The following is a 56503-nucleotide window of genomic DNA, read 5'->3' as shown; positions in this document are numbered from 1 at the left end:
GCCTGCCGATCAAATTCTCCGAAACGCCCGGCGGCATCACACGTCCCGCGCCGCTGCTCGGCCAGCATAGCCGCCAAGTGCTTGCGCAGGCGGGCTACGATGACGAGGCCATCGACGCCATGCTCGCTTCCGGCGCGGTCCGCGGGCCCGCGGTGTAGCGGGAATGGCGCGTCTCGACCGCGCCGATCGGCTGATCGGGGCCCGCAATGGCGGCCCCAAATTGTCCACGGGTGAGATGGCGGACGCCGTTGCCAGCGCGTGTGATGCCTATGCGATCCAGCGCCGCGTGGCGCAGGCCGTCGGTCCGGTCGGCGGCTTCAAGACCGGCCGCCGCCCCGGTGAAAACCCAATCATGGCGCCGATCTTTCAAAAGGACGTGTGGAGGAGCCCCGCCATCGTCAGCGGCGCGGATTTCGACCGCATCGGTATCGAACTGGAAGTCGGCTTCCTCGTCAACACGCCCCTGCCCGACCCCGAAAGCGCGGATTTCGAGTGCCGAGCGCGCGCCTGCGTCTCCGCTGTCGCGGCGCTGGAGATCGTCGACACGCGCCTGACCGACATCGAAACAGCACCGCCGCTGCTCAGGCTGGCGGACAATCAGCTGAACGGCGCCGTCGTCATCGCGGCGCCCCGCGCGGACTGGCAGGCGTTGGACCTTGGAACGGTCAGCGCCAGGCTGAACCTCGGCTCGCAAACCGTCCTCGATGGCAGCGCCGACGTGCCGGGCGGCGACGCCTTCGCGACATTCTGCGCCCTCGCCCGGATGATCGGGGCACATTGCGGCGGCCTGAAGTCAGGTCAGATCGTCATCACCGGCTCGTTGAACGGCATGCCCTTCATCGAACGCGGCACGCCGGTGCGCGGCTGGATCGACGGACTCGGCGAGGTCGCGGCGGATTTTCCGACCTGACCAGATGAGCGCGACCGGGCATGAAGACTGCGTTACAGATGCTTCATCTCATAGCGCCGCAGAAGATCCACGATCTGGTCCCGTGCCCGGATCTTGTGGTCCTGGGCCATCTGGCGCGCTTCGCCCGGCTCGCCGGCGCGGATCGCGTCGATGATACGCTGGTGCTCCGCGATGGAGCCCGTCGGCTTCGACCGCAGATGCAAGGTCAGCCGGCGCGCCCGAAACGACTGGTCGATGTTGACCGTCGCGATCCGCTCCAGCCTGCCGTTGCCGGCGCCGTGCACGAGGCAGGCATGGAACCGCGCATCCAGATCGGCCCAGCCGAGAAGGTCATCCCTGGCGAGAGCCTCGGCGAGCTCGGCGTTCAGCCGTTCCATGTCGCGGCTGACACGCTCGCGCGTCGCACGCGGCTGCTCGGCCAAGACCAGCGCGGCCATGCCCTCGACGGCAATGATGACGTCATAGACCTCCTTCATGTCGTCAGGCGACAGCGCGCTGATGACGACGCCGCGCTTGGATCGCAGCTCGACCATGCCCTCGCTCTGCAATTGGATGATCGCCTGATGCACCGGCGTCCGGCTCATCCCCAGCCGTTGTGCCATCTCCTGTTCGGAACCCTGAAAACCCGGAGGGAAGACGCCATCGCGAATCGCCTGCTTGACGGCAGCATAGGCCGCTTCGACCAGCGACGGCTTGCGCTCCGGTTTTTCAATGCCGAGGAGCGTCGGGGCGTTCGACATCATGATTTTCCCTCTTGCCACGAGAGCCTTCCCAGCACCCTACACGGCTCCACGATGAAACCGAACGCTTTCTTGCATACATCGTCGGACGCATGATTGACATTGCCAGCGCCGTGGTCCCAAATTGGCCAAGATCGGTCACCGCCGTTCCGCGCCTGAAGAGCGTCCGCAATGCGAGTGCACCGATCGAGAGAATTTCACCGGGAGGAACAAAAATGAAGATCACGTCACTGTTGACAGGCGCCATCCTGACCGTCGGCCTGACCGCCGGCTCGGTAATGGCGCAGGACTATCCGACGAAACCGGTCAACTACATCATTCCGTTCAACGCCGGCGGCGAATCCGATATCGCGGCGCGGCTGCAGCAGCCGGTCTGGGAGCGAATTACCGGCCAGCCGCTGGTGATTCAGTACATGGCCGGCGCCGGCGGCGCGCAAGCCTGGTCGCAGCTGAACGGCATGGACGGCGACGGCTACACGCTGATGGGCACGAACCTGCCCCACATCGTGTTGCAGCCGATGGCGCAGGAGGTCGGCTACAAGACCGACGACATCGCCAATGTCTACTTCTTCCAGTACACGCCGGACGCCATCGTCGTGCCGGCCGACAGCCAGTTCAAGACGCTGGAGGATCTGGTCAATTACGCCAAGGAAAATCCAGGACTGGTGACGTTCTCGGGCTCCGGGACCAATTCGGCCAACCATGTCGCGCAGACGAAATTCGACGCTCTTACCGGCGTCACCACCACCTATGTGCCTTTCTCCGGCACAAGTCCCGCGATCGCGGCCGTTCTTGGCGATCAGGTGCAGGCCGGCTTCAGCTATTCCACCGCCGCCATCACACAAGGCGATGCGATGCGCGTCCTGGCCATCGCATCCGAAGAACGCGTACCGAGCTTTCCAGACGTTCCGACCTTCAAGGAACTCGGCTATGACATGGTGGGCGGTGCCTATCGCGGCGTGGGCGTTCCGAATTCGACCCCCGAAGACGTCCGCAAGCAGGTTTCGGACACGCTCGACAAGGTCAACAAGGACCCGGAGTTTATCAAGAAGATGGAAGATGGCGGCTTCGTCGTCATCGATGTTCCCTATGAAGAGGTCGAGGCGTTCATGAACGAGCGCCGCGAGCAGTATCAGGCGGTCGCCGAGCAGATGGGCATCGCCCAGAAATAGGCGCCGGCCGAGCCCAGGCGGAAGTGGTCGACGCTTCCGCCTGCCATTTCCCATGCCATTGAAGCGATCGCCATGGACAAGCTCGTCTATCTTGCCGAGGCCTTGACGCCGTTCAACCTCGTCCTGGCGCTCGGCGGCGTGCTGGCCGGCATCGTCATCGGTGCCCTCCCCGGCCTGTCGGCGACCATGGCCGTCGCGGTTCTGGTGCCGTTCACCTTCACGATGGACCCCGCCTCCGGCCTCATCGTGCTCGGCGCCATCTATACCGGGGCGATCTACGGCGGCTCCTATTCCGCCATCCTGGTCAACACACCAGGGACGCCGTCAGCCATCGCCACCACCTTCGACGGCTTTCCGATGGCCAGGCGCGGCGACGGCGCGCTGGCCGTCACTGTCGCCACCCTCGCCTCGGTGTCCGGCGGTATCGTCGGGGCGCTGATGCTGATGTTCCTGGCGCCACCGCTGGCGCGGGTCGCGCTCGCCTTTGGTCCGCCGGAATATTTCTGGCTCGCGGTCTTCGGCCTGACGCTGATCTCCGCGCTGTCGGTCGGCAACCTCATGAAGGGCCTGATCGGGGCGTGTCTTGGTCTGCTCATGTCGATGATCGGGGTCGCCGTGATTGGCGCCGACGTGCGCTTCACCATGGGCAGCCATGCCTTGCTCGGCGGCATCAACATCGTCTCCGGGCTGATCGGGCTGTATTGCATCCCGGTTCTGATCGACCTCGTCGCGACCAGGGACCCGCACCTCAAGGTCGCGAGCGACACCAGCGGCTATCGGCTGAAGGAAGCCTTCGCGATCGTCATGCGGGAGAAGTTCAACCTCGTCCGCAGCTCGGTGATCGGAACCCTCGTCGGCATATTGCCGGGCGCCGGCGGGTCGGTCGCCAGCCTCGTCTCCTATTCCGAGGCGCGCCGCTCCGCCAGGCATCCCGAGCGCTACGGCACGGGCGAGCCGGGCGGCATCATTGCCACCGAGGCCGCCAACAACGGCACCGTCGGCGGCGGCTTCATTCCGACGCTGGTGCTGGGAATTCCCGGCACGCCGCCCGACGCCGTCATCCTCGGCGCGTTGCTCGTCCAGGGCATCCGCATCGGTCCGACGCTGTTCACCACGCAAGGGTCGATCGTCTACACCTTCATCTTCGGCCTGCTCATCGGCACCATCCTGATGCTGCCGGTTGGCCTCCTCGTCGGGCGCTACGCCTACAAGGGCATCATCGCGATCCCGAAGGCGGCGCTGGTTCCGACCATCGCCTTCATGACGGTCATCGGCAGCTTCGCGATCCACAACAATCTCAACGACGTCGTCGTAATGCTCGGACTTGGCGTCATCGGCTGGATCCTCAACCGGGTCGGCTTCACTCCCTCGCCCATCGTTCTCGGCCTGGTGCTCGGGCAGATCGCCGAGCAGGGTTTTGTGCAGAGCTATCTGATCGGCAACGCGCAGGGCAACGTCGCCGGCATGTTCTTCGCCCGACCGATTTCGCTCGCCATCGTCGCCTTCTCGGTGCTGACGCTGTTCTATCCCCTGATCGTCGGAGCGATCGGCGCGCGGCGGGCACGCAAGTCCGAAGTCGACATCATCGCGGAGGGTCGAGATGGCCGTCATTAGAAAACCGCACGACGTTCCGGGAACCGTCGCCGCGGCCCTGTTCGTCGGTCTCGGCGTGGTACTGATCCTTCAGACCGACCGGATGACGCCGATGGGTTCGGTTTTTCCGATCACCATCTCGGCCGCGATGATCGTGTTCTCGGCGATCCTGATCGTCCGCAATTTCGTCATCGCGGCTCGGTGCCCGTCCGTCGAGGCGGCCGATGGAACGGCCAGCGAGACGGAGCCGACGCAAGGGTCGATGCCGCGCCGCATCGGCTTTCTGGTCGCCATGGCCGCGTGGGTCGTGCTGATTCCGATCCTCGGATTCTTCGTCGCCAGCCTCATCGCCTTCTTCGCCATCATGGCCGTCGCCAGCCATGAGCGCGTCACGCCGCGCGAAGGCGCGATGCTGGTCGCGATGGGGATCATCGTCCTGACAGGCTTCTATCTGATCATGGCCAACGTCCTGCTGATCCCGATGCCACGCGGCCTGTTCTTCTAAGGCCGGGTCGTCCGCGATCGCGGCTGTCGCGGTCAGTGTCCACCGTCTTTCCATCCTGAAAGCTTCATCATGCGTATCACCGAGATCCGGGAAAAGACCGTCTCGATCGCCAGTCCGATCGCCAACGCCTTCATCGATTTTTCCAAGATGACCTGCTCCGTCGTCGCGGTGGTCACCGACCGGATTCGCGACGGCAAGCCGGTCGTCGGCTTCGGCTTCAATTCGAACGGGCGCTACGGCCAGGGCGCTCTGATGCGCGAACGCTTCATCCCGCGGCTGATGGAAGCCGATCCGGAGACGCTGATCGACCGCGAGAACGACAATCTCGATCCGTTCGCGATCTGGCAGACGATGATGACCAACGAGAAGCCGGGCGGTCACGGCGAGCGCTCGGTGGCGGTCGGGACGATCGACATGGCGGTGTGGGACGCGGTTGCCAAGATCGAAGGCAAGCCGCTCTACCGGCTTCTGGCGGACCGCTACCGGGGTGGCGAGGCCGACGACAGCGTCTGGGTCTACGCGGCTGGCGGCTATTATCATCCCGGCAAGGAGATCGAGGGTCTGAAGGACGAGATGCGGTCCTATCGCGACCGCGGCTACCGGGTCTGCAAGATGAAGATCGGCCTCGCGCCGCTGAATGAGGATCTGAAGCGCGTCGAGGCCGCGCTCGCCGTCGTCGGCGAGGGACAAAATCTCTGCGTCGACGCCAATGGCCGGTTCGACCTTTCGACGGCCATCGCCTACGCCAAGGCGCTCGAGCCCTACGATCTCTACTGGTACGAGGAAGCCGGCGACCCGCTCGATTATGCCCTGCAGGCGGAACTGGCCGACCATTACAGCGGCCGGATGGCCACCGGCGAGAACCTCTTCTCCATGCAGGACGCGCGCAATCTGATCCGCCATGGCGGCATGCGGCCGGACCGCGACGTCCTGCAATTCGACTGCGCCCTCTCCTACGGGCTCGTCGAATATATGCGGACGCTCGACATGCTGAAGGAGAACGGCTGGTCGAGCCGCCGGGTGGTGCCGCATGGCGGCCATCAGATGTCGCTCAACATCGCCGCCGGCCTGCATCTCGGCGGCAATGAATCCTATCCGGACGTGTTCCAGCCCTTCGGTGGCTTCGCCGACGCGACCGAGGTGCGGGACAGCCGCGTCGGACTGCCGGACGTTCCGGGCGTCGGCTTCGAGGCGAAGGCGGCGCTTTATGAGCTGTTCAAGCGGGAGCTGCTGGACTGAGCAATTTCGCACATCGACTGACGGCTCGATCGATCGAACGTTGCTCGTCAATGACATGATTGAATGCTAGCGGATATTGAGAAATAATATATCCTTCGCTCGAATCTCCACCGACGCAGAGGACAGTATGGAATACGAGCTTATGCGGGAAGAAGATTATGATGACCTTCCCGAAGATGATGAGCTGAAATTCGCTGCTATAGAGAGCCTTTGCCGCCGACGCATGGCAGAAATCACGTCCCAGTCTCATAACAATATCTATGATAGCCAGATCAGACTTGAGTATGTCGCCACGATCGTTGGCGCGGCCAAGTCAATTGGATTGGACGACGAGATACAATTTCACGAGAGCTTCTCAGATTTTAGCGAAAATTTTGATAAATTTATCATGAAGGTCGTAGCTAAAACTGCAGAAATAAGAGCGAGTAAATCACGCATTCACCAAAAAGACACCGCAAAACTCGCCAATAGAACAAAATCTCTAATTGAAATCGAAATATCTAAATTACGTGACGCAATATCAAACAGCGACCTCCCAAAATTCAAGATAAAAGATCTATTAGATAAATTAGAACTTTTGCGTTCTGAACTGCACAGGGGTCGCTTTGATATCAAAAAGGCAATGGTGATATTATCACACATTGGAATGTTCGGCGTTCATTCTGCAGTCGTGGCGTCCGTATATCCACAAGCAATAACTAATATTTTAAAGCTAGTTGGCGTAGATAAGGAAGCCGAAAATAAAGAGTTTGCCCGCCTGAATGGTGGCCTACAAATCAAATCGCTCCCATCTCCGCAACAAAGTGGCGGTTTCCACTCAGCTATAGAAAAAATGGACGACGACGAAATTCCATTCTGACCGACCACTTGCGCCGCAATCGATTTCGATTCGATCACACCGCCTCGATCGTCGCCCTCACATCGCGCGGATCGCGGCCAGCAGATCGTCCTCGACGGCGATACCGGTTTCAAGGGCTTCGCGCCGTGCCGCGCGGCCCTTGCGGCCCGGAATCCGGGTTCCCGACTCGGCGCTGATTTCCCCGACCAACGCGGCCAGACGCTCAACGGCGCGATCGCCGCCCATCGCCACCGGATCGATAACGAGGATCCACTGGCCCAGTCCCGGCGGCGGCCCCTTGTCGTCGAACAGGGAACTTGCCTCATAGGCGTAGTTCGCGCCGGTCAGTCCGGCCGACAGCATTTCCACGACCAGGGCGAGCGCGGCACCCTTGGCATCTCCCATCGGCAACATGGTCCCGGATAGCGCCGCGTCGGGATCGGTCGTCGGCTGTCCGGCACTGTCCAGCGCCCAGCCTTCGGGAATGGCAACACCCTTCTGCTTGGCGGCCATGACCTTGCCGCGCGCGATCTTCGACAGGGACAGATCGATGACGATCGGCTCACGGTCGCCCAAGGGCGCGGCGAAGGCGATCGGGTTGGTGCCGAACAGGGCGCGTGTGCCACCCCACGGCGCCATCGCACCCGGCGAATTCGCCATCATCAGGGCGACGAGGCCGACCTCGGCGAAGCGCTCAACCGTCAGGCCGAGAACACCGGCATGATGCGAGCGATGAATGGCGGCGCTCGCCACCCCCGTCTCCCTGACAATGGCCGGAAGCTGGTCCACGGCGAGATCGAGCGCGGGAAAGGCGAAGCCGTTGCCGGCGTCGATGCGCAGCAGTGCCGACCGGGTCCGCTCGGCTTGCGGAACCACCGCGCCGGCGACCTTTCCGGCCCTGGCTTGCGCGCAATAGGCGACGAGGCGCCGCAGCCCGTGTCCGCTCTGCCCCGCGGCTTCCGCGGCGACGAGCCCGCGCGCAACCGAGGCGGCCTGCGACGGGCCGGTCGAGGCGCGTTGGAGCGCCTCGGAGGCCAGCGTTTCGGCTTCGGCGATCGACAGCATCCCGGTCACGAACGCGTCTCCAGATGGCGCAGGATGTTGTCAGCCGTCACCCGGCTGACCCTGACATTCGATTCGTCGGTGACGCCGGCGATGTGCGGCGTCAGGATGAGATTGGCCAGGCCGGCGAAAACGCGGCCCGCTTCGGCCGTCAGCGGCTCGGTCTCGAACACGTCGAGTGCCGCGCCGCCGAGCCTGCCCTCCCGCAGCGCCTCGGCCAACGCCGTTTCGTCGACGACGCCGCCACGCGCCGAATTGATCAGGATCGCATCGGCCCTCATGAGCGACAGCGCCTGCGCGCCGATCATGTGGCGGGTCGCGTCGGTCAGCGGTACATGCAGGCTGACCACATCCGAGTTGCGCAGCAGATCGTCGAGGCCGTGCCGTTCGGCATCGGCCCAGGCGGCGTCGCCCTCCGGCAAAAACGGATCGAAGGCGGCGATCGAAAAGCCGAAAACCCGCGCCCGCGCGGCCGTCTGCCGGGCGATCGAGCCGTAGCCGACCAGCCCGAGACGCTTGCCCTGCCCTTCCCGGCCGATCGATTGCTGGCGCGGCCAGTTTCCGGCAATCACGTCCTCGGTCGCGTCATAGGCGCGCCGCAACAGCACCAGCGCCGTGGTCACGACATATTCGGCGACGGCGACGTCGTTGGCGCCGGAGGCCGGATAGACCGTCACGCCGCGCGCCTTGCAGGCATCGAGCTCGATGTTGTCGAGGCCGACGCCAAGACGCCCGACACAGCGAAGGCCGGGGGCGGCGGCCAGCAGCGCGGCGGTGACCCTGGTCCTGTTCCGCACGACGAGGGCGCTGGCCCCGGCAACCGCGGCGACCAGGTCGTCCGGGCGATCGACGAGTTGCGGATCGTAGAGGGTTTCATGCCGGGCCCGGATCTGATCGACCGCGGCCTCGTCCATGAACTCGGCAATGACAATCTCGGGCAATGGGCTCCCCTCCACAAAAGCGGTGGCGGCCGCCTCTGACGAGACGGCCGCCGAACAGGTATCACGCCGGGCGCTCCGTGGAGGCACCCGGCGACGACAGCTCAGGCGCTGCGATAGAGCTTGGTCATAACGAATTCGCGATGCCCCAGCGCTTCGGCCGCCGTCACCCGGCCGTTCGCCGTGCGCATGATGCATTCGATCAGATCGTCACCGGCCTGGTCGATGGTCTTGTCGCGGCGCAGGATGCCGGAAACGTCCACGTCGACATGCTCGGACATGGTGCGGACGGTGCGCGGATTGGCGGTGAGCTTGATCACCGGGACGATCGGATTGCCGACAACGTTGCCCTGGCCGGTCGGGAAGGTGTGGATGACGTAGCCCGCCGCCGCCATCAGCGTCACGCATTCGGCCGCCGCCGACGAGGTATCCATGAAATAGAGGCCGTTGCCCTTCTGTGGTGCTTCGGCCGGTTCGAGAATGTCGATGAACTTACACTCGCGGCCGATCTTCTCCAGATTGCCGAGCGCCTTTTCCTCGATCGTCGACAGGCCGCCCTCGATATTGCCCTTGGTCGGCTGGCTGTCCGACAAATCGTCGGTGGCGTGGGCGAAGATGACGTCGTCCTGATAGGCCTTCCACATCTTGTACCAGCGCTCGCCGGTCTCGGCGTCGACCGCGCGTTCCTTGCAGATGTGCTCGGCCCCGGTGATTTCCGAGGTTTCGCCGAAGACGCCGTAGATGCCCTCGGGAATCAGCTTGTCGTACATGTTGCCGACGGTCGGGCAGGAGCCGAGACCCGTCGTGGTGTCGCTCTCGCCGCATTTGGTCGAGACCCAGAGTTCGGACACGTCGCATTCGACGCGCTGCTGCTCGGTCGCCCACTGGACGAATTCCTTGGCCTTGCGAGAGACGTCCATGATCGTCTTCAGATCGCCGTTCTGCTCGATCGAGAAGGCGGCGACGGGCTTGCCGGTTTCGGCGATGCCGTCGGCGATCTTCTGCGTCCAGCCCGGCTCGATCCCGACCACGATGCAGGCGGCGACGTTCGGATTCGCGCCGGTGCCGATCATGGTGCGGAAATGCAGGTCGAGATCCGCTCCGAACTGCAGCCGGCCATACGAGTGCGGCAGGGCGAGCGTGCCCTTGATGTTGTTGGCGACCGCCTCGCAGCAGGCGTTGGAGATGTCGTCGACGGGCAGGATCACGATGTGATTGCGCACACCCACGCGACCGTTTTCGCGGCGATAGCCCATGAACTTGCGATTGGTGTTGATCGGCATGAGAACGTCTTCCTTGAACTGAAGGGAAAAGGGGGGCGGCCGCGGCAGCCTTGGCCGCTGCCGGTCAAACCATCACCAGCGATTGGTCTTCAGATTGTGGACGTGGACGTGCCCGCCCTTCTTCACGTCCGCCTTCATGCGGCCGATATCCTCGCCGTATTTGATCGCCGTATCGCCCGCCGAAAGATCCTTGAGCGCGACCTTGTGGCCGATCGGCACGTCGTCGTTGCAGGTCAGCTTGAACGAGGAATTGTCGGCGGTCACGACACACAGCATCTCGGTGCCTGCCTTGAGGTCCTCCACGACGACGACACCGACATTGTCCTTGTGATCGTGGACGAGCAGTTGCGGGATGCCCATGATTGATTCCTCCGAGGTTTACAGTTGATGCCTAGGTGAGAAGCAGCCGATCGAGCCGCCCCCAAGCGGAAAGGCCAATGGCGATATCGGTAAGTCTTATATAAGACATAAATTATCTTTACAGGTTCATGTCAAGCCGATTAGCTGGTCCGGCGAAAAAATTGGGCGGTAACTAATGACCGACGGAGAGAAGGCCCCAGCGTTCAGACCGCTCTATCAGCAGGTGCGCGAGACCCTGGTCCGCCGGCTGATCGACGGCGTGTGGACGCCGGGCCTGATGCTGCCGAGCGAATTCCAGATCGCGGCCGATCTCGGCGTCAGTCAGGGGACCGTTCGCAAGGCACTCGACGCGATGGCGGCCGAGCATCTGCTGATTCGGCGGCAAGGACGCGGGACCTTCGTCGCTCTCCCGGAGGAAGGTCGCATCCTGTTCCAGTTCTTCCGGCTCGCCGCCGACGACGACACCCGCCTGTTCCCCGACAGCCAGGTGCTGACGCGGGCACGCGGGCGCGCCGACGGCGCTGCCGCGAAGGCGTTGCAGCTCGATCGAAACGATGCGGTCTGGCGCATCGACCGTGTCCGGCACCTTGGCGGTCGGGCGGTCATAGCCGAGCAGATCACCCTGCCCGTCACGAAATTTTCTTCGCTGGGAGAAATCCGCGACCTGCCGAACAATGTCTACGCGCTCTATTCGGAGGTCTTCTCGATCACCATCGGGCGGGCTCTGGAACGGCTCAAGGCGACCGCCGCCGACGCGACCACCGCCACGCGGCTGAACTGCCAGCCCGGTCATCCGGTTCTGTCCATCGAGCGGGTCGCCTTCGCGCTCGATGGTTCGCCGATCGAGTGGCGTCTGTCCCGATGCCTGACCGACGGCTTTCATTACCAGTCCGATCTTCGCTGACGCGCGCCGATATGCGGCTGGGATGGAAGACCCCGCGAGACAGTGGAAAGAGGCGGTATGCTGATCGAAAGTCGAATCAAGGCGATAGAGCCGCATCGCAAGTCGCGGGATGAAGCTAGCCGCTGGGGCATCCGCCCTCGCCGCGTCTCTCGGCGGACGATGACAGGGAGAACGAGATGGTCTTATCGACAGACCCGATGACGGCGCCGCGGCCGATCCGGCTCGGCATGGTGGGCGGCGGTCAGGGCGCCTTCATCGGCGCGGTCCACAGGATCGCCGCGCGCCTCGATGGCGAATTCGCGCTCGTGGCCGGCGCCTTCTCCTCCGATGCCGAGCGCTCGGCGGCCTCCGGTGCCGAGATCGGCATCGACCCGGCGCGCGCCTACGCCGATTTCGGGGCGATGGCCGAAGCCGAGGCCGAACGTGACGACGGCATCGAAGCCGTCGCGATCGTCACGCCCAACCATCTGCACTTTTCTCCCGCCAAGACGTTTCTTGAATCCGGTATCCACGTCATCTGCGAAAAGCCGCTGACGGCGAAGCTGGAGGACGCGTTGGAGCTGCAACGGGTCGCCGCCGCCACCGGGCGCGTCTTCGTGCTGACGCACAATTACACCGGTTATCCGGTGATCCGTCAGGCACGGGCGATGGTCGCCGCCGGGGAGCTTGGGCCGCTCCGCGTCGTACAGGTCGAATATGCTCAGGACTGGCTGACCGAAGCCGTCGAAACGGCGGGCTCCAAGCAGGCCGAATGGCGGGTCGACCCCGACAAGGCCGGCGCGGGCGGCGCGCTGGGCGATATCGGCAGCCACGCCTTCAACCTGCTGACTTTCGTGACCGGCCTTACGCTCGACAGCGTCGCGGCGGACCTATCCGCCTTCGTTCCGGGCCGCAGGCTCGACGACAATGACCACCTGTTGCTGCGCTTTACGGGCGGAGCGAAGGGCATGCTGTGGGCGAGCCAGATCGCGCCCGGCCATGAAAATGGCCTGCGCCTTCGCGTCTATGGCGAAAAAGGCGGGCTCGAATGGGCGCAGGAAAACCCGAACCAGCTTTGGTTTACCCCGTTCGGCGAGCCGAAGCGGCTGATCACACGGGGCGGAGCGACTACCGTTCCGGCCGCCCAGCGCGTCACCCGTGTTCCGGCCGGCCATCCGGAAGGCTATCTGGAAGGCTTCGCCACGATCTACCGTGAAGCAGCAAGCGCCATCCGGGCCGTCGCCGAGGGTCGCCCGATCCCGCCCGACGTGATGTTTCCGACGGTCGAGGACGGCGTCGAGGCCATGCGCTTCATCGACGCCGCGGTGCGCTCATCGTCCGACGACAGTCGCTGGACGAAACTGGGGTAGGCGCGCCACGCCTGCGATCAAAGCGCCGCATCATCGCGGGCGGGCTTACTGCCCTCCGGCAAATCCGTCATGGTTTTCAACAAGGTATTGCGAGCCGCCAGGATATGCGCCCGCATGACGGATGCAGCCCATTCGGCGTCGCGCGAAGCGATGGCGCTGACGAGATCGCGGTGATCGGCGAAACTTCGTCCGAGGTCGCGCGGCTGAAATTTCGTGTAGCTGTGAATGAGGAAGCCGATATCCATCAGCCGGTCGGCGGTATCGCGCAGCGTCTGGTTTCCCGAGATCTCCAGAATGCGATGATGCAGCTGCTTGTTGAGCGTCGACAGGATTTCAACGCCCCTGTCCTCGGCCGACCGCGCTTCCATCTCGTCGCAAATCGCGCCGAGCACCGCGACATCCGCGTCGGTGCGAAGGGTAGCCGCGAGGCCGGCGCCAGCGCTCTCCAATAGCGCGCGAACCGCATAGACCTCGCTGACCTCGCGGATCGTCCGGCGCCGGACCACGGCGCCGGCATGCGGGATCATGTCGATGAACCCGTCCCCCGCGAGCTTGGCCAAAGCCGCGCGAATCGGCGTCCGGCTGACGCGGAAGCGTTCCGCCAGAACCTCTTCGGTCAGTCGCCCGCCGTTCTCGTAGTCGCCCTTGAGAATGGCGTCCCGCAAGGCCGCGTAGACCCTGTCCGCGCTGCGCTCGCTCGGCCCATGCTTTCTCGGCGACATGGTTTCCGCCCCTCGCAACGATGCCCTGGATGCAACTAATATTGGATACAAAATTGCGAGACAAGCGTCAAATATCATCAGGTTATTGACATATTGGATACAATCCGGCATTTCCTGAAACGCTGACGCTGGGGAGGCGCGGCCATGGGAGCACATCCGCCGGAATCGAAACGGACCTCGCGCTCGGGGAAGCGAGAATGATCCTTTCGGAGAAGCCCCGGCGGCACGCAGGGAGGAACCGGCCGCATGGGTCCGTTGGAGGGTATTCGCGTCCTGGAGATGGGTCAGCTGATCGCCGGCCCGTTCTGCGGACAGTTGCTGGCCGATTTCGGCGCGGAGGTCGTCAAGATCGAGCCGCCGAAGACCGGCGATGCCATGCGGCAATGGGGCCGCACCGATGCCGACGGCAACACGCTCTGGTGGCCGGTGATCGCCCGCAACAAGAAATCCCTCACCCTGAACCTGCGCGACAAGCGAGCCCAGGACATCGTCAAGGCGCTGGTCGCCAAGACCGATATCCTGGTGGAGAATTTTCGTGCCGGCCGCATGGAGGACTGGGGGCTGGGTTACGATGTCCTGGCGAAGATCAATCCCGGCCTGATCATGGTGCGCATCACCGGCTTCGGCCAGAGCGGGCCATATAGCGGCCGGGCCGGCTTCGCCTCGGTCTGCGAGGCGATGGGCGGGTTGCGCGAGATCAGCGGCTACCCGGACCGGCCGCCCGTGCGTATGGGGATTTCGCTCGGCGACACGCTGGCCGGCCAGAACGGCTTTCAGGGCGCGCTGCTGGCATTGCAGCATCGTCATCGCACCGGCGAAGGCCAGATGGTGGATGCGTCCATCTACGAATCCGTCCTGTCGGTCATGGAAAGCCTGATCTCCGAATATGATGGCGGCGGCCATGTCCGCGAGCGCTCGGGCAGCATCCTGCCGGGGATCGCCCCGTCCAACGCCTATCCGACCAAGGACGGCGGCACGATCATCATCGGCGCCAACCAGGACAGTCTGTTCCGCCGCCTGACCGCCCTCATGGGACAGCCGGAACTCGCCGACGACGAGAGATTCCGCGACCATCGGGCCCGTGGCCGCCATCAGGCGGAGATCGACGCGATCATCGGCGAATGGAGCCGGACCAAGCCCGCGAAGGAACTGGTGGAGGAACTCGCGGAAGTGGCAGTCCCGGCCGGCCCGGCCTACCGGGCGAAGGAGATGCTGGAGGATCGGCATTTTCAGGCGCGTGAATCGGTGACGCGGGTCGAGGATGCGACGCTCGGCCGTCCGATCGCCATGCAGAACGTGTTTCCGCGGCTGTCGGCCTCGCCCGGCGCGATCCGCCATACCGGACCTGCCCTCGGCCAGCACACGAAACAAGTGCTGGCGGAATGGCTCGGCTACGACGACGACGACATCGCTCGGCTGAAAACCGATGGTGTCATCTGAGCCTTAAACGCAAACGCGGAACGCCGAGGCGAAACCATCCCAGGGAGGACGCAAGTGGCAGGAACGACAGGCAGGCGCCGCCGTAACGGGACGAAGACCACGACCACGGGCGGCGTGGGGCACGCAAAGCATGACGGGGATGCCCGGCGATGATCGAGCCCATCATCGTCGTCGTCATCCTGCTGGCGCTCATCGCCATCGGTGCGCCGATCTTCCTGGCGCTGGGCGCGGCCGGCCTGACCGGACTCTACATGACGCGTGGCTCGATGGCGTTCTTCTTCGGCCCGACATCGCTGTTCGGCCAGTTGAACAGCTTCGAACTGCTGGCATTGCCGCTGTTCGTGCTGATGGGCAACTTCCTGGCGGCGACGCCGGTCGGCAAGAACCTTTTCCACGCGGCGGTGGTGTGGCTGCAATGGCTGCGCGGCGGGCTTGCCATCGCAACCGTGGGCGCTTCGGCCGTGTTCGGCGCTGTCAGCGGCGTCTCGATCGCCGGCGTCGCCGCGGTCGGCTCGATCGCGATTCCGCAGATGCTGGAGCGGGGCTACAGTCGCTCGATCGCCGCCGGCAGCGTCGTCAGTTCCGGCGCGCTCGCCATGCTGATACCGCCGAGCGTGCCGCTGATCATCTACGGCGCGGTCTCGAGCGTTTCGGTCGCGGACCTGTTCATCGGCGGCATCGTGCCGGGAGTCGCCCTCGCCTTGGCGATCTCGGTCTATCTGTATTTCCGCGTGCTGCTCAATCCGGCGGAAGCCCCGCAAGGAGAATACGTCCATTACAGCTGGGGCGACCGGCTCCGGGCGATTGGCGGGATCTGGCATGCGGTGCTGCTGATCGCGATCGTGCTCGGCACGATCTATTCCGGCATCGCCACGCCGAGCGAGGCGGCCGCCTTCGGCGCCATCGGGGCCTTCGTCATCGCCGCCTTCATCTTCCGCTCGGTCGGCGTCAAGGGCACGATGCGGGTGCTCGGCTCGAGCGCGCGGATTTCCGGCGCCATCCTCCTGATCATGGGCTGTGCGCGGATCTTCGGCGACTACCTCAACCTGGTCCGCGTCCCCGACGCGATCACCGGCCTGCTGGTCGGCACCGAGCTGCCGCCCGAGGTCATTCTCATCCTGATCATGCTGGTGCTCGTCGGTCTCGGCATGCTGGTCGACGCGGTGTCGCTCATCGTCGTCACCACGCCGATCCTGCTGCCGCTGATTACGACGCTCGGCTACGACCCGCTGTGGTTCGGGATCATCCTGGTGATGAATCTCGAAATCGCGGTGATCACACCGCCGGTCGGCCTCAACCTCTACACGCTGAAGGCGGTCGCCCCGATGCTGCGCATCGAGGAGATCGTCCGCAGTGTCATGCCCTTCGTCGCGGTACAGTTCGTGATGCTCGTCATCTTCGTACTGTTCCCTTCGATCAGCCTCTGGCTGCCGAACCTGATGAGATGAACAAGGAGGAAAACCAAATGACCATCAACAGACGTGGCTTCATGACCGCTACCGGCGCGCTGGCGCTCGGCTCGACCCTCGGCCTTTACCCGCGCACTGCCTACGCCGAAGCGCAGAAACTCACCGGCGTCACCTACCTGCCGCCCTCTTACGAGGACCTGGCCTATGGCAGCCAGGGCTTCGTCGACCTCGTCAACGAAAAGCACGGCGACGTCGCCACCATCGAGTTCTACGATTCCGGCCGCTTGCTCTCGGCGGACGAACAGCTCCCGGCGCTGCGCTCGGGAACCATCGACTTCATGTTCCACACCACCTCCTACATCACCCGGTCGCTGCCGATCCTCGGCATCACCGGGCTGCCGGGCGTGGTTGGCGAACTCTACGAGAATCCCGACCGCCTCAAGCGCGGCTCGCCGCTGTTCCAACTCGTCGAAGACGAGCTGAAGAAGAACGACCTGACGGTGCTCAGCCTCGGCGGCGGCGTCATGGAGCCGGAATATATCTGGAGCACCAAGGAGTCGCCGATCCGCAGCCTGGAGGACATCGACGGCAAGAAGCTGCGCGTCGTCTCCTTCGAGGCGACCAAGGCGATCGAGGATTTCGGCGGCGCCGCCGTCCGGATCCCCTCCTCCGAGCTCTATCTGGCCATGCAGCGCGGCACGGTCGACGCGGCGGTCGCCAACATCTCGACCATCAACGGCCGCAAGATCCAGGAGCAGACAGCCCAGGTCTACAAGCTGCCGGTCACCGCCTTCGGCATCGGCATTTTCGTCCAGACCGATCGCTGGGAAGCGTTGAGCGAGGAGGTCCGCAACGCGATGATGGCCGGGGTCGAATGGTTCGATGAGAACAGCGCGCGGGTTGCCAACCAGGACTATTTCGACGCCAAATACTGGCCGGCCTTCCGTGAGGCGGGTCTGGAGGTCATCGAGCCCACCGAGGCGGAGCTGGAGCGTTTCGGCGAGGTCAGCCAGAACGTTCGCGAGGCCTGGATCGGGGAAGTCGGCGAGGAAGTCGGCAAGAAAGCGATCGACCTCGCGATGGGCAAAGACGCTTAGAGGAGCGAAACCATGCTCGCCGTTCCGTTGAAACTGTTCGAGGCTTTTGCCCGGCTCCTCGAGATCGTCGGCCAAGGGGTCCTCGCCTTCATGGCCCTGACGATCACCTACGACGCCACGATGCGCTATCTGTTCGCGGCACCGACCTCGTGGAGCCTGGAAATCAACTCGTTCCTCGTCGTCTATCTCGCGGTGATGACGGCGGCGGAAGTTCAGCGGCGCGGCGAGCATATCGGGATCACGCTTCTCGCCGACAGTCTCAGACCCGGCGGGAAGCGGGTGGTTACCATCGTCGTCGGCATCGTCGGCGCGGTGTTCTGCGCCATCATCACCTGGCGCGGTGGCCTCATGGCGCATGACGCCTGGGCCTATGGGGAGCGCGTGTCGAGCGCGTTCGGCACGCCGATGTGGCTTGCCTACGCCATGCTGCCGATCGGCTTCGGAACGCTTGGATTGCTATTCCTGATCAATATCGTACGCGGCCCCGCGGCGACATCCTCGGAGACGATGCCGCATGTCTGACAGTCTCGCTCGCAAGCTCATCGCCAACCGTCCCGTCGTCGGGCAGTTAACGCTGGCGGGTGCCCCATCCGCCGCCGCGACCGCCGTTTCCTCTTCGGGCGGCATGATCAACCGGGTGAAGGCGCGGTCTTCCCGCACGGACGAAAGGAGATCGGCATGACCGGCAATTCGGAATCAGTCGAGATCGTCGAGGGCGCCCCACGCGACGGATTCCAGTCGATCGACAAGCCGCTGCCGACCGAAGAGAAGATCGCGATCATCGAGGCTCTGCTCTCCGCCGGTGTGAAACGTATGGAACTCGGCTCCTTCGTCAGCCCGAAGGCGATCCCACAAATGGCGGACATGGCCGATATCGCCGCGCATTTCCAAGGCCGGGACGGCGTTCGCCTGTCGGTTCTGGTGCCCAACGCCAGGGGCGCGGAACTGGCGCTGAAGAACCGCTACAGCGAGCTGGTCTTCGTATTCTCGGTCTCCGAGGCCCACAACCAGAACAATGTCCGCCGAAGCGTCGAGCAGTCGCTCCAGCAATTGCGCGCCGTCGTCGATACCATGGCGGGCGATGCGAACTTCCGTTTGCGTGTCGATCTGGCGACGTCCTTCGACTGCCCGTTCACGGGCACCGTGCCGCTCGAGGAGGTGCGTCGTGCCTTCGCCAAGGCGATCGCGATCGCGCCGGATGCCGAATTCGCCCTGTGCGACACGACGGGGCGGGCCGACCCGGTGACTGTGAAGACGCGGTTCGAGACGGTCATGGCCGATGCGCCGGACGGCACCGGCTGGGCATTCCACGGACACGACACCTTCGGCATGGGAGTCGCCAACGCGCTGTTTGCCTATCAGGCCGGCGTCCGCGTCATGGAAGGCGCGGCGGCTGGTCTCGGGGGCTGTCCGTTCGCGCCGGGCGCCACCGGCAACACCGCCACCGAGGATCTGTATTTTGCCTTCCAGCAAGGCGGCATCGACACCGGCCTCGACCTGGAAAAGCTGCTTGCCGCGGCCGACCGGATCGCCGCCCTGCCCGGGGGCAAGACCGGCGGGCATCTGCGCCTGGTGCCACGCACGCGCGCCTACGCCTGAAGTCGGGAAGGCGCCCGTCCTTCAGGCGCGATGATAGGGATGCCCGGCGAGGATCGTCGCCGCGCGATACAGCTGTTCGGCAACCAGAATCCGTGCGATTTGATGAGGATATGTCATTCGCCCAAGAGAAAGGACGAGGTTTGCGCCGGACCGCAGGGTCTCGTCGTGCCCGTCCGGGCCGCCGATGAGCAATGCGAGATCGCGGCGGCCGTCGTCGCGGAACGCAGCAATCGCGGCGGCGAGTTCCTCCGACGAGAGCGTCTTGCCCCGCTCGTCCAGAATCAGGTGAACCGAGCCCTCCGCGAGCGAGGACCGCAGCCGTTCGGCTTCCTCGCGCTTGCGCTCGGGCGCGGTGCCGAGCCGCGATTCGGGATATTCGGAGAGCCCCTGGTAATCCAGCCCGAGCGGCGCGCCGGTTTTCTTCAGCCGGTCCAGATAGCGGTCAGCAAGAACCCGTTCCGGGCCGGCTTTCATCCGCCCGATCGCCGCAATCGTCACTCGCATCGGCCGAGCCCCTTCCCCGGCCGAAGCCTCACTCCAGCAATGACGCGCCGATCAATGGACCGTCGCGTCTCCGGCGTCTCCGACGGACCACATCTTCTCGATATTGTAGAAGCTGCGGACCTCCGGGCGGAAGATATGAACGATGATGTCGCCCGTATCGATCAGCACCCAGTCGCCGTTCTGAAGGCCTTCCACCTTTGCCATCCCGAAGCCGTGAGACTTGAGATCGCGAAGCAGATGGTCGGCAACCGCCGTCACATGGCGATGCGATCGTCCAGAGACGATCACCATGTGATCGGCCAGTGCCGATTTGCCCTTCATGTCGATGGAAACGATGTCCTCGCCCTTCGAGTCTTCCAGGCTCGAAATCACGAGATCGATTGCAGTCCGGCCGACCGAAAGATCGGTGGCGGGCGCGTCAGAAGGAGAGGTCTCGAAGACGTCCTTCGCTTCAGCCGCAGGTCTCAGTGTCGTTTTCCCTTTCCACGGGCGTAGCTTCGAAGCTGAAATAACTCCGATAAAAAGGATGTAGGCAGTCTTTGGTGGCAGTTTCAAGACGTAGGGACGTTCCCGACCGCGAGCTTTTCCGAAAGCGGTAAAGTTGTTGCAAGCAATTTTACAATCCGTCCCCGCCCAAAGACGCGTTCCAGGACAAGCCGAAGCCGTCGCCCGAACCCCCGAACGATATCTGACGACGTCCATCCACATCGCCTGGACGATGATCGCAATGAGACCAGGCAGCGGACGTTTTCGTCGCAAATTTGCTAATTGAGCCGACCGGAGAGGCAACGCCGATAGGCGGCGGCGCCGTCTTCTCGCGCCCGCTGCCTTTGGAGAAGACTAACGCCGATGCTATCCTCGCCCCGATCGATCCGGTTTTCGTAGCTGTTGGCCGCCGTCTGACGCCCATATTGCTGGCAGAAGGCCTCCGTTCCCCTTGCATTCGGATTCGCCGAGACGCGCGCGCCGGCAATCGGGGATGGATTGGGATAGGGCGTACCGGCGTTGCAGCCGGCCAAGCCGGCAAGAAGACCCAGGCAGACGATCGCGGCTCGCATCGCGGGCTCCATCAAATTTTGATCCTGTCCGTTATCTGGGGCGAACGCTCTCCGCACCAAGGCCTTATCAATCAGACGTGCTGGAGCGGGCCTTCGGCATCGGGTCCGCACGGTGACGTCGCAGGATATTCGGGAGAATCGCGTCCCTTCGCCAGGGGGGCGCCGATGCGGTTTGACGCGCGCGCGCGGTTCTGGGCAATTGCCCGCCATGGTCTACGAAGAGATCGATCCCCTGGCGCCGGATGTGGCGGCGGCCCGCCTGAGGCCGCTGGGCGGCCTCGCCTTTCTCGACAGCGCCATGCGTCACGTGACGCTGGGGCGCTACGCCTATGTCGCCGCCTCGCCTTTCGCTCGCTTCACCGTCGATGCGGGCGGCGCGATGCTGGACGGACGCCGCCTCGACGGCCTGCCTCTCGCCGCGCTGGACACGGTCCTGCGGCGGTATCGCACCCACACGATCGCCGGGCTGCCGCCGTTCCAGGGCGGCGCCATTGGCTATGTCGGTTATGATTTCGCCCATCATCTGGAACGGCTCGCCCTCCCGCCGGATCTCGATCCGGACATGCCGAGCGTCCGGTTCAATCTCTACGATACGGTGCTTGCCGTCGATCTCGTCGACGAGCGCGCCTTCCTGATTGCATCCGGCCATCCCGCCGACGAAGCGAAGCGCGAGCGTTACGCACATACGCGCATCGCGGCGTTCAAGACGGCTCTGGAGGCGCCGGGCCCCGCAGCTTCCGTTTCGCCGGCACCCGCTCTCGACTGGCGCTCGAATTTCTTCGCGGCCGACTATCGCGCGGCGATCGAGCGGGTGCGCGACTACATTCTGGCCGGCGACATCTACCAGGCCAATATCGCCCAGACCTTCGAGGCCCGCCTCCCGGACGGCTTCGATCCCTTCCAGCTCTATCTCAAGCTGCGACGAACCAATGCCGCCCCCTTCGGTGCGTTCCTCGACTATCCTGGTTTCGCCATCGCCTCGTCGTCGCCGGAACGCTTCCTCAAGATCGAGGGACGCGAAGTGGAAACCCGCCCGATCAAGGGGACCGCGAAACGCTCGGCCGATCGGGCCGCGGATCGGGCACTGGCCGCGGCGCTTCTCGCCTCTGAAAAGGACCGGGCAGAGAACGTGATGATCGTCGACCTCCTGCGCAACGATCTATCGCGGGTCTGCGAGGCGGATAGCGTCGAAGTGCCGGTTCTGTGCGGCCTGGAAAGCTATGCCTCGGTGCATCACCTCGTCTCGGTCGTCACCGGTCGCCTGCGCGACGGCGTGACGGCAGGCGATCTCCTCGCCGCGACCTTTCCGGGCGGTTCGATCACCGGGGCACCGAAAATCCGTGCGATGGACATCATCACCGAAATCGAAAAGACCGCGCGAGGCCCCTATTGCGGCGCCATCGGCTATCTCGGCTTCGATGGCGCCATGGATCTCAACATCGCCATCCGCACCGTCAGCTTCGCCCACGGCAAGGCGCGCCTCGCCGCCGGCGGCGGCATCACCGTCCTGTCCGACCCGGCCGCCGAATACGAGGAGACTTTCACCAAGGCGACCCGCGTCCTTGCGGCGTTCGAGGACGATGCCGGATGATCCTCGTCATCGACAATTACGACAGCTTTGTCTTCAACGTCGCCCGCTATCTCGACCGACTGGGCGCACAGACGCGAGTCGTGCGCAACGACTCGCTGACATTGGCCGACATCGATGCTTTGGCGCCGAGATCAATCATCATTTCCCCCGGCCCCTGCACGCCGGCCGAAGCGGGAATCTCGCGCGAGCTGGTCCGCGAGTTCAGCGGCCGCCTGCCGATCCTCGGCGTCTGTCTCGGTCATCAGGTGCTGGGCGAGGTCTTCGGCGGCACCGTGACACGCGCGCTGAGGCCGATGCATGGCCGCGCCTCGGAAGTCCACCACGACGGGTCGGGCTTGTTCGAGACAATGCCGAGCCCGACCACGGTGGGGCGCTACCATTCGCTGATCGTCGAGGAGACACCGGCGATGCTGCAGAGCCTGCGCGTCGACGCGCGCTCGGCGGAAGGCGAGATCATGGCATTGTCCCACCGTGCGCACCCGACCTACGGTATCCAGTTTCACCCGGAATCTGTCCTGAGCGAACAAGGCGAGCTGACCTTCAAGAATTTCCTGACCCTCGCTGAGGCTTGGCATGACCGACATCTGGCTTAACGGCGCCTTTGCCCCGTGCGACGGCGCGATCGCCGCGAACGACCGGGGGCTGCTTCTCGCCGACGGCATCTTCGACACCGCGCTGGTTCTCGGCGGCCGGGTGTTCCGTATGGAGGAGCATCTGGAACGCCTCGCCGCCGCCGCCGGACATCTGGAAATCCCGGTCGCCCGACAGGATCTGCAAGCCGCCATTTCCGCGCTGGCGGAACGACAGGTCAACGGCTCGATCCGGCTCACCGTCACCCGTGGGCCTGGCCCCCGCGGCATCGCCCTCCCCCCGGACCCGCGTCCGACTGTCCTTGGCTCGTCCGCGCCGCTGACGCCGAGCGCGATGTTCTCGGCGATCCGCCTGGATGTGTCCCCGATCCGGCGCAACGAGACCTCGCCCACTGCGCGTGTGAAATCTCTGGCCTATCTCGACGCGGTCCTCGCCAATCACGCGGCGCGGCTGGCCGGCGCCGACGAGGCCCTGTTCCTCAATACCCAGGATCGTGTCGCGTGCTCGGCGCTCGCCAACCTCTTCGTGCTCAAGGACGGCGAATTGTCGACCCCACCGCTCGCCGACGGCGTCCTCGATGGAATCACCCGTCGCTGGGTGCTGGCCCATGCCGGAGCATTCGGCCTTGCCGTCCGCGAACGCTCGCTCGGCCTTGCCGATCTTCGGGGCGCCACGCTGTTCCTGACCAACAGCCTGCGGCTGCTCTCGCCCGCGACGCTCGATCCGTCGTCCATCGGACAGCCGGACGGTCAGCTCACCAGTTTGATGACCGGGCTATGCGAGGCGATCGCCGCCGAATGCGGCGCCGATCCGCGCACGCTGGGCGCCGAGGTCGGACCGCAATAACCGAGACGGCGTCCGCCTTGGCCGCTTGGCTCACCCGCGCCGGCTGCCCGCCGCGACGAGCCAGGCGGGGTTGAACCAGGTGTCGGCCTCGCCGTCATAGGGCAACGTGTTGATGTCCCAGTGCCGGACATAGGGTGCGTAGACATCCCACACGGCCGGCCCTCCCCCCACATAAACGACACGGTTGGGGAAGCCGGCGAGCACTTCTTCCGGATCGTCGGACGAGCGGATCTCGACGATGACCCGGTCGTTCCTGGCAAAGCTGGGAAATGATGCGACCGTCTTCGGTCCGGCGATCAGCACATGGCCGCGGGTAATCTCGAAAAAGCGCTCGACGTCCTCGGTGAAGACCCGCTCCGGTCGCCCTTCCCACGGCAACTGGCCGCCAAGGCCAAGTTGTCCGCTCCGACCGATCGCGCAGATGACCCGCACATCCGCCATATGGCCATTCCTTCTCTTCCATTTCCGCATTTCGGCGAAGCCGCTGCCGCGCCCGCCAAGGCGCGGACTTGGCGACGTGTATTGCGGGAGGCCGACAAGGAACCCTTACGATTCCAGTTTCGTTCATAAACTAGTTAAAAGATGGATGGCCGGCTATCGGCCAATAAGCCGGTATGGATACGAATATAACAGTCCGTCTTGATTGGGAACCGAGAACGGGTGTCGACCAGTCACTGGCCATCCTGCCCGCGCTTCTCTCGATCGCGAAATCGACACGCGCCTTCCAGGCGCTGCTGCTGGCCGAGATCGGTCTTCATCCCGGCCAGGATCAACTGCTGGACAGCCTCGACCCTAGCAATCCATCGAGCGTGTCGATGCTCGCCGACCAATTGTCGGTCCGCCCCTCGACGGTATCGAAGATGCTCGACAGGCTGCTCGCGAGAGGTCTGGTGGCGCGCACACCGAATAGCCGAGACGCCCGACAGACCATGGTTCAGCTGACATCGGCGGGCGAAGAGGCGCAAGTCGCCATTCGCGAGATCTGGCAACGGCTCGAAGCCGATCTGACGAGTTCCATCCCGTCCGGCGATCTCGTCGCGCTCGACCGGTCGCTGACGCATGTCGGCGAAATTCTCGCCCAGAAACTTCGTCGACTTCGCTAACTCACAGGCCGCGATGGCGCGATCGTCAGGCGCCTTGAGAAAAACGGGCGCCTGGAGCGCCCGTTTACAGGCCTGGTCTGGATATCGCGATCAGCCCATGGCCTTGAAGTTGAATTCGGCGCCGTCCTTGATGCCCGACGGCCAGCGCTGGGTCACCGTCTTGGTCCGCGTGTAGAAGCGGAAGGCGTCGGGGCCATGCTGGTTGAGGTCGCCGAAGCCCGATGCCTTCCAGCCGCCGAAGGTGTAATAGGCGAGCGGTACCGGGATCGGCACGTTGACACCGACCATGCCGATATTGATGCGGCTGGCGAAATCGCGCGCCGCGTCGCCGTCGCGGGTGTAGATCGCGACGCCGTTGCCGTATTCGTGCTCCATCGGCAGCGATAGTGCTTCCTCATAGTTCTTGGCGCGCACCACCGACAGAACCGGCCCGAAAATCTCGGTCTTGTAGATGTCCATGTCGCGGGTCACGTCGTCGAACAGGCAGGCCCCGACGAAGAAGCCGTCCTCATAGCCCTGCATCTTGAAGCCGCGACCGTCGACGACGAGCTTGGCGCCTTCCTCGACGCCCCTGTCGATGAGACCCAACACGCGCTTTTTCGCCTCGCCGGTGACCAGCGGACCCATGTCGACGTCATCGCCGGCCGTATAGGGCGCGATCTTCAGCGCCTCGACCCTCGGGATCAGCTTCTCGACCAGCCGGTCCGCGGTCTCCTTGCCGACGGGTACGGCCACCGAGACCGCCATGCAGCGCTCTCCCGCCGCACCGTAACCGGCGCCGATCAGCGCGTCCGCCGCCTTGTCGATGTCGGCGTCCGGCATGATGATCATGTGGTTCTTGGCACCGCCGAAGCACTGGACGCGCTTGCCGTTGGCGCAGCCGCGCGAATAAATATACTGGGCGATCGGGGTCGAGCCGACAAAGCCGATGGCCTGGATGTCGGGGTCGTCGAGGATCGCGTCGACAGCGCCCTTGTCGCCGTTGACGACGTTGAGAATACCCTCCGGCAGCCCGGCCTCTACCATCAATTCGGCCAGCATGATCGGCACCGACGGATCGCGCTCGGACGGCTTGAGGATGAAGGCGTTGCCGCAGGCGATCGCCGGGGCGAACTTCCACATCGGGATCATCGCCGGAAAATTGAACGGCGTGATTCCGGCGACGACGCCGAGCGGCTGGCGTATCGAATAGATGTCGATGCCGGGGCCGGCACCCTCGGTGAATTCGCCTTTCAAGAGATGCGGCGCGCCGATGCAGAACTCCACGACCTCGAGCCCGCGCTGCACGTCGCCCTTGGCGTCCGGAAAGGTCTTGCCGTGTTCGCGCGACAGCGCCTCGGCAAGCTTGTCCATATCGCGAATGAGCAGATCGACGAATTTCATCATCACCCGGGCGCGACGCTGCGGATTGGTCGCCGCCCAGGCCGGCTGGGCCGCCTTGGCGTTCTCGACGGCGGCGCGAAGCTCCTCCGCGCTCGCCAGCGCGACCTTGGCCTGGACCTCGCCGGTCGCCGGATTGAAGACGTCGGCGGTGCGTCCGCTGGTGCCGGCGACGCGCTTGCCGCCGATGTAATGACCGATCTGTTCCATCTGGTTCCTCCTCGGGATTTTGCCTTGCCGTCTATCTCGCGCGGCGCGGGCGAAAAGCCAATCCTTCGCATCGCGCATCCGTTGTGCGAAAAGTGACGTCCACCAGGCCGGAGCGGAGCGAATGGGCATGAATTGGGACGACGTCCGTCTGTTCCTCGCGGTGGCGCGGGCCGGGCAGATCCTGGCGGCGGCACGGCGGCTGGAGCTCAATCACGCGACCGTCGGGCGACGGCTGACGACGCTGGAGACGGCCTTCGGCGCCCGGCTGCTCATCCGCCGGCCGAACGGCTGCGAACTCACCGATACCGGCCGGACGTTTCTGGAACAGGCCGAGCGCATGGAAGAGGCGATGCTGACCGCCCGCGCCGCGGTCGGGGGCACCGACATCGCGCTGTCCGGCACCGTGCGCGTCGGCGCGCCGGACGGCTTCGGCACCGCCTTCCTCGCCCCCCGGCTCTGGCGGTTGACCGAGCGTCATCCGAACCTCACCGTGCAGCTGGTCCCGGTGCCGCGCGCCTTTTCGATGTCGCGCCGCGAGGCCGACATCGCGATCACCATCGAACGGCCGGAGGCGGGGCGTCTGGTCGCCGCCAAGCTCACCGACTATGCGCTCGGGCTTTACGCCGCGCCGGCCTATCTCGCCGAACAGGGAGAGCCGCGCACGCTCGCGGACCTTTCCCGCCATCGTCTCGTCGGCGCTGTCGAGGATCTGCTCTACAGTCCCAAATTAGCCTATTACAGCGACATCACCGCCGAGTGGCCGTCGCGTTTCGAGGTGTCGAGCGCGCTGGGTCAGACCGAGGCGGTAGCGGCCGGCGCCGGCATCGGCATCCTGCACGGCTTCATGGCCGCGGGGCGCGCGGAGCTCGCCCGCGTGCTGCCGGACCAGACGATCCAGCGGACCTACTGGCTGGTCTATCACGAGAGCGTCCGCGACGTGCGCCGCATTGCCGCCGTCGCCGATTTCATCCGCGAGATCGTAGCGACGGACCGCGCATCCTTCACCTGACGGGGCCGGCCCGCCTCGGCAGTCGCGAGGATGCCGGCGGATGAGGACAATCGCGGCCGGCGACGGCCCACACCCTCCGCTATCGGCTGAGCCGATCGACGCACGACATCGTTGCATGCGCATCGGATGACCGCTGTCGAGAAACCGGTAGAAAAGACATCATCATGGTGCCGCTCGTCGCTCCGCCTGCTATGTGGGGGTCGAAGAGAATAGACCCACAGGACCCCATGCAGCATCCGGACGACGCGACGCGGCCGATCGCCATCGAGCGGGAGCGGCCGCTCGCTACGCAAATTCTCAAGGCGGGGCGCAATTGCCGCGATGTCACGCTAACCCGACGCGCCGCCCTGCTCGTTGATGGCAGCCAGTATTTTCCTCGCCTCGCGCGCTGTTTGCGGATGGCGCGTCAATCCATCGTCATCGTCGGGTGGGATTTCGACGGCCACATCCACCTGCAACGGGACCCGGCAGGAAACGGGTACGACACGCTTGGGCCCCTACTGCGCGCGCTGGTGGAAGCCAACCCGGCGCTTGAAGTGCGCATCCTCGTATGGAGCGTGGCGCTGGCGCACGCGCCGGGCAGTTCGAAAGACCTGATCTTCGGCGCCGACTGGCAGAGACACTCCCGCATTTCGGTGCGCCTCGACACCGATCACCCCCTTTATGCGGCCCATCACCAGAAGATCGTCACCATCGACGACAGTATCGCGTTCGTGGGCGGCATCGATCTGACCGTGCAACGCTGGGACAGTCCGGGTCATTTGCCGCACGACCCCGCCCGGCAGGACGGCGACGCTCATTACCACCGACCGGTTCACGATATGCAGATGCTCGTCGATTCCAGGGCCGCGGCGGACGTAGCCGGAGTGGCCCGGCTCCGTTGGCGCCGCGCGACCGGGGAGGAACTGCCCGTGTCGAGCGCGCAGACCGACCTGTGGCCATCCGATGTCGTCCCGGACTTCGAAAATACGCCGATGGGCATCGCCCGCACGCTGCCGGGATGGAACGGTCATACGCCGGTATCGGAGGTGGCGGCCCTGATCGCGGACGCGCTGTCGGCCGCCCGGCAGAGCATCTATATCGAGACGCAGTATCTCGCGGCACCGATGGTCGCCGACATCCTGGCAAAGGCGCTGGCGCGAGCCGACGGGCCCGAAATCGTGATCCTGACGACGCGGACCCTGAACGGGCTTTTGGAACAAATCGCCATGGGTCTGAACCGCGACCGGCTTATTCGCCGCCTGCGCAAGGCCGACCGGTTCGGTCGGTTGCGAGCCTTTTTCCCCGTCTCGGACGGCAGCCGAGAAGACGCCGAGATTCTGATCCACGCAAAGCTGATCGTTATCGATGATCGTTTTCTCAGGGTCGGCTCGTCCAATCTCAACAATCGTTCGCTGGGGCTCGACACTGAATGCGATATCGGCATCGAAGCGAACAACGCCGCGTCCCGTCGCGCGATCGAGCGCTTACGAAATCAACTTGTGGGCGAACATCTCGCCGTCGACGCCTCACGCGTCGCCGAAGCGATCGCCGCCGAGGGATCGCTGGTGCGGGCCATCGACAGGTTGAACGGAGCGGGACGACTTCGCCCGTTCGCGGCAATGTCGGATCGCGGGCCGTCGCGGCGGATCCCACTGACTACCTTGCTTGACCCAAAAAGGCCGTTCAACCTGGCGAGCTGGCTGTCCCGCAAACGGTAGTCACCGCTCTGCCGACAAGTCCTTTGACGCCTTGCTCCGCCAGACCAGTTCGGTCACCGCGAACACGGTCCCGCCGATGACGAGCGGGGCGAGAAAATAAACGAAGCGGAAGACCAGAAGCGCGCCGATCACGTTGACCTGCGGCAGGAGATAGACGATCACGGCCTCGATGATACCGAGGCCGCCGGGCACATGGGTGACGAGGACGCCCATATTGGCCAGAACGAACGCCGTGATTGCGGTCAGATAGGGAATCTCGGTCACCGCGCCGAGCGCCTGGTGAAGGCATGCCGCCACCAGCGCGAAATTGAGACTGCCGACGGCGACCTGAGCCAGCGCAAGGCGAGGATCGGGCATCTCCAGCGTCCATTTGCGGATGCGCAGACGGCCTGTAACGAAGGTCGCGGCAATGAGGTAGAGCGCGGTCGCCGCCAACGAACCGATGCCCAGAGCCAGGACGAGCGACTGCGGAATGCCGATCAGCTCGGCCGCCAACGCCGGGCGCAAGAGGATCGAGACGCCGCCGAGAGTCGCCAGGCCGACTCCGACCGTCATTCCGGAAAACAGAATGATCTTCGACACATCCCCGACCGAAAGGCCCCATCGCGAGTAGAAGCGGTAGCGGATCGCGCCGCTGCTGAGACCGGCGAACCCGATGCTGTGGCCCAAGGACAGGGAGACGAAGGAGGCAAGCGCGACGCGCGGGTAAGCCAGGCGCTTGCCGACATAGCGAACGGCGAGGGCGTCGAAGCCGGTGAGACAGACATAGCTCGCCGCGGCGAAAAGCCCGGCGCTTCCCAGGCGAGCGAGCGGAAACGACGTGACCGATTGGACAAGTTCGTCGAAGCTGTAGCGACCCAGCGTGCGGTAGAGCAGCCAGCCCGCCAGCAGCAATCCCGCCACGACCATCCCGCGCATCAGCCATATGCGCCAGCCTGTCCCGCCACTGGTCACCTCATCGCCCGCACGCGTTCCCTGGCGTTCCTCCTCGACGGCTTCGGTCATCGGCGATCGACCTTCCCGCCCGGCATCACTTTCCCGTCAGGCTCTGTCCCCGCCGCCGTCAGATCGAGCTCGATCAGCAAAGGTAAGTGATCGGAGGCGACTCTTGTCAGCGGCGTCCGGATGCTTCTTACGGATCGAACGGAGACGGCGCCGCGCAGGAAGGCGTGATCGATACGCAGGAGCGGCAGCCGGCTCGGAAAGGTCGCGCCCGGATCGCAATTCCCGGCCAGATGGCACGCCTCCGACAGACCCTGCGCCAATTGCCGGTAGACGCGGGACCGCGGGACCGCATTGAAGTCGCCGACCAGCACGACAGGATCGCGGCATTCGGGATGACCAAGCCAATCGTCACCGAGCACGGTTTCCGCCTGACGCAGGCGTTCGCCACCATTCAGACCGAAATGCGTGTTGATCACCTGCAACTGCTTCCCCCCTGCTTCTACAGATACCCATAACGCGCCCCGCGGCTCGAGCTTTGGCCGGGCCGCGAGCCCCGGCAACGGCCCGGCCCGCATCAGGCGGGACGGGAATCGCGTGAGGATCGCGTCTCCATACTGTTCTTCCTGGACTGTCAGCGCGGCATGAAAATGCGGCATCATGCCGAGGTGTCTGGCGATGTCCCGCGCCTGATCCGCGGCGCCCGTCCGCATCCGGCCGACGTCGACCTCCTGAAGCGCGACAATGTCGGCGGCGCAGCCGTCAATGACCTCCGCGATCCGTTCCGACGACAGCCGCCGATCCGTCCCGATACAACGGTGAATATTGTAGGACAGGAGGCGGATCATGAATGGCGCGACCGCCCGGCATCACGGCTCTCGTCCAATGTCAACTCACCTGTCCAACTTACGGGCGCCTGGACGCCCGCCCGAGAATTGCCGCAATCAAGCGACTGGCCGGACGAACGGCCTAGACGCCCCGACATATGGTCCCAACTCCTCCCGAAAAGGGGCGGCTTGTCCGCCAAGGCAAGATTTGCCGCGCCGGCGGGTGCCATCGCGTCCGTTTTTTCACCCGTCGCAGCAGTCATCGGGACAAGGGTCCATCCGGCGATGTTGCCATGGTTGGAGAGGATGCGGGACTCGTACCGTGCCAGCCGGCTCGATCGCGCCTCCCGATGTCCGATCCGGGCACCGCGCCAGCGATCGAAGGCAGAATAGGCGAAGCCATAGGCGACCTAGCGGACGCCCCGAGCTGCGGCCGAGGCTCGTCTGGCCGACTTCAGCTTTATCGAGGGTAGGTAAATCCCGGGTGTCGTCACGAAGCCCCTACAAAGTCCCGATCGACCACGAAATGAGTGCCCGAGCCGCGTCGCAGTCTGTAGGCCTCGAACTTTCCGTTGACGTGAAAGAACTCCACCTCATGAACGGCAACTTCCTGATTGGCGGACGAGTCGGCGAATATCGAACTTCCGGCTGGCGCGGCCTATCTCGCAAATATGGTTGTCCCGATTGCCTCGATGGACGCCGTCATCCTACTCACGATGACGCAGGCGCGGCCGGGCGGTGAGGACTGATCGGCGGGTTTCTCGACCTTCTCGCCACTACTCGGTGACGCAAATCCGTAATCAGCCGCGACTTCTGGCATTGCTTGCGCCCCGCCTCCCTTAGGCAGATATTCCGACTTGCTCAGAGCGTCCTTGAGTCTAGCATCGGAAGGATCAGCATGATCCTCGAATACGGTCTGATATGGCAGATACGGCGCCGATGAAGGAGCCGACAACGTGTAAACCAGCGCTGAAGACCGCCAGACCTGCGACGGACCCACCTCTCAGCCACAACGGCGCCATTCTAACGGCATCCAGGCGATAAACCGCAGCGATCTGCCACGGTATAGACACCATCATGATCCGATTCCAGAAGATAGGCATTTCCGATACGAAAAGATGCGCGACCAGCACCCAGATCGTGACCCATATTCCCATGACGACGAATGGATCATGACGCTCTTTTTGCGTCGGCGCGACGTAGAGCACACCAAGAACCACGATATGAAAGCCGATCAGCCCGGCCGTGCCGATTGAAATCGGCGCCGACTTGGTAGCCGCATAAAATGTCAATTTGAACGCGATCCAGTCAGGCATCATCGGCGAAACCGCCGCGATGACAGTCTGAGCCACACTGACGCCTGATATCGCAGCAAGGACGCCTACGCCAATGACTGCGGCCGGAAGCCACCACACCGGGCGCCACCGCCTCAAGACCAGAAGGGGCGCGAAAAATGCTCCTGTAATGTGAAAGCCGGTGCTGGCGATCATCGAGAGAACCGATGAAACGGGACGCTTTTCTACCGCAAGCAAAAGTGCCAGAAGCGCAAATGAAGATGCCAGCGCCTGTCTTAACACAGCCATTTGCGCGACGAGAAAGATCAGCCCGAAATACACCAGCCAAACGATCGCCATCGACTTTGAAATTCGCGAAACGACAACATGCACCATGGCGATGTTGATCATCGCCACTACAAATATCATCGTCTCTATACCGCCACCAAACGTCTTGATTGCGATGTTGAGCCAGAGAAACAACGGCTCGACCAACACATCCATGCGAGGAATGCCATCGCAGACCGCCCCGGTTAGTTCCGGTACGGCGGCGAAGATCATTTCATAAGCAGGCCAGTCGTACCCCGTCCGATAACGGAACCCCGCAAAGGCGATTAACGTGACCGAAGCCGCGATTCCCGCCCATGTTGCCCATTCCTTCCGCCATACCGTCAGTATCGCGAAGATCGTTAGCGTCGCGGCAATAGTCAGATATATTGTCATGCCCACCCCCGGGTCCGATAACGGATAGGTTGTAGCCATTGGCCGCGTCAAGTCTGAGGGGCGGGAATCATACTCCTCTGGAGGTCGAGAAGAGGGCTGACGCCGACATTTCTTCGCCGGATGATCGGCCTTTCCAGCCGAACCGCTGATGGAACTGGAGGTCGACCTGACAATCGGCGGCAGTTATAGCGAGAAAAACATCCAGCGCCTGGCCGAGCGCCACAGCGACCGACTGGCAGACCCGTGCTGACAGCGTCGGGCATGCCGAAGTTGCGGACCGTTTCCTATCCCCAGTGTGGCCCTAGCCTCGACGAGCCCGCGAGAATGCGCTCGCCGCCGTCAATCGAGAGGCCCAGTGCATCGTCTATCGACGCCCTCCACATGTGCGGCCCTTTCCAAGCCGCCAGTTCGTTTCTGATGAGACGATCCCCATTCCCGGGCCCGGAACCCGCCGCCGCGTTCACACGAACAAATCCACCAGCTCGAACCTTTCGACGTCGACGATGCCCTTGTCGGAGATGCGCAGGCTCGGGATCACAACCAGCGCCAGCAGCGAGTGCTGCATATAGGCGTTGTTGAGCGTGCAACCGGCGTCGCGCATCGCTTCGATCAGCCGCTCGGCCTTGGCCGCGACGATCTCGGCGCGCTCGTCCGACATCAACCCGGCGATCGGCAACTCGATTAGCGCCTTCTCCTTGCCATCGGCAAAGAACGTCACCCCGCCGCCGACCTCGCCCAGCCGGTTGGCGGCGAGCGCCATGTCCTCTTCCGAGGTGCCGACGACGATCATGTGATGGCTGTCATGGGCAACGGTCGAGGCCATGGCGCAGCGCCCGCGATAGCCGAAGCCGGAGACGAAGCCGTTGACCACCGCGCCGCTCGCCCGGTGGCGCTCGACCAGCGCGATACGGCAGACATCATTGTCGACATCGGGCATCGCCACGCCGTCCGTGACCGGGACCGTCGCCGTCAAGGCCTTGGTCGGCGCCTGGTTCTCGACGACGCCGATGACCCGGACCTCGGCCTTGCTCCCCGCCCCCGCCGGCGCGGCCACGCGAAAAGCCTCGGGCGTCAACGGCCGGCCGAGCTTGACCGTATCCTTGGCCGCGGCCGGATAGGCATGGGCCGGCAAGTCGGCCTGGAGCATCCCGGCCGCTGCCAGGCGCACGCCGCGGCCATAGACTTCGTCGATGGTCAGTTCGGCCAGATCGGAGACGATCAGGAAATCGGCGCGCCGACCGGGCGTTACCGAGCCGATCTCACGCTCCAGCTTGAAGTGCTCGGCGGTGTTGATCGTCGCCATCTGGATCGCCGTCATCGGCTTCAAGCCGCGTGAAATCGCATGGCGAACCACACGATCCATATGGCCGTCGCGCACCAGGGTACCGGAATGACAATCGTCGGTGCACAGGATGAAGTGGCGCGAATCGAGCCCCAACTCGGTGATCGCCCGCAGCTGGGCGGCGACGTCGTACCAGGCCGAGCCGAGGCGCAGCATCGCCTTCATGCCCTGGCGTACCCGCGCGGCCGCATCCTCCATGCGGGTGCCCTCGTGGTCGTCCTCCGGCCCGCCGGCGACATAGCCGTGGAAGGCTCGGCCAAGATCCGGCGAGGCGTAGTGCCCGCCGACCGTCTTGCCGGCCTTCCGGGTCGCGGCGATCTCGCCGACCATTGTGGCGTCGTTGGCGGCGACGCCGGGAAAATTCATCACCTCGCCGAGCCCGATGATCGCCGGCCAGCCCATCGCGGCGGCGACATCGGCCGGGCCGAGCACCGCCCCGCCCTCCTCCAGCCCCGGCGCCGAGGGCACGCAGGACGGCATCTGCACCCAGACGTTCACCGGCTGCTCGAGCGCCTCGTCATGCATCAGCCTGACGCCGGGAAGGCCCAACACATTGGCGATCTCGTGCGGATCGATGAACATCGAGGTGGTGCCGTGCGGGATCACGGCGCGGCAGAACTCGGTCACCGTCACCATGCCGCTTTCGACATGCATGTGCGCGTCGCAGAGACCGGGCATCACGTAGCGGCCAGCGGCGTCGGCGACCCGCGTCCCCTCACCGATCGTGTGCGTGGCGTCGGGACCGCAATAGGCGAAGCGTCCGGCCTTTACGGCGATGTCGGTGGCGGGAATGATCTCGCCGGAATGCACATTAACCCAGCGCGAATTGCGCACGACGAGGTCGGCGGCGGCCCGCCCCATGGCGACGTCGACCAATAGCGGCGCGACTCGGTCGAACGGTTCGGGCGAATGACGGCTCTGGCTCATGACTTATCCACACCCTGGCGACACTTCGCGACATTGGATCGAACAAGAAAGCGTGAGGCCCAGGAGAGCCATATCACACCGGTCTCATCCGTCGACTGTTGCGAATGCCCCTGTAACAATGGTCGAGGAAATGCCTGCAACCTCTGCTATTCACTGGTGCGGGCGGCGGGACTCGAACCCGCACGGGACGAAGCCCGAGGGATTTTAAGTCCCTTGCGTCTACCATTCCGCCACGCCCGCTCGGCGCGGAGCACAACGCCATGCCGCCAGCGGTGTCAAGTTTGTGCGCAATTGCCACATGTCACAAAATTTTCCCTGACGCTCTCAGGCAAAATCGCGTACCGTCACAATTGCGATGATGTTTCGTCGCAGCGACCGCGAAAAGGGGGTGGCATGAGAAACGATTTCGACCATTGCGGCACGCCCGCCCACATTCGCGAAACGCCGGTTTTCGACGCATTCGAAGGCCTTTATGCCTCCGGCCTGCTCGCACGTCTGAAGCGACAAAACCTAGCGCTGGATCGCCTTCGTCATGCGCTGGAGGACGAACTGGCATCGCCGGCTCGCGGATGCGCGCCGCGAAAGCGCGTGCACTCCACAGCATAATCATGCGAGCCGCGTGCGGCTCGAGACCGGCGCCCCAGGCGTTCCGGCGCGGCGCGCCGTGAATGGTGTCGAACGCCGGGCCGTGAAGGCCCGCGCGGCGGTTGTCGCCCGGGCGGCACCCGACGAGGCGAAGCGGCACATGCTTCTTATCACCGCACGCCGCGCCGACGAAATCGAGCCGCCTGCGGTACGAGCATCAGGCCGCCGTTGGGCCGCGTCTTCTGGTTTTCCCATCGGACAGACGAATCTTTGACGCCGGTGCCGGACGGCCGAAAAAATATCCCTGCAACTCGGTGCAACCAAGCGCTTGCAGTTTCCGGAACTGGTCTTCGGTCTCGACCCCCTCGGCGGTGGTCGTCACACCGAGATCCCTGCCAAGTGCGATGACGAGTTCGACGATCGGCAGGTGGTGGGAATTTTCGGACATGTCCCGAATGAAGGACTGGTCGATCTTGATCTTGTCGAAGGGGAAGCTGCGCAGGTAGCTCAGCGAGGAATAACCGGTTCCGAAATCATCCAGGGCCACCCTCACGCCCAGTTCGCGCAACTGGTGAAGGATCGTCAAGGTGTGCTCGCTGTCTTCCAGCAACACCGATTCTGTGATTTCGAGCTCCAGGCGGTTCGCGCAAAGGCCCGTTGCGGCCAAGGCGTTGACCACCGCTTGCACGAGCGCCTGGCTGCGAAATTGCGCCGGGGAAAGATTGACCGCGATCCTGATATCGGTCGGCCACCTGGTTGCCTGCTCGCAGGCCTGCCGCAAAACCCAGTCGCCAATATTGACGATCAACCCGATATCCTCGGCGACGGGAATAAACTCGTCCGGCGGTATCATCCCTCTTGTCGGATGGCGCCAGCGAATCAGCGCCTCGAAACCGCAGACCTCCTCGCGCACGGCATGCATGACCGGTTGATAGAAGACATCCAGTTCGTTGTTCGGAAGCGCCTTGCGAAGGTCGGCCTCCAGCCCCTTGCGCGCCTGGAGCTGATCATCCATCTGCGGCTCGAAGAAGCGAAAGGTTCGTTTGCCGCTGGTCTTGGCTTCGTAAAGCGCGAGATCGGCCTGCTTGAGAAGGACGTCCGCGTCATCCGAACTCGCCTTGAACTCGGCGATACCGATGCTCAGCCCGATCAGGACTTCCTGTCCGTCGATTTCGTAGGGCGCGCTGACCGCTTCGATCAGCCGGGAGGCGATTGCGTCAAGGTCGCGAGGCTCGTCCGAGGACAGGAGAAGCAGCGTGAATTCGTCGCCACCAACGCGAGCGACGAGATCCTTGTCGCGAACATTGTGGCGCAACCGGTCGGCCACGCATTTCAACAGTTCGTCGCCGCGCTGATGGCCCAGGGTGTCGTTGACATCCTTGAACCGGTCGAGATCGAGACACATGATGGCGAGGAAACTCTGATCTTGTCGGGCGCGAGACAGAGCTTGATCCAGTTTCTCGCCGAAAAGAACCCGGTTGGCCAGGTCGGTCAATGAGTCAAAATGCGCCATATGGATGATCTGGTGTTCCACCCGGCGCAGATCGGTGATGTCTTCGTATGTCGCGATCCAGCCGCCATCCCCGAGCGCGGCGTGCGTCACGGATATGGCGCGTCCGTCTGTGCACTCCTGGACGAACACCGAACTGCGATGGTCGCGTATCAGCCCTTGCTGCTGGGAATGAACCAGCCTCAAGCTCGCCGAGCTATCCCCCTCGCCGGCTTCGAGTATCAGCTCATCGAGCGATACCCCCGGCTTCAATACGGCGTATGACAAGCCGAACATCTCGCCAAACCGCTCGTTCCACACGACCAGATGCCCTTGCGTGTCGAACATGCAGAGCCCCTGAGACATATTGCCCAAGGCCGCCCTGAATCGATGATTTTGGGTCTGCAGCGCCGCCGACGTCGCTCGGAGGTCGTCGGCGAGGCCGTGGAGCTCGGCGTGCGCCCGGCCCAGCAACCGGTTGTTCCAGAGCAGCAGCAGGATCAACGCGACGCCGCAAACGATCAGGCCGGCGGCCACCCCCGTGAAAACGTAATGAAGGCGCAGCAATGCCTTCTGATCCTCGGCGACGCGCTCCGCACCGTTTTGGGCCGCAGTGGACGCCAGCAGCGCGAGTGCCGGATCGAAGGACGAGAGCATGCGACCGAGATCGACCGCGACGCCGGGCTGACGCAGTTGACTCAGCATCGGTTCTGCCGACCCGAGCATTTCCCGCAGACGGCGCACGATCTGGTGTCCATCGGAAATCTGCTTGATGAATTCGACGGTCTCGCCTCGTTGCAGGATGTCCAGGCGATTGAGCAAGATCTCGAAACGAAGCGCGACTTCGTCCTCGTCGATGCCGCTGCCGGGAACCGCGAAGGCGGCAACGCGCTGCTCCAACCGCGTGAACTCCACCAGTGCCTGATTCACCGCCCAGGTCGTGTTGTAGCTGGACACCTGCCGAAGCGCCTGTTGGCGTTCGACGATCAGATAGGAGATGTAGCCGGTCGCGACGACGAAGCACACGACCGTGCCCGCGAGCAGCAGTTGGACCAGGCGCATGGACATCGCCGGTCTCATGCGGGCGGAGATCCTATTCAACGATCAGCTTCGACAGCTGCCACACAGAGCGGGCATAATAGGTCTGACTCTGCAGTGCTACGTCGCTGTCATAGGGGTAGACGATGAACAGCGGCCCCTTGTCCCGCACCGGCATATATTCACCGTCCCGCTTGATGGCGATGATGGCGTCGTGCCTTGCAAAATCTACCATGGGAATTTCGATGGCGTAATCGTTCAATGCAATGGCCTGCACCCGGTCACCGGTGGCGCCGACGAGCGTCATCAGCTTGTCCAGCCGGACGCCTTCGAATGTGACCGGCTCGTCGTACCACGGCGTCATGGTCTCGAAGGATACCATCCCGAGCGCTTCCAGCATCGCCCGATCGAATTCGGCGCTGTCGCCGGCGTTGGTCACTTCGATATTGCCGGAAATCGTCAGTATCGGCTTGCCGGCGGGGCTCGCCAGATCGCCAGCATGTGCCAGATTCCCTCCGATCAATATGTAAAGTCCGGCCATAACCATGGCGAAGGCCTGCTTTGCGCTTGGCCGAGGCATATCATGTCCTCCCGTCTGAGGCGGACATCATGTCCCCCAGTCTGAAGCGAACGGATCGTGTCAGACAAATGCTAACTGGTGGTGAATCGGCGCGCCTCGCGGAGGTGATCGGCGCCGGCTTGGTCCTGTTCAAATCTTAATAAAACTGTAAATCATGCATATTAAGCGTCTTAGAAGTAATTGGAGAGGTCGGACGCTCATGAACTTCCACCCCGCGAAATCGATACATTCCCAACTCTGTAACGAACAGGTCGAGGACATTGATCATTCCGGGCGGGAGGCGATGAGGGACCTGGTCGCCGCCAAGCTCGGCGAACTCTTCGACATCCTCCAGATCGATCACCAGAGCGACCACAACACCCGCGATACTCCGGCGCGCGTCGCCAAGATGTATGTGGAGGAGATTCTGCGCGGCCGTTATACGGCGCCGCCGGAGATCACCGAATTCGACAATGCCGAAGGCTACGACCAGCTCATCGTGACCGGGCCGATCGATGTGCGCTCGACTTGCGCCCATCACCTCATGCCGATCTATGGTCACGCCTATATTGGCATCCTGCCGGCCGCCGATGGCAAGCTCATCGGCCTGTCAAAATATGACCGGATCGTCGATTATTTTTCCGCGCGGCTGCAAATACAGGAAGAGCTGGTCAACCAGATCGGGCAGTTCATCTGCGAGCGGACCAGGCCGCGCGGCCTGGCCGTCCGGATGAGCGCGGTGCACATGTGCAAGACCCACCGCGGGATCAAAGCATCCCACCGCAGCCGCATGGTGAGCTGTTCCTACTTCGGCGAAATGAAGAGCGATCGCTCCCTGAAAGCCGAGTTTCTGCAGGAATGTCGTGCGTTGGAACGCGGCGCGGGCGACTGAGCCCGCTCGCCACCTCGACGACCCGGTCCCGGAGATCTCGATGAACCAGCCAGTCCGCACGACCCCTTCGATGCTCGAACCTCGGGCGATCTATCGTTCGACCAAGGCTTATGATCACAGCGAAGGGCTGTCGTGCTGCTTTCGCCAATGGCGCGCGACACATTCACACTGCCGGCTGATTCACGGCTACGCGCTCGCCTTTCGCTTTGTCTTCGCCACTTTCGAACTCGATCAGCACAATTGGTGCTTCGACTTCGGCGGACTGAAACCGGTCAAGGCGTGGCTGAAGGAGATGTTCGACCATACGATGATCGTCGCCGAGGACGACCCGGAACTGCGGCGCTTTCAAGCGCTCGCGGAAGCGGATCTCGTCGATCTGCGCGTCCTGCCGGCGGTGGGTTGCGAGGCGACGGCGAAATTCGTCTTCGATCATGTCGCGAAATTCCTGCGGGCGGAGACTGGCGACCGGGTCTGGCTCGAAAGTGTCGAGGTCCGCGAGCACGGTGGCAATTCGGCCATCTACGCGATCGACTAGAGCGTCGGGCAGCGACAACGCCGCCACCCCCCACTCTGTAACCGGACCTTGCCGGGACAAAATTCGACCTGGTGTTCAGGCCGCCACCTTCGCCGCGATCTCGGCGATGTGCCTGCCCTGGAAACGCGCGCCATCGAGCTCAATCTCACTCGGCATGCGCGATCCGTCGCCCTTGGCGATCGTGGTCGCGCCATAGGGCGAGCCGCCGACGATCTCGTCCATGTTCATCTGGCCGGCGAAGGCATAGGGCAGACCAACCACGATCAGGCCTTGGTGCAGCAGCGTCTTGTGGGCCGACAGAAGTGTCGCCTCGTTGCCGCCATGCTGGCTCGCGGAGGAGGAAAACGCCCCACCGACCTTGCCGACCAACGCGCCCTTGGCCCACAGTGGGCCGGTGCGATCCCAGAATGCCTGCATCTGCGAGCACATGTTGCCGAAACGGGTCGGCACGCCGATGATGATCGCGTCGTAGTTCGGCAGTTCCATCGGATCGCATTCGGGATAGGGATGGTCGGTCTTGAAATGCGCCGCCTCGACGACCTCCCGTGGCGCGGTCTCCGGCGCCCGCTTGATGTCGACGCTGGCGCCGGCGCTTTCGGCGCCTTCCGCGACGGCTTTCGCCATCGTTTCGATATGTCCGTAGCTGGAATAATAAAGAACCAGGACTTTCGCCATCGGTCATTTCCTTTTTATTGATTGAGCAACTGCCCGCTCGGGGGCCTCGGGCTGAGATAACGCAAAGGGCATCGGAAAGATCGGCCAGCCGCCGCGACGCACCGTCACCGAAACGGCGACATTCCCGTTTGGCGGTCGGGTTTCCTTGGCGTGACGCGGGATCGCCCTTGCCATCGTCTCGCCGGGTCCCTTCTTATCTGCCTTCGACCGTTCGCCCGGAGCTCCGCCATGACACCCACACCCGCCACCGCCGCGATGCTCGCGATCGGCGACGAACTCCTGTCGGGGCGGACCAAGGACCGCAACATCGCGCATCTCGCCGAAGTCCTGACGGTAGCCGGCATCGACCTGAAGGAGGTGCGCATCGTCGGCGACGAGCCACATATCATCGCCGATACGCTCAATACCCTTCGGCGGAGCTACGACTACGTCTTCACCTCGGGCGGCATCGGTCCGACCCATGACGACATCACCGCCGACGCCGTCGGCGCGGCGTTCGGGCTGGCGGTCGGAGAGCATCCCGAGGCGCTCCGCCGGCTGGCGGAAAACTACGCGGCACGCGGCATGGAGTTTACCGAGGCGCGGCGGCGCATGGCGCGCACACCGGAGGGCGCCGACCTGATCGACAACCCCGTCTCGGTCGCGCCCGGCTTTCGTCTCGACAATGTCTTCGTCATGGCCGGCGTTCCGGCGGTGTTCCAGGCGATGCTCGGCCAGGTGATCGAGACCCTGCCGGCCGGTCAGGCGATCGGATCGACCGCCTTCGCCTGCCCCTACGGCGAAGGCGACATCGGCGATCCGCTGCGCCTCCTGGCAAAGGAGCATCCGGCCGTCGTCATCGGCTCCTACCCCAAATTCGACGGCGCAAGCTACTCGACCGAGATCGTCATCCGCTCGCGTGATCGCGCGGCCCTCGACGCGGCCGCCGAAGCGGTCAAGACCATGCTGGCAGAACTTGGCCGCGACCATCCGGCTCCCGCGCTCTGACGAAAACCTGGCGCGTTTATCGCGTCGACCCCGCCATATCCGCGATCGCCGCGATATGCTCTGGACCGAGTCCGCAGCAACCGCCGATGATCTGTACGCCGGCCTCGCGCCAGGCACGGGCGAACTCGGCGAAGCGAGCGGGCGTGATGGTGTCCTCGAAACGCCAATGGGGCATCTCGAAATAGCCGGCGTCCGGATAGGCCATCAGCGGGCCGGAATGCGCCTCGCGAATAAGCGGGAGCGTGTCGGCAATCAGATCCGCCGACGTATGCATGATGCCCATCACGTCGAAATCGTGCCCGGCCGCCATCGCCACAATATCGGCGAATGGCACACTCCGGTCGTGCCAGGACAGGATGGCCCCGTCGTCGTTCCGCGCGGCCGACTGACCGCACCAGACCGGCAGACGGGTATCGGCGACGGCCTCGAACATCGGCGCCATGCGGTCGGGCGCGGACATCATCTCCAACAGAAGCAGGTCCACGCCCGCGTCCTCGTGGATCGCGGCGAGTTCGTGAAAGGCGGCGAGCATCATGTCGGCCGCCGGTGTGTCACCGTCGCGGAGCCGATAGCCGCCGGTGGGAATCGGGAGCATGTGCGACATCGAACCCGCCACCAGAACGTCAGCGGCGCCGGCCCGCTCACGCGCCGTCAGCGCCGCCTCGATGGCACGACGGTTGATCTCGGCCACCTGATCGCCGAGTCCCGCCGACTGGAGCATCAGCCGAGAGGAGGCGTAGGTGTTCGCTGTGATGATCTGCGCGCCAACATCGATATAGGCGCGATGCACGTCGACGATGCCTTCCCACGCATCGAGCGCCGCGCGTCCGGACCATACGCCGTCGGACATCGACACGCCACGGCGCTCCAGTTCGGTCGAGACGCCGCCGTCGAGGACGAGAACGTCCCCATCGGCCAAACGATCCCAGGCTCTGGTGTAGCGCGTCGCCATGAACGGAGCCTAGATGCCGTCCCGCTCCAGACGCAATAGGGGAAACAAACGGTCTGCTGATTATCGGCTGGGTTGACCGTCGCGGGCCGGTGATGCTTGCCGCTGCCGAACGTGACCCGCCGGGGTCTCAAAAACCGCTCGCGCACGCGCCCGTGAGGAGCGTTCCGGCTTGCGCAGCAGGCACGTGTTCCGTCTTGCCTTGCCTCCCGCATACCTCTATCGCATCCGCTTTGCCGCCCCAGCCGGAGAGCCGCCATCATGTCCACGGTCGACAAATCCTTCCCCGTCTCCTGGGACCAGTTCCATCGCGATGCCAGGGCGCTGGCCTGGCGGCTCGCCGGAATGCGGTCGGACTGGAAAGCGATCGTCTGCATTACCCGCGGCGGCCTCGTGCCGGCGGCGATCATCGCCCGCGAGATCGGTACGCGGCTGATCGAGACGGTCTGCATCGCCTCCTATCACGACTATAGCGAGCAGGGTGAGTTGAAGGTCCTCAAAGAGGTTTCGCCCGCGCTCCTGGAAGACGATGGCGAGGGCATCCTGATCGTCGACGATCTGACCGATACCGGCAAGACCGCCGGACTTGTCCGTGCGATGCTGCCGAAGGCGCATTTCGCGACCGTCTACGCCAAGCCGAAAGGCCGCCCCCTGGTCGACACCTTCATCACCGAGGTCAGCCAGGACACCTGGATCTTCTTTCCCTGGGATCTCGGCCTGACGTTTCAGGCGCCGATCGGCAAGACCACCAAGGGCTGATCGAGCGGTCGGCGCGAATCGAACCGTCGATTCGGGCTGGTCGCTGTGGCTCAAAACCCACGCGGCGCTCGATTCCGCTCTCTCCCCGTTATCCACACTGTCACCGACGTCCGTTTCGTATCCCGCGTGCGGTCCTGTTGACCCTGGCGCGAGACTCGCACAAGCTTCACTTAGCTTGCCAAACCCCCGGAAAAGCCCCGGACTGGGTGCAGAACGAAGGGCTTGGCTAGCTCTTGGCGGCCTCCACGGTCGCTTCCCGGCACCCGAATTTCTTTTCCACAGTGCCGCGTTAAGAGTCGCCTAACCACTCAAAATATACTATATCTAGTGTCGCTGAACGGCCCTCCCACAAGATGGGCGATTCACGGAAAATTGGGGGATGCGCACCGAGCGGAGGGGGAACTTCGCTGGCGGGCGATTCTTTGCGGCAAAATTTTAAACGAGGATGGGACCGTCATGGGCATGAAGATCGAGCGCCGATATACCGAGGCCGGCAAGAGCGCGTATGACGCGATCACGTTTCGCAAGGCGACCAGCGAGATCCGCAACCCGGACGGCTCGGTGGTCTTCCGCCTCGCCGACATCGACGTCCCGGCGCAGTTCAGCCAGGTGGCGTCCGACATCCTGGCGCAGAAGTATTTCCGCAAGGCCGGTGTGCCAGCCCGGCTGAGGAAGGTCGAGGAAAACGACGTCCCCTCCTTCCTGTGGCGTTCGGTCGCGGACGAGGCCGCGCTCGCCAAGCTGCCCGAGGACGAGCGCTATGGCTCGGAAATGGACGCACGGCAGGTCTTCGACCGGCTCTCCGGCACCTGGACCTATTGGGGCTGGAAGGGCGGCTATTTCGCCTCGGAAAAGGACGCGGCCGCCTTCCGCGACGAGCTCGCCTACATGCTGGCGACCCAGAAGGTCGCGCCCAACTCGCCGCAATGGTTCAACACCGGCCTCCACTGGGCCTACGGCATCGACGGCCCCGGCCAGGGGCACTATTACGTCGACTACCGCTCCGGCGAGTTGACCCGCTCGACCTCGTCCTACGAGCACCCGCAGCCGCATGCCTGCTTCATCCAGTCGGTCGCCGACGATCTGGTCAATGACGGCGGCATCATGGATCTGTGGGTGCGCGAGGCGCGGCTGTTCAAATACGGCTCGGGCACCGGCTCCAACTTCTCATATCTGCGCGGCGAAGGCGAAACGCTCGCCGGCGGCGGCAAGTCGTCCGGCCTGATGAGCTTCCTGAAGATCGGCGACCGGGCGGCCGGCGCGATCAAGTCCGGCGGCACGACGCGGCGGGCCGCCAAGATGGTCGTCGTCGACATCGACCATCCCGACATCGAGAAGTACATTTCCTGGAAGGTGCGCGAGGAGGAGAAGGTCGCCGCCCTCGTCACCGGCTCCAAGACCGTCTCCAAGCACCTCAAGGCGATCCTGTCGGCCTGCGTCAATTGCGAGGGACCGGACGGCGACTGCTTCGACCCGATGAAGAACCCGGCGCTGAAGCGCGCCGTCAAGGACGCCAAGCGCGCCCAGGTGCCGGAAAACTACGCCAAGCGCATCATCCAGTTCGCGCGCCAGGGCTACACCGACCTCGAAGTCCCGGTCTACGACACCGACTGGGATTCGGAGGCCTATCTCACCGTCTCCGGCCAGAACTCCAACAATTCCGTCTCGCTCAAGGACGATTTCTTGCGCGCGGTCGAACAGGACGGCGATTGGGATCTCATCCGCCGCACCGACGGCAAGGTATCGAAGACCCTCAAGGCCCGCGAGCTTTGGGAGCAGATCGGCTATGCCGCCTGGGCCTCTGCGGATCCGGGCCTGCACTTCAACACGACGATGAACGACTGGCACACCTGCCCGGCCGCCGGCCCGATCCGCGCGTCGAACCCGTGCTCGGAGTACATGTTCCTCGACGACACGGCCTGCAATCTCGCCTCGCTCAACCTCATCCAGTTTCGCGAGGAAGGGTTGGACGGACCGGACGGCATCAAGCGTTTCGACACCGCCGCCTTCGAACACGCCACACGGCTGTGGACCATCGTCCTGGAAATTTCGGTCATGATGGCGCAGTTCCCGTCGAAGGAGATCGCCCAGCTCTCCTACGACTACCGCACGCTCGGCCTCGGCTTCGCCAATATCGGCGGCCTGCTGATGACCGCCGGCATTCCGTATGATTCCGACGAGGGCCGGTCGATCTGCGGCGCCATTTCGGCACTGATGACCGGCGTCGCCTACCGGACCTCGGCCGAAATGGCGGGCCATCTCGGCGCCTTCCCCGATTTCGAGCGCAACGCCGACGCCATGCTGCGCGTCATGCGCAATCATGCCCGCGCCGCGCACGGCCTGTCCGACGGCTACGAGCAGCTGTCGGTCGACCCGGTGCCGCTCGACCACGCCTCGCTGACTGACAAGCGCCTCTCCGGCCGCGCCAAGGCGGCCTGGACCGAGGCTGTCGAACTCGGCTCGGAGAACGGCTACCGCAACGCCCAGGTCTCGGTGATCGCGCCCACCGGCACGATCGGCCTGGTCATGGACTGCGACACCACCGGCATCGAGCCCGACTTCGCGCTGGTCAAGTTCAAGAAGCTCGCCGGCGGCGGCTACTTCAAGATCATCAACCGCGCCGTGCCGGAAGCCCTCACCTCGCTCGGCTACGCCCAGCACGAGATCGCCGAGATCGAGGCCTATGCCGTCGGCCACGGCAATCTCGACCAGGCGCCGGGCATCAACCCCTCCTCGTTGAAGGCCAAGGGCTTTGCCGACGCGACGATCGAGAAGATCAACGCGTCGCTGAAGAGCGCCTTCGACATCAAGTTCGTGTTCAACCGCTGGACCATCGGCGACGAGCAGATGTCGGCGCTGATGGTGCCGGAGGAAAAGCTCTCCGATCCGGCCTTCGACCTGCTGTTGCACCTGGGCTTCTCGAAGCAGGACATCGACGCCGCCAATGTCCATGTCTGCGGGGCGATGACGCTGGAAGGCGCGCCGTTCCTCAAGGACGAGCATCTGCCGGTGTTCGACTGCGCCAATCCCTGCGGGCGGATCGGCAAACGCTATCTGTCGGTGGAAAGCCACATCAAGATGATGGCGGCGGCGCAGCCGTTCATTTCCGGCGCGATCTCCAAGACCATCAACATGCCAAACGAGGCGACGGTCGAGGATTGCAACGCCGCCTACATGCTGTCCTGGAAGCTGGCGCTGAAGGCCAACGCGCTCTATCGCGACGGCTCCAAGCTCTCGCAGCCGCTCAACGCCTCGCTGATCGCCGATGACGACGAGGACGTGGACGTCGTCGAGGAGGCCACCGCCGCGCTGATCGCCGCGCCCGCCCCTGCCCGCGCGGCCGAGGGCGCCGAACGCATCGTCGAGCGCATCGTGGAGCGTGTGGTCCGCGACCGCGAAAAACTGCCGAACCGGCGCAAGGGCTACACCCAGAAGGCCATCGTCGGCGGCCACAAGGTCTATCTTCGCACCGGCGAGTTCGACGACGGGCGCATCGGCGAGATCTTCATCGACATGCACAAGGAGGGCGCCGCCTTCCGCGCGATGATGAACAATTTTGCCATCGCGATTTCGCTCGGACTGCAGTTCGGCGTGCCGCTGGAAGAGTATGTCGAGGCGTTCACCTTCACGAGATTCGAGCCGGCCGGCATGGTCCAGGGCAACGAGGCGATCAAGAACGCCACGTCGATCCTCGATTATGTCTTCCGCGAATTGGCCGTCTCCTATCTCGGCCGGCACGATCTTGCCCATGTCCAGCCGGAGGATTTCGGCGCCTCGACGCTGGGACGCGGCGTCGATGGCGACAAGCCGCAGCCGGTGTCGCCGGTCAGCCATGGCATGGTGCGCGGCCAGACGGCGAAGTTCCGGCTGGTCTCGAATGACCCGGCCGGCTCGCTGGCGGGAGCGCCGGCCGGCGGCGCCCTCGCCGGCCCCGGCGATCGCGGCGGCAGCGAGCCCGCGAAAGGCGCGGCGGTGGTAAAGGCCTCGACCCGCGCCGCCGCCAACACCAGCGGCTCCGGCGGCAGCGTCACGGCGGCGGCAGGCGCCGGGCGTGGCGGAGGCGCCGTCGCGGCGGCCACGGCATCGATCGCGACCGCCTTCAAGCGCGACTACGAAGAGGCCCCGATCGCCGTCCCCGCCCCGACCGCCGACGTCACGCCGGCCCAGGGGCTGTTCGACCAGCCCTTGGCGTTTCCGGCCAGCGACAAGGACGCAGCCAACGTCACGGACAAGGCCAAGCCGAAGGCCTCGACCGCCGAGCGGCGGGCGATGGCGATGATGAAGGGCTACACCGGCGACAGCTGCGCCGAATGCGGCAACTACTCCATGGTCCGCAACGGCACCTGCCTGAAATGCGACACCTGCGGCTCGACGAGCGGCTGCAGCTGAGGCATTCGATTGAAAAAGACCCCGGAAAGCTCACGCTTCCGGGGTTTTTTTAACCAATCGCTCGAATCACAACGTCAGCAACGCAACGGTGCCTTGCGAGATGCGAAAGCATCGCGGACCATCTCGGCCTGACCATCGAGACAGTGTCGCGGACGTTCGGCAGGCTCAAGGAACAGCGGCTCATCGAACTGGTCGATTCCCGCGATATCCGCATTCTGCGACGCCGGGCTCTTCTGGCGATCGGTGAATGAGGACAAGCGCTCGCGATTACGTCAGCCCGATAGGTGGCTAAGCCGCGGCCTTGCGCGAAGCCGATGCGCCGCTCGACGAGCGAATTGATGGAGGTCAACGTGCTGACGCAGCGCGACCGGTAGGCTGGCCAGCATGTCCAGCGTCACGTCAGTCTTCCAGATGCAGGGGGTCACCAAGGTCTATCGGACCGGCGGCGTGGAAGTATGGGCCTTGCGCGGCGTCGACGCCGAACTCCATGCCGGCGAATTCGTCGTCATGCTGGGTCCGTCCGGCTCGGGAAAGTCGACACTGCTCAACATCATGGGAGGGCTCGATCGCGCCAGCGCCGGCCGGGTGACGTTTCAGGGCGAGGACCTGACCCAAGGTTCCGACCGGGCGCTGACGCTCTACCGGCGCAACCATGTCGGCTTCGTCTTCCAGTTCTATAATCTGATCCCGAGCCTCACGGCGCGCGAGAATGTGGCGCTCGTCACCGAGATCGCGCCAAGGCCGATGAACCCGGCGGATGCGCTTGCTCTCGTCGGCCTTTCGGACCGCCAGGATCATTTCCCCGCGCAGTTGTCGGGCGGCGAGCAACAGCGGGTCGCCATCGCGCGCGCCGTCGCCAAGCAGCCGGAAGTGCTCTTGTGCGACGAGCCAACGGGAGCGCTCGATTCGGCCACCGGCATCAAGGTGCTCGAGGCGCTGACCGGGATCAACGAGACGCTGGGAACCACGACGGCGATCATCACCCACAATGCCGGGATCCGGGCGATCGCGCACCGGGTGTTCCAGTTCGTCGACGGCCGCATCGCTGAGGTTACCCGCAACGAAGAGCGGGTGCCTCCCAGCCAGGTGGTCTGGTGAGACGATGAGCGCACTCGACCGCAAGCTCCTGCGTGATCTGTATCGCCTCTGGGCGCAGGGTTTGGCCGTGGCCCTGGTCATGGCCTGCGGGGTCATGACCATCATTATCGCGGTCGGCGCCTACCGCTCGCTGCTGGTGACGCGCGACGCCTATTACGAGCGCTACAGCTTCGCCCATGTCTTTGCCGAGGCAAATCGTGCGCCGATCGCTCTCGGACAATCGATTGCAGCGATCGGCGGAGTCGCGGCTTTCGAAATGCGGATCAGCCGCACGATCTTGCTCGATCTCGACAACGTCCGCGAACCGGCAACGGGACGGGTCGTTTCGATCCCCGACCGCAGGGCCTCGCGGGTCAATCGCCTGGTCATCCGCAGTGGCACCCTGCCGCAACCCGACCGCCCCGAAGAGGTCGCGGTCAACGAGGACTTCGCCATGGCCCACGGCTTCCGGGTCGGCGACGAATTTTCCGCCATTCTCAACGGACGCAAGGAGCGCCTGAGGATCACCGGCACGGTGCTTTCGCCGGAATTCATCTATTCCTTCGGTCCGGGGGACATCGTACCCGATCCGCGTCGCTTCGCTATTCTCTACATGACGCGGCATGTGCTCGCCCCGCTCTTCGATCGGGACGGGGCGTTCAACGATGTGGCCGTGCGCCTTCTGCCCGGCGCAAACGAGGCCGCCGTCATCGCCACCGTCGATCGCCTGCTGCGCCCCTATGGCGGGACGTCCGCATACGGCCGGAAGGATCAGCCCTCGCACGCATTCCTGGATGCGGAGCTGACGGAACTCTCGGCGATGGCGCGGATCATCCCGCCGATCTTCCTGATCGTCTCGGCCTTTCTGATAAATATCGTTCTGTCGCGGCTCATCGCGCTGGAGCGCGAGCAGATCGGGCTGCTCAAGGCGCTCGGGTATTTTAGCCACACGATCGCCTGGCACTACGCCAAGCTCGTCATCGCCATTTCAGCGGTCGGGATCGCGATCGGATCGGTTGCCGGAACCTGGCTCGGTCAAGGTCTCACAAGGCTGTATGGCAACTTCTTCTCGTTTCCCTTCCTGATCTTCCAATCCAGCCTGGACCTGTATGTTCTGGCCGCGGGCATCTCGCTCGCAGCGGCACTGATCGGGGCGATGAAGGCGATCATGTCGGTTCTCGCCCTGGAGCCGGCGATTGCCATGCAACCGCCGCCGCCGTCGCGCTACCGACACCACTTCATGGAGCAATTCGGCCTGTTGCGGATATTTTCCCGCCTGACGGTCATGGCGATCCGGCATCTCGTCCACCGGCCATTGCGGGCTGCGGCCACGAGTTTCGGCATCGCGCTCGCGGTTGCCCTCCTGATAACGGCGCTATTTGCCACCGACTCGGTGAACTTCATGATCGATACGATCTATTTCCGTTCGGATCGGCAACATGCCAGCCTGACCTTTGCCGAAGAACGGCCACCCTCGGTAATGTCAACCGTCGGCCACCTGCCGGGCATCCTGATGGCCGAGCCCTATCGGAGCCTTCCCGTCGTGCTTCGGCACGGCAGCTTTTCGCGTCGACTCGCCATCACCGGAAAGCAGGCTGGTGCGACGCTCTCGCGGGTGCTCGACGAAAACTTCGAACCGGTGATTCTGCCAAAGCACGGACTTGCCATTTCCGAACGGGTGGCGACCATCTTCGGCCTGGCCCGCGGTCAGACCGTCACCGTCGAGGTTCTGAGTGGAAGGAGAGCGGTGGTCGATGTGAGGATCAGCGCAGTCATCCGGAATTATCTCGGTCTTGCGGTCTTCATGGACCTGGATGCCCTCCGCCGATTGGCGGGCGAAGGCCCCCGGATCGGCGGCGCCCACTTGGCCATCGATACGCGGGCGGTGGACCGGCTGTACTCCGCCGTCAAGAACACCCCGACGATCGCGTCGATCAGCCTGCAGACCCTGTCGCGGGAAAAATTCCGCGAAACCATTCAGCGCAACATCGCCATCATGATGACGCTTTACCTGACACTCGCGGTGATCATCGCGTTCGGCGTCATCTACAATTCGGCCCGCATCCAACTCTCCGAACGCGCGCGGGAACTCGCGAGCCTGAGAGTCCTCGGCTTTACACGCGGCGAGGTGTCGCAAGTCTTGCTGGTCGAGATGGCGATCATCGTGCTTTTCGCCCAGCCGCTCGGCTGGGGCCTGGGGGCCGGGTTTGCCATGCTCTTCGCTCGTGGCTTCGAAAGCGACCTCTTCCAGCTTCCCATTGTCCTCGAAGCGCATACCTTTGCCAAGGCTAGCCTCGTCATCCTGACGGCTGCCGTGATCTCCGCCTTCATCGTGCGGCGACGCGTCAATCGCCTTGATCTTATCCGCGTCCTCAAGACGAGGGATTAATACCAAGATGGGTCGTTGGCTGAAAGTCTTTCTCGCCCTGCTGGGCATCCTGGCGGTCGGCTTCGCGTTCTACGAGGCACTTCGTCCAAAGCCTGTACCGGTGGACGTGGCCGCGATCGAGAGCGGACCATTGACGGTCACGATCGACGAAGAAGGGGTCGTGGAGTTTCGGGAGGTCTTCACGGTATCCGCGCCATTTCCGGCGAAGGTGGAGCGCAGCCCCTTGCATGTGGGCGATACGGTCATCGCCAATCGCACCCTGGTCGCGACCCTGCGCCCCTCCGATCCCACCTTCATAGACGCCCGATCCGAGACCGAACTTGGCGCGGCGATCGACGCGGCGAATGCCGCCGTGGCGCTGGCCGAGGCTGATCTCAATCACGCCCAGGCCGATCTGCGCCAGTCGGAGTCGGAGTTGAACCGGGTCGAAACGCTGCGCAAGACTGGCACCCTTTCGGCGAAGGCGCTCGAACTAGCGGCCACCGATGTCGATCGCCAGCGTGCCCAATTGCGCAGGGCAGAGGCCCAGCTCGCCATACGCCAGAGCGAACTCGCGAGCGCCAGGGCCCGGCTACTGCAGCCGGGCGATCCGCTCGATGCCGACAGTTCCTGCCACTGCGTTCCGCTTTTCTCACCGAGCGATGGCGTCGTCCTGTCGGTCCCGCTGGAGAGCGAAACGGTCGTGCCGACCGGCACTCCGCTCGCGGAAATCGGTGATCCGACGCGGCTCGAGGTCGTGGTCGATCTGTTGTCCGCCGATGCCGTCGCTGTGCATCAGGGCGCGGATGCGACGATCACCGGCTGGGGAGGTCCGGACCTGCATGCCCGCATTCGCCGCATCGAACCGACCGCCTTTACCAAGGTCTCCGCCCTCGGTATCGAGGAGCAAAGGGTCAATGTTCGGCTCGACATCGTGTCACTCCTCGACCGTGAAGAACGGCCCGGCCATCGCTACCGCGTGCTTGCCCGCATCGTGCTCTGGCATGGCGAGGATGTTCGCCGGCTGCCGCTCGGCGCCTTGTTCCGTACGGGCGATCGATGGAGCGTCTACGCCGTGGAAGACGGCCGCGCGGTTCTGACGGAAGTCAGCATCGGCCATCGCGACACCGAGGCGGCGGAATTGATCGACGGGCTGGAGCCGGACGCGAAGGTCATCCGGTTTCCCAGCGACACGGTCAGCGACGGGGTTGCGGTGAAGCCGCGACAGAGCAGTTCCTGACGGCCTTGCGAACGAGAAACGGAATGTCCCGGATTGCCTCGCGGCAAGCCGCCGGTCAGGCCTCGAGAACATAGCGCCCCGGCGCCGCGTCGAGAACGGGATACGCACCCGATCCCATCGGTGGCGGCGCCGTTTCGGGTCCGCTTCTTTCGCCCAGCCAGTTGGCCCAGCGAGGCCACCAGGATCCCTCCTGATCCTTCGTCGTCGCCTCCCACTCCTCCGGTGCGCGATAAGCGCCCTCGGCGGCGCGCGAGTCGATGCGGTAGCGGCGGCCAGGGTGTCCGGGCCCCGATACGATCCCGGCATTGTGCCCGCCATTCGTCAGAACGAACGTCAGTTCGGTGTCGGCGAGAAGATGGAGCTTGTAGACCGACTTCCACGGCGCCACGTGATCGGTCTCGGTGGCGACGAGGAACATCGGTGCGTCGATCTCCGACAGGATCACCGGCTGGTCGTCAACGCGGTATCGCCCCTCGGCGAGGTCGTTGCGCAGGAACAGCTGCCGCAGATACTGCGAATGCATGCGAAACGGCAGCCGCGTCGTGTCGAGGTTCCAGGCCATCAGATCGAACATCGGTGTCGGCTTGCCGAGAAGATAGTGCCGCACGAGGCGGGACCAGACGAGATCCTGCGACCGCAACATCTGGAAAGCGCCGGCCATCTGTCGGGAGTCGAGGGTCCCCTGCTCCCACATCAAATCATCGAGGAAGGCGACCTGGCTGTCGCTGATGAACAGCGACAGTTCGCCCGGCTCCTCGAAATCGGTCTGGGCGGCGAACAGGCTGACGGTGGCCAGTCGCGTATCCCCTGCCCGCGCCATGGCTGCCGCGGCGATGGACAATAGGGTGCCGCCGAGACAATAGCCCACGGCGTGGACCTTTCTGTCAGGGACGATATCGCCGACCACATCAAGCGCCGCCATGACGCCGAGGCGGCGATAGTCATCGAAGGATATCTCGCGCTGATCCGGTCCCGGATTGCGCCAGGAGATCATGAACACCGTGAAACCTTGTCCTATCAGATAGCGCACCAGGGAATTGTGCGGCGACAGATCGAGTATGTAATATTTCATGATCCAGGCCGGCACGACGAGCACTGGCTCCGGCCGCACCTTTTCTCCGACCGGAGCATACTGGATCAGCTCGATCAGATCGTTCCGGTAGACGACGCGGCCTGGCGTCAGCGCCACCCCGACGCCGGGGCGGAATTCGTCTACTTCGGGCGGCCGGCCGCCCTGCAGTTCCAGCCGCGCATCGTCCATCGCATGGCCGAGGCCGCGCACCAGATTGCGTCCGCCTTCGCGCAGTGTCGCATCGGTAACTTCTGGATTGAACACGGGAATGTTCGATGGCGAGACCGTATCGAGAATCTGGCGACTCGCGAATTCGGCCAATCTTTCGTTGCGAGGTGTCATGCCGGAAATACCCGTGGTCGCATGGTGCCACCATTCCTGCTGCAGCAGGAATGCCTGATGGATCACGCTGAAGGGCGAAACCTGCCAGGCACTGTCGCAAAACCGCTTGTCGTTCGGCGGCGACTCCACGCAGGCGCAGGGGCCGCTGCCATCCAGACTTTCGCGCTGAACATTCCGGAAGACATAGTCGGCCAGTCGCAACCATTGCTGAGCCGCAAGATCGATAAGTTCCAGTCGTTTGCCGGGCGCCATCGCCAGATGAATGGCCCAGTCGAACCAAGCCTCCGTCAGGCTGACGGGCGAAATTCCACCGGTCATCCGTGCGATGGCGGCGTGGGCACTACGGTCCAGATACGCCGCATAGTCGTCATGTCGCTGGGAGGGCGCTGGCGGGCGTGACGCCAGGCTGGGACCGGGCCGAGGTTGCTTCGTTGCCCTTATGGTACGATGTCGTCCATCGTCGGCGTAGCGCGATCTGGTCGCCTTCCCACGGGGCCTTCTGGATGTTGCCGACATATGCCCTGGCCTCTTCGAACACCGCAGATCAAGCGAATTGCACCACGCAATCCGCTCAAGCTGCGGCTGGTGGTCGAACCACCAAAGGCTCCGCAGGCGGTCCCCGCCGACTCGACCCTCAGTTCATCGCGGGGGCCTGTGGCTCGGTCTTGCCGTTGATCACGGCCGCTGTTTCCCTACCGATCCCGTCCATCGTCGAGGACGTCACCTTGGCGCCAAGCTCCATCAGTGTGCCGACCTCGTCGGAATACTCGGCAAAGGCGGTCTTGTAGAAATCCTGGATGAGACTGGCCGCCTCGTCGGGACTCTTGCAGCCAGCCAATTTGCCGGACATTTCCAGTTCCCGCTCCAGCCGATGGCGGGCGAAATCGAGCAATGCGCCATTGTATCGCACGAGCGCCTGGAAGAGATGCGCGTTCATGTGCGTCATCGCCGCGAACGAACGCTGGCCAATGGCCGAGATTTCCTCGGTATCGAAACCTGGCATCGGTATCGTCTTGCCGTCATTGGTTTTTTTCATGTCATCTCTCCTCGTGGCCTTGTTGCTGGGATGCCGCCGTGCGGTTTCACCGCCTCGACCGGCGATGACCCGGCTTCTTCCGAAGAGACCGGCTGCTTTCCACAAATACCGCGCGTTCAAGGTGACGATCATCGGAGCGAGAGCTGCCGTCATTGACTCAAATCAATGCCGCAGCGGTTTCGCGACGCGAATATGCACCATCGACCGGTGAGGCGAACGGGTGATCCGACAGATCAATCCGCAATCCGAGCGACCGTCAGTGCCGGGCAGGGTCGATGCGCGGCCTTCGCAACCGGGTCGGTTCGCACCTGCGACAGGCGAGCCGGCCCTTGCCGACATGCTTGCCGATCCGATCGTCAGGTCCCTGATGGAGTGCGATGGGATCGATGTCGAGGCCTTGCACCGATTATTCGCCATGCACGGACGCTGACCGCTCTGTAGCAACCCGCAGCAAGAAGGAATGGTCCGTGAACACCAGCGCGATTGTCCCAATCTCCCATGTCGTGGACCTTTCGGTGAAGCCGGACGTGACCCCATTCTTCGATCCGCAGACCAACACGGTCAGCTATGTGGTCAAGGACCCTCAGTCGACGGCCTGCGCGGTGATCGATTCCGTCATGGATATCGACTATCCCGCCGGCCGCATTTCCTACACGAGCGCCGACAGGATCATCGCTCATCTGGAGACAGAGGGCCTGCAACTGGAGTGGCTGATCGAGACCCATGTCCACGCCGATCACCTCTCCGCCGCGCCCTACATCCAGTCGAAGCTCGGCGGCCGGCTTGGCATCGGTGAGAAGATCACCGTCGTTCAGGACACGTTCGGCAAGGTCTTCAACGAAGGCACGCGGTTCCAGCGGGACGGCTCGCAGTTCGACCGCTTGTTCAAGGATGGCGATACCTACGAGATCGGGACGATGAAGGCCTTCGCCCTGCATACGCCAGGTCACACCCCCGCCTGCATGACACATGTGATCGGCGACGCCGCATTCGTCGGCGACACCCTGTTCATGCCCGATGCGGGCTCGGCGCGCGCGGATTTTCCCGGCGGCGACGCCCGAACGCTCTATCGCTCGATCAAGCGCGTGCTCTCACTTCCCGACGAGGTGCGGCTGTTCATGTGCCACGACTACGGTCCGAACGGGCGCGAAATCCGCTGGGAAACCACCGTTTCGGAAGAGCGCGCCCACAACGTCCACGTCCATGACGGCGTCACGGAGGACGAGTTCGTCCGGGTGCGGACGGCACGTGACGCGACGCTCGCCATGCCGGATCTGATCATCCCCTCGCTGCAGGTGAACATGCGCGGCGGCGAACTGCCGGA

52 protein-coding genes and 1 tRNA gene (1 of these 53 cut by a window edge) are annotated in these 56503 nt (G+C 64.0%); 31 read left to right on the top strand and 22 right to left on the bottom strand.

Translation table 11 applies throughout. From position 1 onward, the window contains the following. Both MJ956_RS16300 and MJ956_RS16295 read left to right on the top strand, forming a co-directional pair. Positions 1-158, top strand: partial view of a CaiB/BaiF CoA transferase family protein gene (locus MJ956_RS16300; RefSeq protein ID WP_253965492.1) — the final stretch only. Its footprint begins 1057 nt before the window's first position; only the last 158 of its 1215 coding nucleotides appear in the window; its start codon lies beyond the left edge, outside the window; its stop codon occupies positions 156-158. Positions 159-163: 5 nt separating this feature from the next. Beyond that, complete coding sequence (locus tag MJ956_RS16295; RefSeq protein WP_253965491.1) at positions 164-910, top strand: hypothetical protein; 747 nt, start codon at positions 164-166, stop codon at positions 908-910. Positions 911-942: 32 nt separating this feature from the next. On the opposite strand, the gene MJ956_RS16290 is transcribed toward MJ956_RS16295, so the two are convergent. After that, the gene (locus tag MJ956_RS16290) at positions 943-1650 is read right to left on the bottom strand and encodes a GntR family transcriptional regulator (RefSeq protein ID WP_253965490.1); all 708 of its coding nucleotides are present in this window, start codon (positions 1648-1650) and stop codon (positions 943-945) included. 215 nt (positions 1651-1865) lie between these two features. On the opposite strand from MJ956_RS16290, the gene MJ956_RS16285 reads away from it, so the two are divergent. From MJ956_RS16285 to MJ956_RS16265, 5 genes are all read left to right on the top strand, one after another. After that, on the top strand, positions 1866-2822 hold the full coding sequence (locus tag MJ956_RS16285; RefSeq protein ID WP_253965489.1) for a Bug family tripartite tricarboxylate transporter substrate binding protein: 957 nt from the start codon (positions 1866-1868) through the stop codon (positions 2820-2822). 72 nt (positions 2823-2894) lie between these two features. Further along, complete coding sequence (locus tag MJ956_RS16280; protein WP_253965488.1) at positions 2895-4436, top strand: tripartite tricarboxylate transporter permease; 1542 nt, start codon at positions 2895-2897, stop codon at positions 4434-4436. Beyond that, complete coding sequence (locus MJ956_RS16275; protein WP_253965487.1) at positions 4423-4920, top strand: tripartite tricarboxylate transporter TctB family protein; 498 nt, start codon at positions 4423-4425, stop codon at positions 4918-4920. Before MJ956_RS16280 ends, MJ956_RS16275 begins: the two co-directional genes overlap by 14 nt. Positions 4921-4989: 69 nt before the next feature. After that, on the top strand, positions 4990-6159 hold the full coding sequence (locus tag MJ956_RS16270; protein ID WP_253965486.1) for a mandelate racemase/muconate lactonizing enzyme family protein: 1170 nt from the start codon (positions 4990-4992) through the stop codon (positions 6157-6159). Between the two features lie 127 nt (positions 6160-6286). Further along, positions 6287-7018: a hypothetical protein gene (locus MJ956_RS16265; RefSeq protein WP_253965485.1), complete on the top strand. Its 732-nt coding sequence runs from the start codon at positions 6287-6289 to the stop codon at positions 7016-7018. A gap of 57 nt (positions 7019-7075) precedes the next feature. Here the strand turns inward: MJ956_RS16265 and MJ956_RS16260 are convergent, their stop codons facing one another. From MJ956_RS16260 to MJ956_RS16245, 4 genes are all read right to left on the bottom strand, one after another. Further along, positions 7076-8062, bottom strand: coding sequence for an Ldh family oxidoreductase (locus tag MJ956_RS16260; RefSeq protein ID WP_253965544.1), 987 nt, complete (start codon positions 8060-8062; stop codon positions 7076-7078). A gap of 5 nt (positions 8063-8067) precedes the next feature. Continuing rightward, positions 8068-9000 carry a hydroxyacid dehydrogenase gene (locus MJ956_RS16255; protein ID WP_253965484.1) on the bottom strand — a complete coding sequence of 311 codons (933 nt, stop codon included), beginning with the start codon at positions 8998-9000 and terminating at the stop codon, positions 8068-8070. Positions 9001-9101: 101 nt separating this feature from the next. After that, on the bottom strand, positions 9102-10280 hold the full coding sequence (locus MJ956_RS16250; RefSeq protein ID WP_253965483.1) for a UxaA family hydrolase: 1179 nt from the start codon (positions 10278-10280) through the stop codon (positions 9102-9104). Positions 10281-10352: 72 nt separating this feature from the next. Further along, positions 10353-10640 (bottom strand): UxaA family hydrolase, encoded by a 288-nt coding sequence (locus MJ956_RS16245; RefSeq protein WP_253965482.1) that lies wholly within the window; start codon positions 10638-10640, stop codon positions 10353-10355. Positions 10641-10815: 175 nt separating this feature from the next. On the opposite strand from MJ956_RS16245, the gene MJ956_RS16240 reads away from it, so the two are divergent. Then, complete coding sequence (locus MJ956_RS16240) at positions 10816-11544, top strand: GntR family transcriptional regulator (protein ID WP_253965481.1); 729 nt, start codon at positions 10816-10818, stop codon at positions 11542-11544. Between the two features lie 176 nt (positions 11545-11720). Beyond that, positions 11721-12893, top strand: a complete 1173-nt coding sequence (locus MJ956_RS16235) for a Gfo/Idh/MocA family protein (RefSeq protein WP_253965480.1) — start codon at positions 11721-11723, stop codon at positions 12891-12893. A gap of 17 nt (positions 12894-12910) precedes the next feature. Here the strand turns inward: MJ956_RS16235 and MJ956_RS16230 are convergent, their stop codons facing one another. Next, entirely contained in the window at positions 12911-13615 is a 705-nt protein-coding gene (locus MJ956_RS16230; protein ID WP_253965479.1) for a GntR family transcriptional regulator, read from the bottom strand. A 246-nt stretch (positions 13616-13861) separates the two neighbouring features. Here MJ956_RS16230 and MJ956_RS16225 point away from each other — a divergent pair, with 246 nt between their 5' ends. From MJ956_RS16225 to MJ956_RS16200, 6 genes are all read left to right on the top strand, one after another. Next, entirely contained in the window at positions 13862-15055 is a 1194-nt protein-coding gene (locus tag MJ956_RS16225; RefSeq protein WP_253965478.1) for a CaiB/BaiF CoA transferase family protein, read from the top strand. Between the two features lie 149 nt (positions 15056-15204). After that, positions 15205-16503 carry a TRAP transporter large permease gene (locus MJ956_RS16220; protein ID WP_253965477.1) on the top strand — a complete coding sequence of 433 codons (1299 nt, stop codon included), beginning with the start codon at positions 15205-15207 and terminating at the stop codon, positions 16501-16503. Between the two features lie 17 nt (positions 16504-16520). Continuing rightward, entirely contained in the window at positions 16521-17561 is a 1041-nt protein-coding gene (locus MJ956_RS16215; RefSeq protein WP_253965476.1) for a TRAP transporter substrate-binding protein, read from the top strand. A gap of 12 nt (positions 17562-17573) precedes the next feature. Further along, complete coding sequence (locus MJ956_RS16210; protein WP_253965475.1) at positions 17574-18083, top strand: TRAP transporter small permease; 510 nt, start codon at positions 17574-17576, stop codon at positions 18081-18083. Further along, positions 18076-18243 carry a hypothetical protein gene (locus MJ956_RS16205; protein ID WP_253965474.1) on the top strand — a complete coding sequence of 56 codons (168 nt, stop codon included), beginning with the start codon at positions 18076-18078 and terminating at the stop codon, positions 18241-18243. The genes MJ956_RS16210 and MJ956_RS16205 overlap by 8 nt, the downstream gene beginning before the upstream one ends. Continuing rightward, positions 18240-19160: a hydroxymethylglutaryl-CoA lyase gene (locus tag MJ956_RS16200; RefSeq protein ID WP_253965473.1), complete on the top strand. Its 921-nt coding sequence runs from the start codon at positions 18240-18242 to the stop codon at positions 19158-19160. Before MJ956_RS16205 ends, MJ956_RS16200 begins: the two co-directional genes overlap by 4 nt. A gap of 21 nt (positions 19161-19181) precedes the next feature. Here MJ956_RS16200 and rlmH read toward each other — a convergent pair whose 3' ends face one another. From rlmH to MJ956_RS16185, 3 genes are all read right to left on the bottom strand, one after another. After that, on the bottom strand, positions 19182-19664 hold the full coding sequence (gene rlmH / locus MJ956_RS16195; RefSeq protein ID WP_253965472.1) for a 23S rRNA (pseudouridine(1915)-N(3))-methyltransferase RlmH: 483 nt from the start codon (positions 19662-19664) through the stop codon (positions 19182-19184). A gap of 51 nt (positions 19665-19715) precedes the next feature. Next, complete coding sequence (gene rsfS / locus MJ956_RS16190; RefSeq protein ID WP_423724899.1) at positions 19716-20174, bottom strand: ribosome silencing factor; 459 nt, start codon at positions 20172-20174, stop codon at positions 19716-19718. Positions 20175-20428: 254 nt separating this feature from the next. Beyond that, positions 20429-20722, bottom strand: a complete 294-nt coding sequence (locus MJ956_RS16185) for a hypothetical protein (protein ID WP_253965471.1) — start codon at positions 20720-20722, stop codon at positions 20429-20431. A gap of 208 nt (positions 20723-20930) precedes the next feature. On the opposite strand from MJ956_RS16185, the gene pabB reads away from it, so the two are divergent. Genes pabB through MJ956_RS16170 form a run of 3 tightly spaced genes read left to right on the top strand, consistent with a single transcriptional unit; the run spans position 20931 to position 23750 of the window. Next, a complete protein-coding gene (gene pabB / locus MJ956_RS16180; RefSeq protein ID WP_253965470.1) occupies positions 20931-22313 on the top strand; it encodes an aminodeoxychorismate synthase component I in 1383 nt (460 codons plus the stop codon). Further along, a complete protein-coding gene (locus tag MJ956_RS16175; protein WP_253965469.1) occupies positions 22310-22906 on the top strand; it encodes an anthranilate synthase component II in 597 nt (198 codons plus the stop codon). The genes pabB and MJ956_RS16175 overlap by 4 nt, the downstream gene beginning before the upstream one ends. Then, the gene (locus tag MJ956_RS16170) at positions 22887-23750 is read left to right on the top strand and encodes an aminotransferase class IV (RefSeq protein WP_253965468.1); all 864 of its coding nucleotides are present in this window, start codon (positions 22887-22889) and stop codon (positions 23748-23750) included. The genes MJ956_RS16175 and MJ956_RS16170 overlap by 20 nt, the downstream gene beginning before the upstream one ends. A gap of 30 nt (positions 23751-23780) precedes the next feature. Here MJ956_RS16170 and MJ956_RS16165 read toward each other — a convergent pair whose 3' ends face one another. Further along, on the bottom strand, positions 23781-24191 hold the full coding sequence (locus MJ956_RS16165) for a dihydrofolate reductase (protein WP_253965467.1): 411 nt from the start codon (positions 24189-24191) through the stop codon (positions 23781-23783). Positions 24192-24364: 173 nt separating this feature from the next. Here MJ956_RS16165 and MJ956_RS16160 point away from each other — a divergent pair, with 173 nt between their 5' ends. Beyond that, positions 24365-24853 carry a MarR family winged helix-turn-helix transcriptional regulator gene (locus tag MJ956_RS16160; RefSeq protein WP_253965466.1) on the top strand — a complete coding sequence of 163 codons (489 nt, stop codon included), beginning with the start codon at positions 24365-24367 and terminating at the stop codon, positions 24851-24853. A gap of 90 nt (positions 24854-24943) precedes the next feature. On the opposite strand, the gene MJ956_RS16155 is transcribed toward MJ956_RS16160, so the two are convergent. Beyond that, positions 24944-26443: a CoA-acylating methylmalonate-semialdehyde dehydrogenase gene (locus tag MJ956_RS16155; protein WP_253965465.1), complete on the bottom strand. Its 1500-nt coding sequence runs from the start codon at positions 26441-26443 to the stop codon at positions 24944-24946. 127 nt (positions 26444-26570) lie between these two features. Here MJ956_RS16155 and MJ956_RS16150 point away from each other — a divergent pair, with 127 nt between their 5' ends. Together MJ956_RS16150 and MJ956_RS16145 are read left to right on the top strand one after the other, a co-directional pair. Next, positions 26571-27452, top strand: a complete 882-nt coding sequence (locus tag MJ956_RS16150) for a LysR family transcriptional regulator (protein ID WP_253965464.1) — start codon at positions 26571-26573, stop codon at positions 27450-27452. 227 nt (positions 27453-27679) lie between these two features. Then, positions 27680-29152, top strand: coding sequence for a phospholipase D-like domain-containing protein (locus MJ956_RS16145; RefSeq protein WP_253965463.1), 1473 nt, complete (start codon positions 27680-27682; stop codon positions 29150-29152). Here MJ956_RS16145 and MJ956_RS16140 read toward each other — a convergent pair whose 3' ends face one another. From MJ956_RS16140 to MJ956_RS16110, 7 genes are all read right to left on the bottom strand, one after another. After that, positions 29153-30070, bottom strand: a complete 918-nt coding sequence (locus tag MJ956_RS16140) for a lysylphosphatidylglycerol synthase domain-containing protein (protein WP_253965542.1) — start codon at positions 30068-30070, stop codon at positions 29153-29155. 83 nt (positions 30071-30153) lie between these two features. After that, a complete protein-coding gene (locus MJ956_RS16135) occupies positions 30154-30942 on the bottom strand; it encodes an endonuclease/exonuclease/phosphatase family protein (protein WP_253965462.1) in 789 nt (262 codons plus the stop codon). A gap of 872 nt (positions 30943-31814) precedes the next feature. Beyond that, on the bottom strand, positions 31815-32918 hold the full coding sequence (locus MJ956_RS16130) for an EpsG family protein (protein WP_253965461.1): 1104 nt from the start codon (positions 32916-32918) through the stop codon (positions 31815-31817). A gap of 460 nt (positions 32919-33378) precedes the next feature. Next, positions 33379-35187, bottom strand: a complete 1809-nt coding sequence (gene ade, locus MJ956_RS16125; RefSeq protein WP_253965460.1) for an adenine deaminase — start codon at positions 35185-35187, stop codon at positions 33379-33381. 154 nt (positions 35188-35341) lie between these two features. Further along, positions 35342-35427: transfer RNA gene (locus MJ956_RS16120), tRNA-Leu, on the bottom strand. Between the two features lie 562 nt (positions 35428-35989). Beyond that, positions 35990-38341, bottom strand: a complete 2352-nt coding sequence (locus tag MJ956_RS16115) for a putative bifunctional diguanylate cyclase/phosphodiesterase (protein ID WP_253965459.1) — start codon at positions 38339-38341, stop codon at positions 35990-35992. Between the two features lie 13 nt (positions 38342-38354). Next, the gene (locus MJ956_RS16110; RefSeq protein ID WP_253965541.1) at positions 38355-38846 is read right to left on the bottom strand and encodes a putative pterin-binding protein; all 492 of its coding nucleotides are present in this window, start codon (positions 38844-38846) and stop codon (positions 38355-38357) included. Between the two features lie 316 nt (positions 38847-39162). Between MJ956_RS16110 and folE the strand changes: the two genes are divergently transcribed. Then, complete coding sequence (gene folE, locus MJ956_RS16105; protein WP_253965458.1) at positions 39163-39750, top strand: GTP cyclohydrolase I; 588 nt, start codon at positions 39163-39165, stop codon at positions 39748-39750. A gap of 40 nt (positions 39751-39790) precedes the next feature. Further along, positions 39791-40285 (top strand): 6-pyruvoyl trahydropterin synthase family protein, encoded by a 495-nt coding sequence (locus MJ956_RS16100; protein ID WP_253965457.1) that lies wholly within the window; start codon positions 39791-39793, stop codon positions 40283-40285. Between the two features lie 75 nt (positions 40286-40360). On the opposite strand, the gene wrbA is transcribed toward MJ956_RS16100, so the two are convergent. Next, entirely contained in the window at positions 40361-40960 is a 600-nt protein-coding gene (gene wrbA, locus MJ956_RS16095) for an NAD(P)H:quinone oxidoreductase (RefSeq protein WP_253965456.1), read from the bottom strand. Positions 40961-41188: 228 nt separating this feature from the next. Between wrbA and MJ956_RS16090 the strand changes: the two genes are divergently transcribed. Continuing rightward, the gene (locus MJ956_RS16090; RefSeq protein WP_253965455.1) at positions 41189-41947 is read left to right on the top strand and encodes a competence/damage-inducible protein A; all 759 of its coding nucleotides are present in this window, start codon (positions 41189-41191) and stop codon (positions 41945-41947) included. Positions 41948-41963: 16 nt separating this feature from the next. Here the strand turns inward: MJ956_RS16090 and MJ956_RS16085 are convergent, their stop codons facing one another. After that, positions 41964-42899, bottom strand: coding sequence for a homocysteine S-methyltransferase family protein (locus tag MJ956_RS16085; RefSeq protein WP_253965454.1), 936 nt, complete (start codon positions 42897-42899; stop codon positions 41964-41966). A 258-nt stretch (positions 42900-43157) separates the two neighbouring features. On the opposite strand from MJ956_RS16085, the gene gpt reads away from it, so the two are divergent. From gpt to MJ956_RS16055, 6 genes are all read left to right on the top strand, one after another. Further along, positions 43158-43655 carry a xanthine phosphoribosyltransferase gene (gpt, locus tag MJ956_RS16080; protein WP_253965453.1) on the top strand — a complete coding sequence of 166 codons (498 nt, stop codon included), beginning with the start codon at positions 43158-43160 and terminating at the stop codon, positions 43653-43655. Between the two features lie 462 nt (positions 43656-44117). After that, entirely contained in the window at positions 44118-48044 is a 3927-nt protein-coding gene (locus MJ956_RS16075; protein WP_253965540.1) for a vitamin B12-dependent ribonucleotide reductase, read from the top strand. 56 nt (positions 48045-48100) lie between these two features. Next, complete coding sequence (locus tag MJ956_RS16070) at positions 48101-48295, top strand: helix-turn-helix domain-containing protein (RefSeq protein WP_423724898.1); 195 nt, start codon at positions 48101-48103, stop codon at positions 48293-48295. A 133-nt stretch (positions 48296-48428) separates the two neighbouring features. Beyond that, on the top strand, positions 48429-49142 hold the full coding sequence (locus MJ956_RS16065) for an ABC transporter ATP-binding protein (RefSeq protein WP_253965452.1): 714 nt from the start codon (positions 48429-48431) through the stop codon (positions 49140-49142). 4 nt (positions 49143-49146) lie between these two features. Next, a complete protein-coding gene (locus MJ956_RS16060; protein ID WP_253965451.1) occupies positions 49147-51510 on the top strand; it encodes an ABC transporter permease in 2364 nt (787 codons plus the stop codon). Between the two features lie 7 nt (positions 51511-51517). Further along, positions 51518-52729 carry an efflux RND transporter periplasmic adaptor subunit gene (locus MJ956_RS16055; protein WP_253965450.1) on the top strand — a complete coding sequence of 404 codons (1212 nt, stop codon included), beginning with the start codon at positions 51518-51520 and terminating at the stop codon, positions 52727-52729. A gap of 55 nt (positions 52730-52784) precedes the next feature. Here the strand turns inward: MJ956_RS16055 and MJ956_RS16050 are convergent, their stop codons facing one another. Both MJ956_RS16050 and MJ956_RS16045 read right to left on the bottom strand, forming a co-directional pair. Further along, positions 52785-54659: a PHA/PHB synthase family protein gene (locus MJ956_RS16050; protein ID WP_256477915.1), complete on the bottom strand. Its 1875-nt coding sequence runs from the start codon at positions 54657-54659 to the stop codon at positions 52785-52787. A gap of 118 nt (positions 54660-54777) precedes the next feature. Further along, positions 54778-55179 carry a phasin family protein gene (locus MJ956_RS16045; protein ID WP_253965448.1) on the bottom strand — a complete coding sequence of 134 codons (402 nt, stop codon included), beginning with the start codon at positions 55177-55179 and terminating at the stop codon, positions 54778-54780. A gap of 467 nt (positions 55180-55646) precedes the next feature. Between MJ956_RS16045 and MJ956_RS16040 the strand changes: the two genes are divergently transcribed. Continuing rightward, positions 55647-56503 (top strand): MBL fold metallo-hydrolase (locus MJ956_RS16040; protein WP_253965447.1); only part of this gene is annotated, 857 nt, incomplete at its 3' end.

Origin of the sequence: Aurantimonas marianensis, from assembly GCF_024195285.1 — a bacterium.
Classification (GTDB): Bacteria; Pseudomonadota; Alphaproteobacteria; order Rhizobiales; family Rhizobiaceae; genus Aurantimonas; species Aurantimonas marianensis.
Note: the sequence above shows the minus strand (reverse complement) of the source record. Positions and strands in the feature narration are given on the sequence as shown.

What these genes read in the sequence shown, in the direction of transcription:
- MJ956_RS16295 (WP_253965491.1), top strand. Translation starts at nt 164, where the DNA reads ATGGCGCGTCTCGACCGCGCCGATCGGCTGATCGGGGCCCGCAATGGC.
- MJ956_RS16290 (WP_253965490.1), bottom strand. Translation starts at nt 1,650, where the DNA reads ATGTCGAACGCCCCGACGCTCCTCGGCATTGAAAAACCGGAGCGCAAG.
- MJ956_RS16285 (WP_253965489.1), top strand. Translation starts at nt 1,866, where the DNA reads ATGAAGATCACGTCACTGTTGACAGGCGCCATCCTGACCGTCGGCCTG.
- MJ956_RS16280 (WP_253965488.1), top strand. Translation starts at nt 2,895, where the DNA reads ATGGACAAGCTCGTCTATCTTGCCGAGGCCTTGACGCCGTTCAACCTC.
- MJ956_RS16275 (WP_253965487.1), top strand. Translation starts at nt 4,423, where the DNA reads ATGGCCGTCATTAGAAAACCGCACGACGTTCCGGGAACCGTCGCCGCG.
- MJ956_RS16270 (WP_253965486.1), top strand. Translation starts at nt 4,990, where the DNA reads ATGCGTATCACCGAGATCCGGGAAAAGACCGTCTCGATCGCCAGTCCG.
- MJ956_RS16265 (WP_253965485.1), top strand. Translation starts at nt 6,287, where the DNA reads ATGGAATACGAGCTTATGCGGGAAGAAGATTATGATGACCTTCCCGAA.
- MJ956_RS16260 (WP_253965544.1), bottom strand. Translation starts at nt 8,062, where the DNA reads ATGCTGTCGATCGCCGAAGCCGAAACGCTGGCCTCCGAGGCGCTCCAA.
- MJ956_RS16250 (WP_253965483.1), bottom strand. Translation starts at nt 10,280, where the DNA reads ATGCCGATCAACACCAATCGCAAGTTCATGGGCTATCGCCGCGAAAAC.
- MJ956_RS16245 (WP_253965482.1), bottom strand. Translation starts at nt 10,640, where the DNA reads ATGGGCATCCCGCAACTGCTCGTCCACGATCACAAGGACAATGTCGGT.
- MJ956_RS16240 (WP_253965481.1), top strand. Translation starts at nt 10,816, where the DNA reads ATGACCGACGGAGAGAAGGCCCCAGCGTTCAGACCGCTCTATCAGCAG.
- MJ956_RS16235 (WP_253965480.1), top strand. Translation starts at nt 11,721, where the DNA reads ATGGTCTTATCGACAGACCCGATGACGGCGCCGCGGCCGATCCGGCTC.
- MJ956_RS16230 (WP_253965479.1), bottom strand. Translation starts at nt 13,615, where the DNA reads ATGTCGCCGAGAAAGCATGGGCCGAGCGAGCGCAGCGCGGACAGGGTC.
- MJ956_RS16225 (WP_253965478.1), top strand. Translation starts at nt 13,862, where the DNA reads ATGGGTCCGTTGGAGGGTATTCGCGTCCTGGAGATGGGTCAGCTGATC.
- MJ956_RS16220 (WP_253965477.1), top strand. Translation starts at nt 15,205, where the DNA reads ATGATCGAGCCCATCATCGTCGTCGTCATCCTGCTGGCGCTCATCGCC.
- MJ956_RS16215 (WP_253965476.1), top strand. Translation starts at nt 16,521, where the DNA reads ATGACCATCAACAGACGTGGCTTCATGACCGCTACCGGCGCGCTGGCG.
- MJ956_RS16210 (WP_253965475.1), top strand. Translation starts at nt 17,574, where the DNA reads ATGCTCGCCGTTCCGTTGAAACTGTTCGAGGCTTTTGCCCGGCTCCTC.
- MJ956_RS16205 (WP_253965474.1), top strand. Translation starts at nt 18,076, where the DNA reads ATGTCTGACAGTCTCGCTCGCAAGCTCATCGCCAACCGTCCCGTCGTC.
- MJ956_RS16200 (WP_253965473.1), top strand. Translation starts at nt 18,240, where the DNA reads ATGACCGGCAATTCGGAATCAGTCGAGATCGTCGAGGGCGCCCCACGC.
- rlmH (WP_253965472.1), bottom strand. Translation starts at nt 19,664, where the DNA reads ATGCGAGTGACGATTGCGGCGATCGGGCGGATGAAAGCCGGCCCGGAA.
- MJ956_RS16185 (WP_253965471.1), bottom strand. Translation starts at nt 20,722, where the DNA reads ATGCGAGCCGCGATCGTCTGCCTGGGTCTTCTTGCCGGCTTGGCCGGC.
- pabB (WP_253965470.1), top strand. Translation starts at nt 20,931, where the DNA reads ATGGTCTACGAAGAGATCGATCCCCTGGCGCCGGATGTGGCGGCGGCC.
- MJ956_RS16175 (WP_253965469.1), top strand. Translation starts at nt 22,310, where the DNA reads ATGATCCTCGTCATCGACAATTACGACAGCTTTGTCTTCAACGTCGCC.
- MJ956_RS16170 (WP_253965468.1), top strand. Translation starts at nt 22,887, where the DNA reads ATGACCGACATCTGGCTTAACGGCGCCTTTGCCCCGTGCGACGGCGCG.
- MJ956_RS16165 (WP_253965467.1), bottom strand. Translation starts at nt 24,191, where the DNA reads ATGGCGGATGTGCGGGTCATCTGCGCGATCGGTCGGAGCGGACAACTT.
- MJ956_RS16160 (WP_253965466.1), top strand. Translation starts at nt 24,365, where the DNA reads ATGGATACGAATATAACAGTCCGTCTTGATTGGGAACCGAGAACGGGT.
- MJ956_RS16155 (WP_253965465.1), bottom strand. Translation starts at nt 26,443, where the DNA reads ATGGAACAGATCGGTCATTACATCGGCGGCAAGCGCGTCGCCGGCACC.
- MJ956_RS16150 (WP_253965464.1), top strand. Translation starts at nt 26,571, where the DNA reads ATGAATTGGGACGACGTCCGTCTGTTCCTCGCGGTGGCGCGGGCCGGG.
- MJ956_RS16145 (WP_253965463.1), top strand. Translation starts at nt 27,680, where the DNA reads ATGCAGCATCCGGACGACGCGACGCGGCCGATCGCCATCGAGCGGGAG.
- MJ956_RS16140 (WP_253965542.1), bottom strand. Translation starts at nt 30,070, where the DNA reads ATGCGCGGGATGGTCGTGGCGGGATTGCTGCTGGCGGGCTGGCTGCTC.
- MJ956_RS16135 (WP_253965462.1), bottom strand. Translation starts at nt 30,942, where the DNA reads ATGATCCGCCTCCTGTCCTACAATATTCACCGTTGTATCGGGACGGAT.
- MJ956_RS16130 (WP_253965461.1), bottom strand. Translation starts at nt 32,918, where the DNA reads ATGACAATATATCTGACTATTGCCGCGACGCTAACGATCTTCGCGATA.
- ade (WP_253965460.1), bottom strand. Translation starts at nt 35,187, where the DNA reads ATGAGCCAGAGCCGTCATTCGCCCGAACCGTTCGACCGAGTCGCGCCG.
- MJ956_RS16115 (WP_253965459.1), bottom strand. Translation starts at nt 38,341, where the DNA reads ATGAGACCGGCGATGTCCATGCGCCTGGTCCAACTGCTGCTCGCGGGC.
- MJ956_RS16110 (WP_253965541.1), bottom strand. Translation starts at nt 38,846, where the DNA reads ATGGTTATGGCCGGACTTTACATATTGATCGGAGGGAATCTGGCACAT.
- folE (WP_253965458.1), top strand. Translation starts at nt 39,163, where the DNA reads ATGAGGGACCTGGTCGCCGCCAAGCTCGGCGAACTCTTCGACATCCTC.
- MJ956_RS16100 (WP_253965457.1), top strand. Translation starts at nt 39,791, where the DNA reads ATGAACCAGCCAGTCCGCACGACCCCTTCGATGCTCGAACCTCGGGCG.
- wrbA (WP_253965456.1), bottom strand. Translation starts at nt 40,960, where the DNA reads ATGGCGAAAGTCCTGGTTCTTTATTATTCCAGCTACGGACATATCGAA.
- MJ956_RS16090 (WP_253965455.1), top strand. Translation starts at nt 41,189, where the DNA reads ATGACACCCACACCCGCCACCGCCGCGATGCTCGCGATCGGCGACGAA.
- MJ956_RS16085 (WP_253965454.1), bottom strand. Translation starts at nt 42,899, where the DNA reads ATGGCGACGCGCTACACCAGAGCCTGGGATCGTTTGGCCGATGGGGAC.
- gpt (WP_253965453.1), top strand. Translation starts at nt 43,158, where the DNA reads ATGTCCACGGTCGACAAATCCTTCCCCGTCTCCTGGGACCAGTTCCAT.
- MJ956_RS16075 (WP_253965540.1), top strand. Translation starts at nt 44,118, where the DNA reads ATGAAGATCGAGCGCCGATATACCGAGGCCGGCAAGAGCGCGTATGAC.
- MJ956_RS16065 (WP_253965452.1), top strand. Translation starts at nt 48,429, where the DNA reads ATGTCCAGCGTCACGTCAGTCTTCCAGATGCAGGGGGTCACCAAGGTC.
- MJ956_RS16060 (WP_253965451.1), top strand. Translation starts at nt 49,147, where the DNA reads ATGAGCGCACTCGACCGCAAGCTCCTGCGTGATCTGTATCGCCTCTGG.
- MJ956_RS16055 (WP_253965450.1), top strand. Translation starts at nt 51,518, where the DNA reads ATGGGTCGTTGGCTGAAAGTCTTTCTCGCCCTGCTGGGCATCCTGGCG.
- MJ956_RS16050 (WP_256477915.1), bottom strand. Translation starts at nt 54,659, where the DNA reads ATGTCGGCAACATCCAGAAGGCCCCGTGGGAAGGCGACCAGATCGCGC.
- MJ956_RS16045 (WP_253965448.1), bottom strand. Translation starts at nt 55,179, where the DNA reads ATGAAAAAAACCAATGACGGCAAGACGATACCGATGCCAGGTTTCGAT.